The following is a 54,214-nucleotide window of genomic DNA, read 5'->3' on the forward strand; positions in this document are numbered from 1 at the left end:
CTCCAGCGCAACGAACAGCAACAGCAGCGAGATCCCCTGGATTACTTCCGGAATCACCAGCGGCGCGTTGATCATCCCCGTGTACAGCGTGAAGCCCTTGAAACGGCCGAAGCGCGCGAGCACGAAGCCCGCCCACGTGCCGATCACGACCGACGCGGTGGCCGTCAAGAGGCCGATCTTCAGCGACAGCCACGCGGCGGTGAGCAGCTCGTCGTCTTCCAGAAGCGCTGCGTACCACTTCAGCGAGAAGCCCGACCACACCGTCACCAGCTTCGATTCGTTGAACGAGTACACGACCAGGCTGATGATCGGGATGTACAGAAACAGGAAGCCGAAGGCGAGAACGCCCGTCGACAGCGGTTTGTTCGGCTTGATCATTTCGCGTCCTCCAGTTCCTTGACCTGGTAGTACTGGAACAGCGCCATCGGCACCAGCAACAGCAGCACCATCGCGACCGTCACCGCGGACGCCATCGGCCAGTCCATGTTGTTGAAGAACTCATCCCACATCACGCGGCCGATCATCAGCGTGTCGGCCCCGCCGAGCAGTTCCGGAATCACGTACTCGCCTACCGCCGGAATGAACACCAGCAGGCTGCCGGCGATGATCCCGTTCTTCGACAGCGGCAGCGTGATGCGCGTGAATGCGACCCACGGCTTCGCACCGAGGTCGTACGCGGCCTCGAGCAGCGTGAGGTCCATCTTCACGAGGTGCGCATAGAGCGGCATGATCATGAACGGCAGATACGAATAGACCATCCCGATGTAGACACCGGCATCGCTGTGATAAAGGCGCAGCGGCGAGTGGATGATGCCCAGCGCGATCAGCGTGTGATTCAGCAGGCCGTCGTCCTTCAGGATTCCGATCCATGCGTAAACGCGGATCAGGAACGACGTCCAGAACGGCAGCATCACGGCCATCATCAGCACGTTGCGCCGGCTCGGTTCGGCACGGGCAATGTAGTACGCCATCGGGTAACCGATCAGCAGGCACAGCACCGTCGACACGGCGGCCATCTTCAGCGAGCTGAGGTAGGTCGCGATGTACAGGTCGTCCTGCAGCAGGAACGCGTAGTGCGACAGCTGCAGCGCGAAGTGCACGACGCCGTCCTTGAACGCGACGAGGGACGTGTACGGCGGGATCCCCATCACCTGGTCGGCGAAGCTGATCTTGAACACCAGCACGAACGGCAGTGCGAAGAAGATCGTGAGCCACAGGAACGGCACGCCGATCGCGACGTTGCGGCCCGACGGCAGGAAGCGCGACAGCGCGGCGAAGCGGCCGGGGCGCGCGCGGCCGGCGCCGGCGCTGCTGCTTGCCGAAGCGGTCGAAACCGGCGCGGACGGAGTGGAAGCGGAAGTTCTCATCATGTCGTCCTCACTGCGTCAGCACGACGCCGCTGGCCGGCGACCACGACACGAACACGTCGTCGTTCCACGACGGCGCACCGTCATGCAGCAGGTGCGAGCTCGACAGGTTCGACACGACCGTCTTGCCGCTCGGCAGCCGCACGTGATACAGCGAGTAGCTACCCATGTACGCGATGTCGGTCACGACGCCGCGTGCCCAGTTGTGATGCGAGCCGGGCTTGTCGCGCGACACGTGCACGCGCTCGGGCCGCACCGAGATGCCGACCGGCATTCCCAGCGGGCCGGTCACGCCGTGGCTCACATACATGCGCGCTTCAAGGTCGTCGCTTTCGACAAAGATGTGATCGGGCTCGTCCTCGACCACGCGCCCTTCGAACAGGTTCGTCGAGCCGATGAATTCGGCCGAGAAGCGGCTGTTCGGGTATTCGTACACTTCGCCGGGCGTGCCGATCTGCACGATCTTGCCTTCGCTCATCACCGCGAGGCGGCTTGCCATCGTCATCGCCTCTTCCTGGTCGTGCGTGACCATCACGCAGGTCACGTCGACCTTCTCGATGATGTTCACGAGTTCGAGCTGGGTCTTCTGGCGGATCTTCTTGTCGAGCGCGGACATCGGTTCGTCGAGCAGCAGCAGCTTCGGGCGCTTGACCAGCGAGCGGGCCAGCGCGACGCGCTGCTGCTGGCCGCCGGACAGCTGGTGCGGCTTGCGCTTCGCGTACTTGCTCATCTGCACGAGCGCGAGCGCATCGGCCACGCGTTCCTTGATCTCGTTCTTCGGCGTGCCTTCCTGCTTCAGCCCGAACGCGACGTTCGACTCGACCGACATGTGCGGGAACAGCGCGTACGACTGGAACATCATGTTCACCGGGCGGCGATACGGCGGCAGCGACGCGAGGTCTTCACCGTCGACGAGGATCTTGCCGGAGGTGGCCGTCTCCAGCCCGGCGAGCATGCGCAACAGCGTCGACTTGCCGCAGCCCGAGCTGCCGAGCAGCGCGAACAGCTCGTTCTTCGCGATCGTCAGGCTCACGTTGTCGACGGCGGTGCTGTCGCCGAACTTCTTCACGACGTTTTCGATGCGCACGAACGCGTCGTTCTTCGAGCGGGCCGCGGCGGCCGGTTGGGTGTGGCGTACGGCAGCGGAAGAGGGTATCGATTGCATGGGAGTCACCATTCGTTCTTCACGGATTGCTGGCGCGAGCGTCCCCGCGCGAGGCGCGCAATGCGACTCGCGGACAACGGCTCGTGCCGGATGGAACAGGGCGCGCGGTGCGCGCGGGCAGACGGAGAGTCCGCGGATCCCGGGCGGGCAGGCGTTCAGCCGATGCCTGCGCCGCCGTGACGGGACGCGGTCAGTGGCCCGTCTTCAACTGCGCCCAGAGACGGTTCTCGAGGCGCAGGATGTCGGACGGCATCGGCTTCATCAGCACCATCTTCTTGAGCACGTCTTCCGGCGGATAGACGGTCGGGTCCTGCGCGACGGCCGGCGTGACGAACGGGTGCGCGGCCTTGTTCGCGGTCGGGTAGAACACCGTGTTGGTGATCGCCGCGTTGACCTTCGGGTCGGACACGTAGTTGATCCACTTCATCGCGGCCTCGGGGTGCGGTGCATCCTTCGGGATCACCATCACGTCGAACCACAGCAGGCCGCCTTCCTTCGGGTTCGCGAACTTGATGTCGTACGAGCGCTTCGCCTCCGCCGAGCGGCGGTGCGCGATGCCGATGTCGCCCGACCAGCCGAGCGCGACGCACACGTCGTTGTTCGCGAGGTCGTTGATGTAGCCGGACGAGTTGAACTGCGTGATGTACGGGCGGACTTTCTTCAGGACTTCGAAGGCCGCCTGGTAGTCGCCGGGGTTGGTGCTGTTCGGGTTCTTGCCCATGTATTGCAGCGTGGCCGCGAACACGTCGACGGCCTGGTCGAGGAACGACACGCCGCAGCTCTTGAGCTTCTCCATGTTGGCCGGGTCGAACACCAGCGCCCAGCTGTCGACCGGCGCCTTGTCGCCGAGCGCCTTCTTCACCGCCTGTGCGTTGTAGCCGATGCCGTCCGTGCCGTACGCCCAGGGCACGCCGTACTGGTTGCCCGGGTCGGCATCGGCGATCATCTTCATCAGCAGCGGGTCGAGGTTCGCGAGGTTCGGCAGCTTCGACTTGTCGAGCTTCTGGTACACGCCGGCCTGAATTTGCTTGGCCATGTAGTTCGACGTCGGCACGACGATGTCGTAGCCCGAGCTGCCCGCCAGCAGCTTCGCCTGCAGCGTGTCGTCGCTGTCGTAGTTGTCGTACTTCACGTGGATGCCCGTCTGTTTCTGGAAGTTCGGGACCGTGTCGGGGGCGATGTAGTCGGACCAGTTGTAGATGTTCAGCTCATCGGCATGCGCCGACGGGCTGGCGACCGACGTGAACGCGGCCGCGGCGGCAAGGGCGGCAACGGAACAGGCTTGGCGAAGAAAGCTGGAACGCATGGTGGAATTCCCCTGGATGATGGTGGCGTGCGGCGCCCGCCGCACGCCCGTAGGCAAGGTCGTTACGAAAGGCCCAGTTGCTGGGCGGTCGCATCGACGGCCTTCTTCGCCTTCGATACGAGTTCATCGATTTCCTGACGCGAGATCACGAGCGGCGGCGACAGCAGCATCCGGTCGCCGGTCGCGCGCATGATCAGGTTGCCGTTGAAGCAGAAGTCACGGCAGATCGTGCCGACGTCGCCGCCGTTCGCGAAGCGCCGACGTTCGGCCGGCGCTTCGGCGAGCTGCAGGCTCGCGACGAGGCCGTGGCCGTGCACCTCGCCGACGATCGGGTGACGCGCGAAGGTCTCGCGCATCAGCGCCTGGAAGTACGGGCCCGTGTCGTTCTTCACGCGCTCGACGATCCCTTCGTCGCGCAGTAGCTTCAGGTTCGCGACCGCGACGGCCGCCGCCACCGGGTGACCCGAGTAGGTGAGGCCGTGATTGAATTCGCCGTTGTCGATGATCGGGCGCGCGATGCGCTCGTGAATGCCCACCGCACCCATCGGCACGTAACCCGACGTCAGGCCCTTGGCCATCGTGATCAGGTCCGGCTCGAAGCCGAAGTGCTGGTGCGCGAACCATTCGCCGGTACGGCCGAAGCCGCCGATCACTTCATCGGCGACGAGCAGGATGTCGTACTTGCGGCAGATCCGCTGGATTTCCGGCCAGTACGTCGACGGCGGGAAGATCACGCCGCCCGCGCCCTGGAACGGCTCGCCGATGAACGCCGCGACGTTCTCCGCGCCGAGTTCGAGGATCTTCGCCTCCAACTGCTGCGCGCGTGCGAGGCCGAACGCTTCGGGCGTCTCGCCGGCTTGCGCTTCGCCGAAGAAATACGGCTGGTCGATGTGCACGATGTGCTCGACCTTCGACGGCATCTGCTCGTGCATGTAGCCCATCCCGCCGAGCGTGCCGCCCGCGATCGTCGAGCCGTGGTAACCGTTCCTGCGCGAGATCACGAACTTCTTCTGCGGCTGGCCCTGCACGCGCCAGTACTGGTGCACGACGCGCAGCACGGTGTCGTTGCCTTCCGAGCCGCTGTTGCAATAGAAGAAGTGGTTGAAGCCCACGGGCGTGACTTCGGCGAGCAGCGCCGACAGTTCGATGATCGGCGGGTGCGTGGTCTTGAAGAACGTGTTGTAGAACGGCAGCTCCTGCAGCTGGCGATACGCGGCGTCGGCGAGCTCCTTGCGGCCGTAGCCGACGTTCACGCACCAGAGGCCGGCCATCCCGTCGATCACCTTGTTGCCGTCGGAGTCCCACAGATAGACGCCGTCGGCCTTCACGATCACGCGGCTGCCCGCGCGATTGAGCGCGCCCATGTCCGAGAACGGGTGAATGTGGTGTGCGGCGTCGAGCGCGCGGTATTCGGCGGTCGAGCGGGCCTGCGTCGTGCGCGGTGCTGCGGCGGGTGCGGCCGGTGCGGCCGGCTGGATCCACGCTGATTCGTTGCGGTACGTCATGTTTCCTCCGTATTCGTTGGTACGTTCGTGCGCGCGCTTACACGTGCAGCAGCAGATGACGGCGTTCCCACGAGCTGATCACGCGGAAGAACGCTTCATATTCGGTTTCCTTCAGCGCGAAATAGGCCTTCAGGAACTTGTGGCCGAGAATCTCGCCGAGCGGCTCGCACGCGGCCATCAGCGTGAGCCCTTCCTCGAGATTGCGCGGCAGCTGGTACGGCAGGTCGTAACCGTCGCTGACGAGCGGCTCGGTCGGCTCGAGCCGCTGCGTCATGCCGAGATAGCCGGCCGCGAGCGTCGCCGCGAGCGCGAGGTACGGGTTGCAGTCGACGCCCGGGATCCGGTTCTCGATGCGGCGCGCGGCCGGGCCCGAGTGCGGGATGCGGAAGCCGACCGTGCGGTTGTCGTAGCCCCACTGCACGTTGATCGGTGCGGCCATGAAGCGCGACAGCCGGCGATACGAGTTGATGTACGGCGCGAAGATCGGCATCAGCGCCGGCGTGTACTTCTGCAGCCCGGCGAGATAGTTGTAGAACAGCGACGTCGCACCGCCCGTCTCCGGCGACGTGAACAGGTTGCGGCCCGTTTCCTCGTCGACGATGCTCTGGTGCACGTGCATCGCGGAGCCCGGCTCGCCTTCCATCGGCTTGGCCATGAACGTCGCGTACATGTTGTGGCGCAACGCCGCCTCGCGCACCGTGCGCTTGAACAGGAACACCTGGTCGGCCAGCGACAGCGCGTCGCCGTGCATGAAGTTGATCTCCATCTGCGCGGCGCCGACTTCGTGGATCAGCGTGTCGATGTCGAGACCCTGCGTTTCGCAGTACTCGTAGATATCCTCGAACAGCGGATCGAACTCGTTGACGGCCTCGATCGAATACGACTGGCGGCCCGTTTCGGGGCGGCCCGTGCGGCCGACCGGCGGGCGCAGCGGCAGGTCGGGATCCTTGTTCATGTCGACCAGGTAGAACTCGAGTTCGGGCGCGACCACCGGCTTCCAGCCCTTCGCCTTGTACAGCGCGAGCACGCGGCGCAGCACGTAGCGCGGCGAGATCTCGACCGGCGAGCCGTCGAAGTGCACGCAATCGTGGATCACCTGCGCGGTCGGATCGACGGCCCACGGGATCAGGCGGATCGTCGACGTGTCGGGCACGCACACCATGTCGGGGTCGGTCACGCCGGTCAGCGAGCCGTCTTCCGGATACTCGCCGGTGACGGTCTGCACCATCACGGCCTGCGGCAGGCGCATCGATTCGCCGGACGTGAACTTGTTGCGCGGCGTGATCTTGCCGCGTGCGATGCCGGCCATGTCGGGGATGATCGCCTCGACTTCGGTGATCCGGTGCTGTCTCAGAAAGTCTTCCATGTCTTGCATGTCCGTTCTCGTTGTGTGGGTCGGCGCGCTCAGGCGAGCGCGGCAGCGGCCGTGGTATGCGTGCGTGCGGCGCGGCGGGCGCGGCAGGCGTCGCCGAACGCGCGAAAGATCGCGCTCGACAGCGGGTCCTGCGCATGCCGCCATTCCGGATGCCATTGCACGGCGAGTGCGAAAGCCGGTGCGTCGACGACGCTCACGGCCTCGATCAGGCCGTCCGGTGCGACGGCTTCGACGGCGAGGCCGGAACCGAGCTGCGCGATGCCCTGCTTGTGCAGCGAGTTCACGTGCACTTCGTCGCGTCCGCCGGCGAGCGCATGCAGCTTGCCGCCGGGCGTCAGGTGCACGACGTGCGCGGGCCCGTATTGCGATTCCATCGGCGCGGTGTCGTCCTCGCGGTGATCCGCGAGGCCCGGCACGTCATGCACGTGCTGATGCAGCGTGCCGCCACAGACGACGTTCAGCTCCTGGAAGCCGCGGCATACGGCGAGCACCGGCACGCCCGCCGTGATCGCCGCGCGCAGCAGCGGCAGCGTCGTCGCATCGCGAGCAGGGTCGTGCTTCGTGCCCGGGGTGCTCGGCTCGCCGCCGTACCGATGCGGCTCGACGTTCGAATAGCTGCCCGTAAACAGCAGGCCGTCGACCGTGTCGAGCACGTCGTCGATCGACTGCCGATCGCCTAGCGCGGGCAGCACCATCGCGAACGCATGCGCGCCGTCGACGATCGCCGCGACGTACTTGTCGCCGACCGTGTGCGACGCGTGTGCGCCGAGCTGCGTGAAGTCGGCGGTGATGCCGACGAGGGGTTTCCTTTCCATGACGTCAATCAGTTGTCCATAAGGCTTGCACGTGCGTTGCGCCGAAGATGGCAAAACGCGGGCGCGACAAAGCCCCGCAGCCTGGCGCAGAGCGCGAAGGCCGCTGATGAATGGGCACGACGGGGTCGCGTGGCGGCCCGCGCTGTGCGCGACGGTCAGGCCGTCGTTCGTTTCGTTGCGAGGCGTGACGCGGCAATCGATGCGCGAACGCGTTCCGTCACCGCGCGACAGAGGCGGCAGACGAACAGGCAGCTGAAACGAACGACGAGAAAAGGGGGAGAGGCGCTATGGCAGCAGCGACGCGACTTCGTCGGTATCGACGGCCACGAATGCACGTGCGGATACGGCGTTGTGACGCCGAACGGAACGACGGGACAGGATGGTGTAGATCGACAGGTGCAGCAGGCGAGGACTATGCCAGCCGCAACTGCCATCGGAAGCGGGAGCAGCGCTGCGCAAACTTCGCACATCGCCTCGATCCCACCTCACCAGAGGGCCACGGACTCTCACGATTACACTCGACTGGTTTGTTGAAAGTATTGAACACCTGATCGTTTCGGCGCGCGGGGCGTTTAAAATAATCGAGGTGTCGGGCCTGCGTCATTTGCATCGGTCGGCATCGTTTTTTACGTTGCGATAACGTGTTTCGGTGCCGATGAATGGTCAATGACGCTGACCTGAGAGCCAGCATATACGAGTCAAAAACGGCGTCAAATGTTTTTTGACGGTCCCGTGTCAGGGCTTTCCCGAGGCACTCCGAACAAAATATTCGTAAATGGAATGCGGTGTCGGGTGTTCATTATTTCGAACGCCTTTCAGGGTTTTCCCCGCTGATGCGCGGCATAAAGTGATTAGAATATTCAACGGCTGACCCACGCGTCGCTTCACCTTTTCACCGCACTACTATCGTGTCCGAAACCGAATCGATGTCTACCGAAGTCGCCGAGCGCCTGCGTTTCGTGCGCAACAAGCATGGCCTGTCGCAGCGCGAACTCGCGAAGCGGGCCGGCGTGACCAACGGCACGATCTCGCTGATCGAACAGGGCCGCGTGAGCCCGTCGGTCGGTTCGCTGAAGAAGCTGCTCGAATGCATCCCGATGAGTCTCGCGGAGTTCTTCACGTTCGAGCTGGTCGAGTCGCGCTCGGTCGTGTCGCGCCGTGACGAGATGCCGAACCTCGGCAACGAAACGCTTGCGTTTCACCTCGTCGGCGCCGGCGTGAAGGATCGCAACATGTGCATCATGCGCGAGATCTACCAGCCGCTTGCCGATACGGGGCCCGAGATGCTCGTGCATGCGGGCCACGAGGGCGGCGTGGTCGTGTCGGGCCGGCTGGAGCTCACCGTCGACAGCGCCACCTGGTTGCTCGACCCCGGGGACGGCTACTACTTCGAAAGCCGTTTGCCGCACCGTTTTCGCAATCCCAGCGCGGAACAGCTCTGCGAGGTCGTGTCGGCCAATTCGCCGGCCACCTTCTGACCGCGTATCACCGCATTCGCCGCCGGCAGTGTTGCCATTGCGCGGCGCGCTGCTGCGCGAATGCCACGACAATTGAGGCATCCTGATGAACAAGTTGACTTTGGCTGACTGGCAGGACAAGGCGGCGTCGCTCGAGATCGAAGGGCGCGCATTCATCGACGGCGCGTCGCGCGACGCGCACGGCGGCAAGACGTTCGACTGCGTGAGCCCGATCGACGGCCGCGTGCTCGCGAAGGTGGCCGACTGCGGCGAAGCCGACGTGAACGCCGCGGTGGCGGCCGCGCGCCGCGCGTTCGACGCCGGCGTGTGGGCCGGGCTGAACCCGCGCGCGCGCAAGGCCGTGCTGCTGCGCTGGGCCGCGCTGATGCGCGAGCATCTCGACGAACTGTCGCTGCTCGAGACGCTCGACGCGGGCAAGCCGATCGGCGATACGACGACGGTCGACGTGCCGGGCGCCGCGTATTGCGTCGAGTGGTTCGCCGAAGCGATCGACAAGGTCGGCGGCGAAGTCGCGCCGGCCGACCATCATCTCGTCGGTCTCGTCACGCGCGAGCCGGTCGGCGTGGTGGCCGCCGTCGTGCCGTGGAACTTCCCGATCCTGATGGCCGCATGGAAGTTCGGCCCGGCGCTCGCGGCCGGCAACAGCGTCGTGCTGAAACCGTCGGAGAAGTCGCCGCTCACCGCGATCCGCGTCGCGCAGCTCGCGTTCGAAGCCGGCATCCCGGCCGGCGTGTTCAACGTCGTGCCGGGCGCGGGCGAACCGGGCAAGCTGCTCGCGCTGCATCGCGACGTCGACTGCATCGCGTTCACCGGCTCCACCGCGGTCGGCAAGCTGATCATGCAGTACGCCGCGCAGTCGAACCTCAAGCGTGCATGGCTCGAACTCGGCGGCAAGTCGCCGAACATCGTGCTGCCGGATTGTCCGGATCTCGACCGCGCCGCGCAGGCCGCGGCCGGCGCGATCTTCTACAACATGGGCGAGATGTGCACGGCCGGCTCGCGCCTGCTCGTGCATCGCGACATCAAGGATGCGTTCATCGAGAAGCTGGTCGCGGCCGCGCGTGCGTACGTGCCGGGCAACCCACTCGATCCGGCGGTATCGATGGGCGCGATCGTCGACGGCGTCCAGCTCGAGCGCGTGCTCGGCTACATCGACGCAGGGCGCAAGGAAGGCACGCTCGTCACGGGCGGCGCACGCGTGAACGAGGCATCGGGCGGCTTCTACGTGGAGCCGACGGTGTTCGAGGTGAGGCCCGATGCGAGGATCGCGCGTGAGGAGATCTTCGGTCCCGTGCTGTCGGTGATCGTGTTCGACGATGTCGACGAGGCGGTCAGGATCGCTAACGATACCGAGTACGGGCTCGCGGCGGCCGTGTGGACGTCGGACCTGACGACCGCGCACGACGTATCGCGCCGTCTGCGCGCGGGCACGGTGTGGGTGAACTGCTACGACGAGGGCGGCGACATGAACTTCCCGTTCGGCGGCTACAAGCAGTCGGGCAATGGCCGCGACAAGTCGCTGCACGCGCTCGAGAAGTACACCGAACTGAAGTCGACGTTGATCCGGCTGCGCTGACGTGGCCGGTGTGCGGGCGCGGTGCCGATCGGCACTGCGCCCGCGTGCGATGCACCCGCGTCAGGCCGAGCGCAGTGCCGGGTGGAAGCCCGCGGCCTCGATGATCGACTGCACGCGCGCGGCGCCCTGCGCCGATTCGACCTTCACGAGCTTCGCGGCCACGTCGATGTCGAGCTTCGCGGCAGGGTCCGCCGCCGTCACGGCGCGCGTGATCGCATTGGCGCAGCCGCCGCAGGTCATGTCCTGGACTTCGAATTCCATCGTGTTCTCCTGAGTTGACGATTGACGAATACATTCAGCATGAAGCTTGCCATGGTGGGAAGGTCAAGCGCGTTCATGACGTGCGGTCACGCAACAGCTATTTGTAAACATGAAGTCTGACGAATGGGCGGCTTGGCTGGGCGCGTCATCCCGAACTTCTCCCGATTGACGACAGCGCATTGTGGGCGAAATCCGGCGAAGCCTTGCGCGGCAAGGCGCATGCGAAATCGACACCGCACGATCTCCATGATTCGAGTAAGGGTACTCCGAGTTGAAAATGCGAATCGATCTTAGTATCGATTCCCCTCGATATTTCTTTTCATTACCACCATGACTCGTTTCGCCATCGGCTTCGCACTGGCCCTCCTGGGCGCATCGGCAACGTCCGCCTTCGCGGCCGACGATGTCGTCAACCTGACGCTCAAGGACCACAAGTTCTCGCCCGACGGCGTGACGATCCCGGCCGGCAAGAAGGTGAAGTTCATCGTCAAGAACCTCGACGCGACGCCCGCGGAATTCGAAAGCGACGATTTCAAGGCCGAGAAGGTCGTGCCGGCCGGCAAGTCGGTCGAGATCCTCGTCGGGCCGCTGAAGGCCGGCACCTACGAGTTCCACGACGAGTATCACGAAGCGCAGTCGAAGACGCACCTGACCGTCAAGTAAAGCGGATACCACCATGCTGTCGACCGCCCTGATCGTCTTTCGTGAAGTGCTCGAGGCCGCGCTGGTGGTCTCGATCGTGATGGCCGCCACGAAGGGCGTGCCGCAGCGCGGCTGGTGGGTCGGCGGCGGGCTCGTCGGCGGCGTGATCGGCGCGGGCCTGATCGCCGCGTTCGCCGACGTGATCTCGCAATGGGCGTCCGGCATGGGGCAGGAAGTCTTCAACGCGGGCGTGATGTTCGTCGCGACGCTGATGCTGGCGTGGCACTGCATCTGGATGAGCAGCCACGGCCGCGAGATGGCGCTGCACATGGGCGAAGTCGGGCGGGCCGTCGCGGCCGGCAGCCGGCCGCTGACGGGGCTGGCGATCGTGGTCGGCGTCGCGGTGTTGCGCGAAGGCTCCGAGGCCGTGCTGTTCCTGTACGGCATCGCGGCGGGCGATCCGGGACAGACGCCGCAGATGATCGTCGGCGGGCTGCTCGGCGTGCTCGGCGGAGCCGGGCTCGGCTACGCGATGTATGCGGGGCTGCTGCAGATTCCGCTGAAGCGCCTGTTCTCCGTCACCAACGCGCTGATCGTGCTGCTCGCGGCCGGGATGGCGAGCCAGTGCGCGGGCTTCCTGCTCGCGGCGGGCCTCGTGCCGTCGTGGGGCGATACGGTGTGGGACACGTCGTGGCTGCTCAAGGAATCGAGCATCGTCGGCAAGGCGCTGCATACGCTGGTCGGTTATACCGCGCGTCCGGCGGGGATCCAGATCGTCGCGTACGTCGTCACGCTGGTCGCGATCGTCGTGCTCACGCGGCTCGTCGGCCGCCCGCGTACGGCCATGAGGCCGCCGCGTCCGGTCGCCTGAGCCGGCGGCAGGTCTGAATGCAACAAGGGGCGTCGTGGACGCCCCTTGTTCTTTGCGTTGACGGTTCGCGCGCAGTTCGCGCGTGGCCCGTTCAGCGATGCCCGTCGATCCACGCGCGGGCCCATTCGAGCCCCGCTTCGCGCGCTTCGTCCTCGGTATCGAACACGCCGAGCACACCCGACGCTTCGACGAGCCGATTGTTCTGCGTGATCGTGCCGCTCGCCGCGAAGCGTTCGGGCTGCAGGATCTCGTCCTGCTGCAGGATGGCGTGGCCCCAGATCTGGTAGCCGTGATAGCTCTGCGCTTCCATTATCGCGTCACCTTCGCGGAACGGGCGTTCGTGCCGACGCGCAGCACGTTGCCGTCCGGCGTGTATTGCCGCGGGATGTGGGAGAAATTGAGCGCGTGCGGCGTGTCGGGCGCTGCCGGCTGCATCACCGTGAGCCGGCCCGGCGCGGGCTGCGCGACCGGGCGCGGTGCGACCGGCGCTTCGACCGTCGCGGCGGGCGGACGATGCGGGGCGGCCTTCACGGCTTGCGCGACGCGGCGATTGTGCGGCTTGACCGCGGCCTTCGGCTGCACGCTCGCATGTTTTTCGACGGCCTTGCCGCCGGCGTGGGCGGTCGGCGTACGGGCATCCGGCGTGCGTGCTGCCGGATGCCGCGCCTCCGGCGGGTTCCAGACTTCGACGTAGTGCTCGGCCGCCCAGCCCGTCGACGCGAAAGTCAGCGCCAGCAATCCGCATCCAAACAGTCTTACCATGGTCTCTCCGTCATCTTGCTTGCGGCTCGCGTCGCGGTATCCGGTGCGGGATCGGCCGCCCGTGCGCATTCGGGGAAGGCGGTTCAGGAGAACACCTCGAGCCCGTGCTTCTCGACGATCTGCAGCATACGCGCGGCGATGCCGCTCGGACGCTTGTCGCCCTGTTCCCACTGGCGGATCGTCGATGTGGTCGTGTTCAGATAGAGCGCGAACACGCTCTGGCTGACGTTGACCGACTTGCGGATACGGGCGATCGCCTCCGGATCGAACTGCGGTGCAGCTTCGATGCAGAGCGCGTCGTATTCGCGCATCGTCTTCTTGTCGATCAATTGCGCGCGATAAAGGCCCGACGCGGCGCTGTGGACCGCCTCCGTCGCGTCGCTCTTGAATCGACTCTTAGCCATTGCAAATCTCCACCCACTCGTTCAGTGCGACCAGCGTCGCGATGTCGACGTCGGTGTGTCGACCGACATCCGCGGCGAGCTTCCGGAAGGCGCGCAGCTCGCGTGCATCGATGTTGTCGCGATCACGTTTCGCGAACAGGAACACGAACACCCACGTATGCCCGACCTTGCCCAGCACGATGCCTCGCTGGCGATTGTCGTCCAGGCGCTTCTTCCAGACGTTGCCGCCGAGGTCGATGCCCTGGCCCCGCGCCAGTTCCCGAACCGCCCGGCACAGTTCGCGATCGCCGATTCCCGCTTTTCCTGCTGCCTTGTGAAACCACTTCGTCTTGAACACGCGTCGTACGGAAGCAGACATGTCGAGCCAGTCGAGTTAGCACAGGATTATATACCACTACGTGGTACATATTTCGACCTGGCCGAACGGCCTGCTTCGTATCCGCTTCCTGCCGATACGCGTCCGGACGGCCGACGACGGCCCGTCCGGGGGACCTGCATTACTCCACCGTCACCGACTTCGCGAGGTTGCGCGGCTTGTCCACATCGGTGCCGCGCGCGCACGCGGTGTGATACGCGAGCAGCTGCAGCGGCACGACGTGCAGGATCGGCGACAGCTGCCCGTAGTGTTCCGGCATCCGGATCACGTGCAGGCCGTCGTCGTTGACGATCTGCGTGTCGGCATCCGCGAACACGTACAGCTCGCCGCCGCGCGCGCGCACTTCCTGCATGTTCGACTTCAGCTTCTCGAGCAGCGTGTCGTTCGGCGCGACCGTGACGACCGGCATCGCTTCCGTGACGAGCGCGAGCGGCCCGTGCTTCAGCTCGCCGGCCGGATAGGCCTCCGCGTGGATGTACGAGATTTCCTTCAGCTTCAGCGCGCCTTCGAGCGCGATCGGGTAGTGCAGCCCGCGGCCGAGGAACAGCGCGTTTTCCTTGCGTGCGAATTCCTCCGACCACGCGATGATCTGCGGCTCGAGCGCGAGCACGCTGTTCAGCGCGGCCGGCAGGTGGCGCAGCTGCTTCAGGAATTCCGCTTCCTGCGCGGCGTCGACGTGCCCGCGCAGCTTGCCGAGCGTCGCGGCCAGCACGAACAGCGCGACGAGCTGGGTCGTGAACGCCTTCGTCGACGCGACGCCGATCTCGGTGCCCGCGTGCGTCAGGAACTGCATCTCGGTGAGGCGCACCATCGCGCTTGTCGCGACGTTGCACACCGCGAGCGTATGCGTGTGGCCGAGCGACTGCGCGTGCTTGAGCGCGGCGAGCGTGTCGGCCGTCTCGCCCGATTGCGAGATCACCAGCACGAGCTGGCGCGGGTTCGGCACCGACTCGCGGTAGCGGTATTCGCTCGCGATCTCGACCTGGGTCGGGATCTTCGCGATCGATTCGAGCCAGTACTTCGCGGTGAGGCCCGAGTAGTAGCTCGTGCCGCATGCGAGGATCAGCAGGCTGTCAACGTTAGCGAACGCGGCGGGGGCCGCGTCGCCGAACAGCGTCGCGTCGAACGCGTCGGTTTGCGGCACCGTGTCGCCGATCGCGCGCGGCTGCTCGAAGATTTCCTTCTGCATGAAGTGGCGATACGGGCCCAGCTCGACCGCGCCGCCGTACGCGCTCACGACGCGGATCTCGCGCTGCGCGAGCGCGCCGTGGCGGTCGACGATCTTCACGCCGTCGAGCGACAATTCGCACACGTCGCCTTCCTCGAGGAACGTGAAGCGGTCGGTGCTGCCGGCCAGCGCCAGCGCGTCGGACGCGAGGAAGTTCTCGCCGTCGCCGTGGCCGACGACGAGCGGCGAACCCTGGCGCGCACCGACGACCGTGTGCGGCTCGTCCTTGTGGGTCACGGCGATCGCATACGCGCCGTGCAGTTGCTGCACGGCTTCGCGCACGGCGTCGAACAGATTGCCGCGATACAGGCTGTGCACGAGGTGCGCGATCACTTCGGTGTCGGTCTGCGACACGAATTCGTAGCCCTTCGCGCGCAGCGCGTCGCGCAGCGTCTCGAAGTTCTCGATGATGCCGTTGTGCACCAGCGCGAGCGCGTTCGACGAGAAGATCGGGTGCGCGTTGTGCGTGACGGGCGCGCCGTGCGTGGCCCAGCGCGTGTGCGCGACGCCGGTCGTGCCTTCGAGGTGCGATTCGTGGACCTGCGCGTCGAGATCGGCGACGCGCGCGACGCTGCGCGCGCGCTTCGGTGCGCCCGGCTCGAGCACGGCGACACCGCACGAATCGTAGCCACGGTATTCGAGGCGCCGCAATCCTTCGATCAGCACCGGAACGATATTACGCTGCGCAACTGCGCCGACAATGCCGCACATGAAACTTACCCTCTATGTGGAAACGGGCGCCGTGGAGCGCCCGCGTGATGTCAACTTTTCTTCTTGACCGGGCGGACGTAGCCGCTCTTCGCGGTCTGCGTCTTCTCGTTCAATGCGAGGACGCCCTCGGCGACGTCCTTCCAGATCGTCGTGCCGGCCGCGATCGTCACGCCGCGGCCGACGCGCACCGGCGCGACCAGTTGCGTGTCCGAGCCGACGAACACGTCGTCCTCGATCACGGTGCGGAACTTGTTCGCGCCGTCGTAGTTGCAGGTGATCGTGCCCGCGCCGATGTTCACGCGTGCGCCGATGTCGGCGTCGCCGATGTACGTCAGGTGGTTCGCCTTCGAGCCGTGGCCGATCACCGCGTTCTTCACCTCGACGAAGTTGCCGACGTGCGCTTCGTCCGCGAGCTGCGCGCCCGGGCGCAGCCGCGCGTACGGGCCGATCACGGTGTTCGCGCCGAGCTCGGCGCCGTCGATATGCGTGAAAGCGTCGATGCGCGTGCCGGCGCCGACCGACGCGTTGCGGATCACGCAGTTCGGGCCGATCGTCACGTTGTCGGCGAGCGTCACGTTGCCTTCGAACACGCAGTTCACGTCGATCGACACGTCGCGGCCGCAGCGCAGCGTGCCGCGCACGTCGAGCCGCGCCGGATCGGCGAGCGTGACGCCGTCGACGAGCAGCGCATCGGCGACGTTGCGCTGATGGATGCGCTCGAGTTCCGCGAGCTGCGCCTTGCTGTTCACGCCGAGCGTTTCCCATTCGTCGTCGGGCTGCGACGTGACCACGTCGAAGCCGGCCTCGATCGCGAGTTCGACGACGTCGGTCAGGTAGTACTCGCCCTGCGCGTTCTCGTTCTTCAGCGCGCCGAGCCACATCGCCAGCTGGCCCGTGGGCGTGATGATGATGCCGGTATTGATCTCGGCGATCTTCAGCTGTTCGGGCGACGCGTCCTTCTGCTCGACGATGCGCGTGACGAAGCCGGCCGCGTCGCGCACGATGCGGCCGTAGCCGGTGGGATCGTCGAGCGTGACGGTCAGAATCCCGTAGCTGCCGTCGCGCGCGGCGTCGACCAGCCGCCGCAGCGTCGACGCGCGGGTGAGCGGCACGTCGCCGTACAGCACCAGCGTCGGTTGCGCGGGATCGAGCAGCGGCAGCGCCTGGCGCACCGCATGGCCGGTGCCGAGCTGCTCGGCCTGCACCGCGAACTGGACGTCGGGCGCGGCGACGGCGGCCTGGACCTGCTCGGCGCCATGCCCGACGACGACGACGAGCCGCGACGGCTGCAGCGTGCGCGCGGTGGCGATGACGTGGGAGAGGAGCGGCCTGCCGGCCAGGGGATGAAGCACTTTCGGCAGCGCGGAACGCATGCGCTTGCCGGTGCCTGCCGCCAAAATCACGATATTCATGGCGCCAGCTGTCAGAGGAGTTCGAAGCCGACCATTTTAGCATGCGGCCCCTGGCGTTCCGGGCCTGTCGCGGCGGGGCGACAGCGCCGGAACAGGGCCGTGGGCCGCGGTTCCGGCGGGTGTTCGGGCCCTGCTTACAGGTCGTCGAACTGGACGATCGAGATCGGTCGGGCGCCGTCGCGCGTGGCGGCGGTGTCGTCACCCGACGCGCACGGCTCCTCGTCGAACGCGATGTCGCCCTGCGGGTCGGCCTGGCCGGTCGCGCGCAGCGACGCGAACGGGAACTGGGTCGTATCCATCAGGTGCGACGGCACGACGTTCGCGAGCGCGCTGAACATGTTGTCGACGCGGCCCGGGAAGCGCTTGTCCCAGTCGCGGATCAGCGCCTTCATCTCCGCGCGCTTCAGGTTCGGCTGGCTGCCGCACAGGTTGCACGGGATGATCGGGAATTCGCGCAGCTCCGCGAATTTCTCGAGATCGGTCTCCTTCACGTACGCGAGCGGGCGGATCACGACGTTCTTGCCGTCGTCCGACTGCAGCTTCGGCGGCATCCCCTTCAGCTTGCCGCCGTAGAACATGTTGAGCAGCAGGGTTTGCAGGATGTCGTCGCGGTGGTGGCCGAGCGCGATCTTGGTCGCGCCGAGCTCGCCGGCCACGCGGTACAGGATCCCGCGGCGCAGCCGCGAGCACAGCGAGCAGGTCGTCTTGCCCTCGGGCACGAGCCGCTTGACGATGCTGTAGGTGTCCTGGTTCTCGATGTGGAACGGCACGCCGATCTGCGTCAGGTATTCGGGCAGCACGTGCTCGGGGAAGCCCGGCTGCTTCTGGTCCAGGTTGACCGCGACGATGTCGAAGTCGATCGGCGCGCGCTCGCGCAGGCGCAGCAGCACGTCGAGCATCGCGTAGCTGTCCTTGCCGCCCGACAGGCACACCATCACCTTGTCGCCCTGCTCGATCATGTTGTAGTCGCCGATCGCCTGGCCGACCTGGCGCACGATCCGCTTGAACAGCTTGTTGTTCTCGTACGCTTCCTTTTGCTCGCGGCGCGTCAGCGCGCGGCGGCCGGTGTCGGCGATGTCGGCGACGGTGGCTTCGATGGCGGCGCCATCGGCCGCCGTGTCATGCGTGTGGGGGGCGTTCATGCGCGCTCCTCGTCCTTGATGCGAAAGACTTCGACGCCGACGGCGTCGCAGTCCGGATAGGCGTCCGGTTTCTCGGTACGGACACGTACCGCGCGCACGATGTCGTGCGCCAGCAGGTTCGCGGCGATCGCGTCGCACAGCGTTTCCTGCAGGTGGATGTGGCCGCGCGCGAGACACTGCGCGACGCTCTGTTTCATCAGATCGTAGTCGACGACTTCATGCAGCCGGTCGTCGACGGGGGTGGACAGCGCGAGCGGCACGAACAGGTCGATGTTGATGACGACGCGCTGCTCGCCGCGCTTCTCGTGTTCGAAGGCCCCGATCTTCATGTGCACCTCGTAGTCGCGCAGGTAGAGCCTGCGGCAGTCCGCGAGGCGGGGGTGCAGGAGAGCGGAAAACATGGTCGTCCCAGTCAAATTGGCGTGCGCGCACGCAAAGCGGCGCGGACGGCGGCCATCAGGCCGCGGTCCGCGCAATTCATTCATTCGGGCCGGCGGCGGGCGGCACCAGGTGCTCGCCGCCGTCGACGGTCAGCGTCGCGCCCGTGACGCCGGGCGCGGTCGCGAGATAGCAGGCCGCCGCCGCGATGTCGTCCGCGTGCGGCGCGTGGCCGCGCACGAGCGCCGCGACGCGCACCTTCGGCGCGAGGGCCAGCGCCAGCGCGGCGGTCGCGCGATTCAGCGCGGCCTGCATCAGCGCGTGCGACAGCCGGGCCGGCGCCGGGTGAAACAGGGCCTGGTCCAGCACGTGGATCACGCACGCGCGCAGCGTTTCATCGTCGCGCGCGGCGTCGGGCGTCGCATCGGCGAGCGCGCGGGCCAGCGCGAGCGGCGCTGTGACGTTGCGGGCAAGCGCGCCGGCGAGCGATGCGGCGTCTACCGTCTGCGCGTCGTCGGTGCCGGCGCACGCGCTCACGAACACCGCACACGTGGGCCGGCCGAGCGCCGCGCCGCAGGCGGCGACGAGCGCGCCCGCGTCGGCTTCCAGGGCCAGATCGGCGTCGAGCACGGCCGCGCGGCGGCCTCGGGCGGCGACTTCGGCGACGAGCGCGTCGCCGGCCGCGCGCGGCGCGCCGGCGCTGCGTTGCAGCGCGACGTCCCAGCCGCGCTGCGCGAAGGCGGTCGCGAGCGCACGACCGAGCGACGCGGCGTCGGCCGCGCTGTCCAGCGCGCCTGCGACGAGCGCGATGCGCGGGGTCGACGTATCGGCTGAAACGGTCATTTACAATGCCGGGATGAACCCGAAAGCTCACGAATCCGCTAGTTTACCTGCTCCCGGCCCTGACGCGCTCGCGCAGTCCGAAACGCTCGCCGCGCAACTGCGCGACGAGATCGCGGCGGCCGGCGGCTGGCTGCCGTTCGACCGCTTCATGGAGCGCGCGCTGTACGCGCCCGGCCTCGGCTATTACAGCGGCGGCGCGCGCAAGTTCGGACGCCGCGCCGACGACGGCAGCGACTTCGTGACGGCCCCCGAGCTGTCGCCGCTGTTCGCGCAGACGCTCGCGAATCCCGTCGCGGACGCGCTCGCGGCGAGCGGCACGCGTCGCGTGATGGAGTTCGGCGCGGGCACGGGCAAGCTCGCGGCCGGGCTGCTCGCGGCACTCGATGCGCTCGACGTCGAGCTCGACGAATACCTGATCGTCGATCTGTCGGGCGAGCTGCGCGAACGGCAGCGCGACACGATCGCGGCCGCCGCGCCGGCGCTTGCCGGCAAGGTGCGCTGGCTCGACGCGCTGCCCGAGCGTTTCGACGGCGTCGTGGTCGGCAACGAGGTGCTCGATGCGATGCCGGTGCGGCTGTTCGCGAAGTCGGGCGGCGCATGGCTCGAGCGCGGCGTCGCGCTGGATGCGCGGCACGCGTTCATGTTCGACGACCGGCCCGTCGGCGCTGCCGGCCTGCCCGCGGTGCTGGCGACGCTCGACGTCGACGACGGCTATGTGACCGAGACGCACGAAGCCGCGCTCGCGTTCACGCGCACCGTGTGCACGATGCTCGCGCGCGGCGCGGTGCTGCTGGTCGACTACGGCTTTCCGGCGCACGAGTACTACCATCCGCAGCGCGACCGCGGCACGCTCATGTGCCACTACCGCCACCACGCGCACGACGACGCCTTCCTTTACCCGGGGCTGCAGGACATCACCGCGCACGTCGAATTCACCGGCATCTACGACGCCGGCGTTGCCACCGGCGCCGACCTGCTCGGCTACACGTCGCAGGCGCGCTTCCTGTTGAACGCGGGCATCACCGACGCACTGGCCGCGATCGATCCGTCCGACATCCACCAGTTCCTGCCGGCCGCGAACGCGGTGCAGAAGCTGATTTCGGAAGCCGAGATGGGCGAGCTGTTCAAGGTGATCGCCTTCTCGCGCGGGATCGACGGCACGCTCGACGCATTCGCGCGCGGCGACCGCTCGCACGCGCTCTGACAGGAGCCCGGGATGCTGCGCTGGCTGATGGCGTCGTTCTTCGCGGTGATGATCCTGACGCGCTGCTGGCCGTGGCTCGGCAAGCTCGGCATCGGGCGGATGCCGGGCGACGTCACGCTGACGCTCGGCGGGCGGCGCTACCCGTTCCCGTTCATGTCGACGCTGGTGGTGACGATGCTGGTGTCGATGGTCGCGCGGCTGCTCTGAGCCGCGCCGCATGCGGCGGCGCGTCGCGGTCCGGCCGCGGCGCGCGCGTGATGGTCCTGCGCATTACAGTTCGCGCATCACAGTTCAATCTCGCCGAGAATCCGGTGCGCGAGCGCCTTCGCTTCGTCGAACGCCTCTTCCTCGCTCGGGCTCGTCGTGTGGACGTCGTAGCGCATGTTCTCCGTCTCGTCGCCGTCGTCCCGCGCGAGGATCACGTAGCCCTGGTATTGCCCGTTGGCGGTGTGCTGCGTATGCGCCTTGGCCGTGTAGATGCCTTTGGTGAACGTGTTCGTGTCCATCGTGCCTCTCCCGCAATAGGACACTTCATCGTAGCACTGCGGCGCAGCATGTACAGCGCCGCTAATCGGCGACCGATCAGCGCGCCGTCCCGTGCCACCCCATGCCGTCACCGTTCGAGCAGCGCGACGACCTCGTCGAGCGTCGGCGCGTGCGCGCCAGTATGCCGGCACGCGGCCGCGCCCGCCGCGAGCGCGAACGCGAGATGCTCACGCCACGGCCGCTGCGGCGCGGCCATCAGGCTGAACAGCAGGCCGCCGATCGACGCGTCGCCCGCGCCGACGGTGTCGACCACCTCGACGCGCGGCGGGCTGGCCTCCAGCACGTCGCCATCCGCGTAAAGGGTCGCCGCCTGCGCGCCGCGCGTGACGAGCACGGCCGCGCGCGGGTTCAGCGCGCGCACCGCGTCGACCGCGTCGGGGCCGTCGCCGCCGAACAGGTGGCGCAGGTCCTCGTCGGACACCTTGATCAGGTCGGCCAGGCCGGCCATCTTCTCCAGCGTCGGCCGGTACGCGGCCGTCATCAGGTTCCGGTAGTTCGGATCGAAGCTGATCTTCACGCCGCGCGCGTGCAGGTCGGCCGCGAGCGCGACGAGCGTGCTGGCGAGCGGTTCGCGCACCAGGCTGATGCAGCCGAAATGCGCCCATTGCACGTGTTCGGTCCAGCCGGCCGGCAGCCGCGCCGGGTCGAACGCGAGATCCGCGCTGGCATCGCCGATGAAGAAGTACGCGGGCGGCCGGGTCTCGTGAACGATCGCCAGCAGCGGCGCGCGCGGCACGCGCTGCAGGAAGCGCAGGTCGAGCCCGGCCGCGTCGCTGGTGCGCCACAGCACGTCGGAGAAGCAGTCCTCGCCGATCGCGCCCGCGAGCGCGCTCGGCACGCCGAGCCGCGCGACCGCGCGTGCGACGTTCCAGCCGGCGCCGCCCGGCACCGAGGTCCACTGCGCGTCGCCCGCGCGCACCATGTCGGTCAGGATGTCGCCCGCCGACACGAATGCCGGAAACGTGCCGCCGCTCATTGCGTCGGCTCGCTGCGCGCCGCGCGCGCGAGGATCGCGAGCACGTCGTAGCACGCGCCCATCGTGTGATAGTCGGTCTTGCCGGCCGGGCTCTTCTCGTCGCTGTACTTGCGGTTGTCGCAGGTGAGGATCCGGTACCACGCGCCGTAGCGGTGATCGACGAAATGCGCCCAGCTGTAGCGCCAGATTTCGTCGTACCAGTCCCAGAAGCGCTCGCTGCCGGTGCGCGCGCCGAGCATCGCGGCCGCCGCGAAGGTTTCCGCCTGCACCCAGAAATACTTGTTGTGGTCGCAGATCGTGAAGTCGGGGCCGAAGCCGTAGCAGAGGCCGCCGTGATCGGCATCCCATGCGTGCGTGAGCGCCGCGTCGAACAGCTCGGCCGCGCGCGGCACGAGCCAGTCGAGCGGGCGGTGCCGCTCCAGGATCAGCAGCAGCTTCGCCCATTCGGTCTGGTGCCCGGGCTGGAAGCCCCACGGACGGAAGATGTTCGAGCTGTCTTCCTTGTTGTAGTCCCAGTCGACTGACCAGTCCGCATGGTAGTGCTCCCACACGAGGCCGCCCGACAGCGCGGCCTGGCGCTGGGTGATATGGGTCGCGAGCTTCTCCGCGCGGTCGAGGTAGGTGACGTGGCCGGTCGCCTCGTAGGCCGCGAGCAGCGCCTCCGTCATGTGCATGTTCGCGTTCTGGCCGCGGTACGTCGACACGTTCCAGTTCGGCGTCGCGTCGTCCGCATAGAGGCCCGCGGCGGCATCCCAGAAGCGGTGCTCGGCGAGCTCGAAGGTCGACGCGATCAGCGCGCGCGCTTCGTCGATGCCGGCCATCGTCGCGTGCGCGGCGGCCAGCAGCACGAACGCGAGCCCGTAGCAGTGGCGCGTGGCGTCGAGCGTCTCGCGCTTCGCGCCGTCGCGCCAGTCGAGTTCCCAGTCGTAGCCTTGCAGTTCGTCGTCCCAGTGCGCGTCGCGCAGGAAGCGCAGCCCGTGGCGCGCGTACTCGAGATGGCGCGGATCGCCGAAATGCCGGTACGCCATCGCGTAGTTGAAGACGAACCGGCAACTGCTGACCAGATGCCGCGACGTGCGGTTGTAGACGCTGCCGTCGTCGCGGAAGTAGTGGTAGAAGCCGCCTGTCGGGTCGAATGCGTTCGCCGCGTAGAAACGCAGCGTGTCCTCGATGTGCGACAGCAGGAACGACGGATCGCGGAAGCTCGCGACGAACGGCGCCGCTTGCGCGTGGTTGGCCGGCGTGGCCGTACGGGATTGGACCGGGGGCATGTTCATGATTCGGTGACCGTGGCGGTATCGAGTGCCGGTGAGCCGGCGGGCTGGCTGCTGGCCCGCACGATCAGCTCGACGGGCAGGGAGATCTCGGTGCGCTCGGGCGCTTCGGCGAGCAGCAGTTCGACGCCGCGGCGGCCGAGCGCTTCCTTGTCGACGGCGAGCGTCGTGAGCGGCGGGTTCGCGTGCGCGGCGGCGGGGATGTCGTCGAAGCCGACGATCGCGATGTCTTCCGGAATCCGCACGCCGCGCGCGATGCACACGCGCTGCGCGGCCAGCGCGGCGGCGTCGTTGTATGCGAACACGGCGTCGGGGCGCGGGCCCGGCGCGTCGAGCAGCTGCTGCATCGCGCGCGTGGCGCCGGTGTCGGGGTCGAGCCCGGCGTCGATCGTCACTTCGTACGCGGGATCGAACAGCCGCCCGGCCTCGAAGAACGCGCGGCGATAGCCGATCGCGCGCTGCGCGATGCTGTAGTGCGCGGCGGAGCCGCCGATGAACGCGATCCGCGAGCGGCCGGTGGCGAGCAGGTGGCGCATCGCGAGCGCCGCGCCCGTCGAGTTGTCGATGTTCACCGAGCGCAGGCCGGGCGCCCACAGGTCGATCAGCACGAGCGGGCGGCCGGTCGCGGCGAGCGCCTCGATCGTCTCGGGCTCGATGAAGCCGGCCACCGCGATCGCGTCCGGCGCGTGCGGGCGCATCTGGCGCAGCACGTCGTCGTTCGGGCCGACCGTGAGCAGCGTCGGCACGATGCCGCGCTCGCGGCATGCGTCCTCGACGCCGTGCAGCACGTGCGAGAAGAACGGACTGGCGGGAAAGCGGTTGTGCTGGCGGTGCAGCAGGAAGGTGAGCCGGCGGATGCGCGGGCGCAACTGGGCCGGGTCGTAACCGAGCCGCTGCGCGATCTCGACGATGCGCGCGCGCGTGGCTTCGGACAGGCCCGGCTGGTTTTTCAGCGCGCGGGAGACGGTGCCGATCGAGACCTCTGCCGCCCGCGCTACGTCGCGAATGGTGGTGCCCATCGTTCGGGATCCGGTTTGTTTAGGGTGACGGCGATTGTATAGTAAAACTCGGCGCCAAATTCGGGCCGGATAACCGGGGAATACCCGGAAATAGCGGGTTTTTACCTGCTAATCTGCGAAAACGCCGTTACTAAAAATACTAAACAAAACGCGGAAAAGGCAAGGCGCGCCTCCCATTCAACCCGCCGCCGCGAGCGGCGGCTCGCCGCGCTCCCGCAGCGCCGCGCGCCCCGCATCGAGATCGACGACCGCGAGCCCGCCCGGCTGCTGTTTCGCCCGCCGCTTCGCGAGCGCCGCGACCGACGCGATCTCGTCGCTGCCGTAGCGCATCGCACCGTGCGCGCCTGCCGGCACGCCGACCGCGCCGATCGCCATCGTCACGAAGCCGAAGAACGCGGGGTTGCCATGGCGGTCCTCGCCGCGCAGCCCGCCCGCCAGCCGGTCGGCTTGCGTGTAGAAGCGCTGCGCGCCGTCGTTGAAGCGCGTGATCGCGTCGGTCGCCCGCGCGCGCCAGTCGTCGCGCTGGAACAGCACGAGGAAATCGTCGCCGCCGACGTGCCCGAGAAAATCCCGCTGCGGATCGCATACGCCGGCGAGCACCGTCGCCGCGAACTTCAGCACTTCGTCGCCTTGCCAGTAGCCGTACTGATCGTTGAACGGCTTGAACTGGTTCAGGTCGACGTAGCACGCATGGAAGCCGGCGTCGCGCTCCAGCAGGCGGTCGATATGCGCGCTGATCGGGATGTTGCCGGGCAGGAAAGTCAGCGGATTCGCGTAGCGCGCGGCCTCGATGCGCATCTCGGTCACCGCGCGCACGAGGCTCTCGCCAGTGCCGAGCCCGAGGTAGCGGCCGTGCTCGGTGATCACGAAGCCATCCGCGAGATAGCGCTGGTCGTGGCTCGCGAGCAGCATCGCGAGCTGCTCGACCGACGTCGCGTTGTCGATCATCAACGGCGCGTCGTTCGCGAACTGCAGGCACGGCTTCTTCCCGAACACCTCGCGGTGGTACGGCAGCGTGAAGCGGTCGATGAAGCCGCGCCGGTTCACGAGCGCGACCGGCCGCCCGCGTTCGACGAGCGCGACCGCGTGCAGGCCGGGCATCCGGTTGAACAGGTCGAGCACGTCGTTGCTGGTCGCATCGCGCGGCAGCGCTGGCGCGGGCACGAGCATCTTCGCCGCGATCGTGCCGGCCGGCCGCGCGGTGCGCGTCGCGCCGGGGAACACCGCGATGTGCGGGGTGCGGATCGCGTCGCGCGCGGCCGGCGCGACGACCGGCGACGGCCGCGCGTTCGGCCGGCCGAGCAGGAAGCCCTGCACGCAGCAGATGCCCATGTCGCGCACGACGATCAGGTCGCTCGCGTTCTCGATGCCTTCCGCGATCAGCTGCGCGCCGCTCGCGTGCGCGAAGTGCTGCATCGCCCTGACCGCCTCGAACTTGAGCGGGTCGCGCGCGATGTCGTGGATGAAGAAGCGATCGATCTTCACGACATCCGGGTGCAGGCGCAACCACAGGTTCATGCTCGCGTTCGCGGTGCCGTAGTCGTCGAGCGCGAACTGGATGCCGGCGTCGCGCAGCGACGCGACCGCCGGCTCGATGCGCGCGACGTCCGGCATCGCGGTCTGCTCGGTCAGCTCGATCACGATGCGCTCGGCGCCGACGCCCGCCCGGCCGAGCAGTTGCCGCACGCGTTCTCGTTCGCGCACGAGTTGCACGATCGTGCCCGCGCTGAAGTTGAGGAACAGCTTGCCGTCGCAGCCGAGCGCCGCGAACGCGTCGAGGCAGGCGAGCGCGGCCGCCTGCTCGAGCGCGATGGTCGTGCCGTCGCGGGCGGCCTGCGCGAACAGCGCGGCCGGCGGCTCGAGGTCGGTGCCGCTCGGGCCGCGGATCAGGCCTTCGTAGCCGACGACCGTGCCCGAGCCGAGATCGACGATCGGCTGGAACACGGCGGCGAGCGCACGCTCCGCGATCAGGCGCGTGGTGGGAGCAACGGACGAGTCAGGATGGGGCGCGGGCATGGAGGAGGGCGGCCGAGGCGACGGGACGCCCGACTTTAACGGCAGCGCGCGCGAAGAATTGAATGAAGATTTCGTGACGCGATGCACGTCGATGGTGCAGACGTCGCGTGGGGCTGAAAGGGAACGACGCGGGAGGCCGAGGCGGGAGCGCAAAGGCGCCTACCCCGGCGCGGCCGCGTAAGCGCTTGCCCGCGTGCAGCGTACCTGCGCGCGCGCCGTGCCCGCCGCAGCATCCTAGACCCGCCATGCCGGCCGCGCGGCCTCCGCGTCAGCGCGTGCCCGCGTTCAGCGTGCCCTGCGTGCGCGCCGCGCCCGCCGCAGCATCCTGGGCCTGCTAGGCCGGCCGCGCCGCCTCCGCGTCAGCGCTTGCCCGCGTTCAGCGTGCCCTGCGTGCGCGCCGTGCCCGCCTCGGCATCCTCGCCGTCGCGCTCGCCGCTCAGGTCGCGCGCGCCCCAGCGCTGCGCGAGTGCCGCGCACGCCATTAGCTGGATCTGGTGGAACAGCATCAGCGGCAGCACGATCGCGCCGACCGCCTGCGCGGAGAAGATCACCTTCGCCATCGGCACGCCGGCCGCGAGGCTCTTCTTCGATCCGCAGAAGATGATCGTGATCTGGTCGGCGCGATTGAAGCCGAGCCGCTTGCTGACGATCGTCGTCAGCACCAGCGCGATCACGAGCAGCACGACGTTGACGACCAGCAGGCCGCCGAGCGCGCGCGCCGGAATCTGGTGCCACAGCCCCTGGTTCACGGCCTCGCTGAACGCGACGTACACCACGAGCAGGATCGAGCCCTGGTCGACGAAGCGCAGCACGCCGCGATTGCGCTCGATCCAGCCGCCGATGACGGGCCGCAGCAACTGGCCGGCGACGAACGGCACGAGCAGCTGCATCACGATGCTGCCGACCGTACTCCACGGCGACGCGGCCGCGGCCGACTGCGACGTGATCATCAGCCCGACGAGCGCCGGCGTCACGAAGATCCCGAGCAGGCTCGACGCGGACGCCGCGCACACGGCGGCCGGCACGTTGCCTTTCGCGATCGACGTGAACGCGATCGACGACTGGACCGTCGACGGCAGCGTGCACAGAAACAGCACGCCGGCATAGAGCGTCGGCGTGACGAGCGGTTGCAGCACGGGCTTCAGCGCGAGGCCGAGCAGCGGGAACAGCGCGAACGTGCTGAGCAGCACGACCGCATGCAGCCGCCAGTGGGTCGCCCCCGCGACGACGGCTTCGCGCGACAGCTTCGCACCATGCAGGAAGAACAGCAGGCCGACCGCGATGTTGGTCGCCCAGTTGAACGCGTGGGCGGCCGGGCCGCGGCACGGCAACAGGCTCGCGAGCACGACGGTGCCGACGAGCGCGAGCGTGAAGTTGTCGGGAAGGAAACGGGGACGGGCCATCGGGAGCTCGATTCGAAAACGGCGGCGCGCATCGCGCGCGCGAAGCCGACATTGTCCCGGCTGCTCATTCAAGAGACAAATTCATTGTGAGAATCGATTGATGAATCCATTGAATGCGGCAGGGCCACCGGACGGCGCGCGAATGAGCAGAAGAATGTTCTTCCACAATTGGCCGCGGAAGTGAAAAAACCTAGCAGTAACATGGTGTTACACCGATGCCGGCGACCTAACACTTTTTGGCTCGACACCGTTTCAGGCCGCTCATAAATTACTGCTGAAAGGCTTGCGTCAGCCGAAAAACACCGGCGGTGAGCGGTAACAGGCAACGAATGATGACGGAACGGGTGAAACTGAAGGTCGGACGATGGGTGGCAGGCGTGCTCGGCACGCTGCTGATGCCGTTCGCGCTCGCGCAACCGCCGCATGGCGGTCATGCGTTCGGCGGCCACGGTTTCGGCGGTGGCGACATGCGCGCGTACGGCCAGTCGGCCGCCAGCGCGCAGGTCTGGCGCCGGGCGCTGCCGCCGGGCGGCGCGCGTGTCGGCGGCGTGAGCGGCTCCGGCTCCCGCTGGGGCCTGCGGCCGACGCCGTCTTACGGCCATTACGCCGCGCAGAGCCCGTATCGCCCGATCAGCGCCGACTCCCGCCAGATGCCGCGCCCGCCGGGCGGCGGCAACGTGCCGATGCGCGCCGGCTCGATCCGCGCCGACGTCGCGCGCTACAACGAGGAGCGCGGCGGCCGTCCGATGCCGCCCCTGCGCGCGCAGGAAGAGCCTGCCGCCCACTCGCCGTATTTCTCCCCGTTCTACCGAAACTGAGCACCCCGCGCGTTCGCTGAGCGCCGTCGCGCGCTCGTCCCTCGCCGGCTGTGATGCGAATTCGCCACAGTCGCGCGCAGATTTCCGCTGATTTTCCCTCCGCATTGCGCTATCTTTCGCGCCCGGCACGGGCGCCGTCCCGCGGCCGTCCCGTCGCATGCCCGCCCCGCGCGGGCCCGCCGCGACGCGTGCGGCCATGTGTCGATGCCGCGAAGTTAATGCCGCCGCTATACCCGCAATAAGTGCGCGCAATTTTGACCGGACAAATGATCCGTAAAGATGGCTGCGCCCCATACGACGCAAGCAATCGGCTCCAAAAAACAACGCTCGCGCCACTTATCGACTTCGACAAAACCTGGAGATCCCATGAAAGCATTCGCTCGCCGTGCGTCGCGCACGTCCGTCAAGCTGATCGCCGCGGCCACCTGCGTGGCGGCCGCCGCACCCGTCCACGCGCAGTCGAGCGTTTCGCTCTACGGTCAGGTGGACGAATGGATCGGCGCAACCAAGTTCCCGGGCGGCGATCGCGCGTGGAACGTGTCGGGCGGCGGGATGTCGACCTCGTACTGGGGCCTGCACGGGGCGGAGGATCTCGGCAACGGCTACAAGGCGATCTTCACGCTGGAGAGCTTCTTCCGCGCGCAGAACGGCCAGTTCGGGCGCTTCCAGGGCGATACGTTCTTCGCGCGCAACGCGTACGTCGGCGTCAGCTCGCCGTACGGCACGGTGACGGCAGGCCGCCTGACCACGCACCTGTTCCTGTCGACGATCCTGTTCAACCCGTTCTACGACTCGTACACCTTCTCGCCGATGGTGTACCACGTGTTTCTCGGCCTCGGCACGTTCCCGACCTATCCGAGCGACCAGGGCGCGGTGGGGGATTCGGGCTGGAACAATGCGCTGTCGTACACGTCGCCTTCGTTCGGCGGCCTGAATTTCGGGGCGATGTACGCGCTCGGCAACACGGCCGGCGACAACCGCTCGAAGAAGTGGAGCGCGCAGTTCAACTACGCGAACGGCCCGTTCGCAGCGACGGCCGTCTACCAGTACGTGAACTTCAACAACGGCCCGCAGGACCTCAGCTCGCTCGTGACCGGCATGAAGAGCCAGGGGATCGGGCTGGTCGGCGCGACCTACGACCTGAAGTACGTGAAGCTGTTCGGCCAGTATATGTATACGAAGAACGACCAGGTCGCCGGCAGCTGGCACGTGAATACCGCGCAGGGCGGCGTGTCGGTGCCGCTCGGCGTCGGCAACGCGATGGCGTCGTATGCGTACTCGCGCGACGGCGGCGGCCTCGACCAGACGCGCCAGACCTGGGCCGTCGGCTACGACTATCCGCTGTCCAAGCGCACCGACGTCTATGCCGCGTACATGAACGACCACATCAGCGGCCTGTCGAACGGCAACACGTTCGGCGCAGGCATCCGCGCAAAGTTCTGACGAGACGATGGCGGGCGCGAATCGACACCGCGCGTGCCGCCCGCCCGTTTCCCGTCCCGCAACGGCGCCGCTTACTGTTGCGCCGTTTTGCCATTGTTGACCTTTTGGTTTCCTTGCCTTTGTTACCCTATCTCGTAATTGCATGATTCCCAGGAATTGCGAGCTAGTTCGATGGATACCCTCGTCAGCATGAATGTGTTTCGCTACGTCGTCGAAGTGGGCAGCTTCGTCGGCGCGGCGGAGCGCATGCAGATGTCGGCCGCGATGGCGAGCAAGCACGTGATGCATCTCGAGCAGCAGCTCGGCGCGCGGCTGCTGCATCGCACGACACGACGCGTCGCGCCGACCGAGGCGGGACGCGAATACTATGAGCGCCTCGTGCAGGCGCTGTCGGAACTCGACGAAGCCGGACAGGCGGTCGGCGCCGCGAGCGTCGTGCCGCAGGGCCGCCTGCGCGTGACGTCGCTGTCCGCGTTCGGATTGCGGCACGTGATGCAGGCCGTCACCGATTATGCGGGCCGGTTCCCGGACGTGGTCGTCGACATGACGCTGTCCGATCGCGTGGTCGACCTGATCGAGGAAGGCTATGACGTCGCGGTGCGCGCGGCGCCGAACGGACTGAAATCCTCGTCGCTGGTCGCGCGGCAGATCGCGACCGCGCACATCCTGCTGGTCGCGTCGCCCGAGTATCTCGAGAAGCACGGCACGCCGCAGACGATCGCCGATCTCGCGCACCACAACTACCTGCGGCGCGATTCGAATTCGACGATGCTCGATTCGCTGGTGATCGACGCGGCCGCCGCGTCGCGCGTGAACCTGAACGGCAACCTGATCGTGAACCATCTCGAAGGGCTGCGCGCGGCCGTGCTCGCGGGCGCGGGCATCGCGCTGCTCGGCACCGAGGTGGTCGGCGACGACATCGAATCCGGCCGGCTCGTGCCGGTGCTGCTCGACTCGGTGCCGCCGCACGAGGCGCCGATCTATGCGGTGTATGCGAGCCGCCGCCATGTGTCCGCGAAGGTGCGCTCGTTCGTCGACTTCCTCGCCGCGCGTTTCGAAGGGCAGTCGCTGTGCCCGTCGATCGAATCGCACCTGCGCGTGCTGCCGATCACGCGGATCAAGCGCGCGGGCTGAGCGGCGCTGCCCGCCCGCGGGCGGATATAAAAAAAGCGCGAGCCGTTGCGGTTCGCGCTTTTTCGTTTCCGGTCCGACGTGATGCGTGGATGCGCGGCGGTGGCGCCGCCCGCCGCATGCGTCAGCGTGCGATGCCGAGCCGTGCCTTCGCGTCGTCGTACTCGCGCTTCATCCGCTCGACGAGCTCGCCGACGCTCGGCAGGTCGTCCATCAGGCCGACGCCCTGGCCGGCACCCCAGATGTCCTTCCACGCCTTCGTCTTGTCGCCGCCGAAATTCATCTTCGTCTTGTCCGATTCCGGCAGCGCGTCCGGATCGAGGCCGGCCTTCTCGATGCTCTCGCGGATGTAGTTGCCGTGCACGCCGGTGAAGAGGTTCGTATAGATGATGTCGGACGATTTCGCGTTGAGGATCGCGTGCTTGTAGTCCTCGACCGCGTGCGCTTCCTGCGTCGCGATGAAGCGCGTGCCCATGTACGCGAAGTCGGCGCCCATCGCCTGCGCGGCGAGGATCGAGCCGCCGTTCGCGATCGAACCGGACAGCACGATCGGGCCGTCAAACATCCGGCGCACTTCGCCGACGAGCGCGAACGGAGAGGTCGTTCCCGCGTGGCCGCCGGCGCCGGCCGCGACCAGGATCAGCCCGTCGACACCGGCTTCGAGCGCCTTCTGCGCGTGACGCAGGTTGATCACGTCGTGCAGCACGATGCCGCCGTAGCTGTGCACCGCGTCGACGATCTCGCGCGCCGGCGCGCGCAGGCTCGTGATGAAGATCGGCACCTTGTGCTCGACGCACACGCGCACGTCATGCTCGAGGCGCACATTCGACTGGTGGACGATCTGGTTGACCGCGATCGGGCCGATCACCGCGTCCGGGTGCTTCGCCTTGTGGTCGGCGAGCTCGGACTGGATCTGCGTGAGCCATTCGTCGAGCAGTTCGGCCGGACGGGCGTTGAGCGCGGGGAAGGATCCGACGATACCCGCCTTGCATTGCGCGAGCACGAGTTCGGGGTAGCTGACGATGAACATCGGCGACGCGATGACGGGCAGCGTCAGGTTCTGCAGGACAGCGGGCAATGCCATGTGATGTCTCCAGTCTCGAGGGGCGGCCGGCCCCGGCGCGATCGCGCCGGCTTCGGCATGCATGCTTGGCGGTCGAACGATGCTTCGAGTGTAGCGGCGTAGCGCTGCGCCCATATTAATACGAACGGTCGTGCGATTCTACGCGAGCTTAGCAAACGGCGCGGCGGGGCGACAATCGAGTGAGTGTTCTCTTTCTACGCATTCGGGCCGCTGCCGCGCGCAGCAGCCGGCCGCGCGCTCCTACAATACCCGCCATAACAAACCGACGAGAAACAAACCATGTCGTTTGACGCGTTTGCATCGTTTCGCGTGACGTTGCAGGACACCGACATCTTCGGTGTCAAAGGAGGCGCGGGGCCGCCGCTTCTGCTGCTGCACGGCCATCCGCAGACCCACATGATCTGGCATCGCGTCGCCGCGACGCTGGCGAATCACTTCACGGTGATCGCGACCGACCTGCGCGGCTACGGCGCGTCGGGCAGGCCGCCGAGCGACGCGCGGCACGCGCCGTATTCGAAACGCGCGATGGCGGCCGACCAGGTCGCCGTGATGCGGCATTTCGGCTTCGAGCAATTCCACGTGTGCGCGCACGATCGCGGCGCGCGCGTCGCGCACCGGCTCGCGCTCGATCATCCGGCGGCCGTCGAACGGATGATGCTGCTCGACATCGCGCCGACGCTCGCGATGTACGAGAAAACCGATCGTGCGTTCGCGACCGCGTATTTCCACTGGTTCTTCCTGATCCAGCCGGCGCCGCTGCCCGAAACGCTGATCGAAGGCCGCACCGATGCGTATATCGAGCGCGTGATGGGCAACCGTTCGGCCGGGCTCGCGCCGTTCGCGCCGGAGGCGCTCGCCGCGTATCGCGCCGCGCTCGCGCAGCCGGGCGCCGTGCATGCGATGTGCGAGGACTACCGCGCGTCGGCGACGATCGATCTGGAACACGACCGCGCGGATCTCGAGCGCGGCAACAAGGTCGCGTGCCCGCTGCGCGTGCTGTGGGGCGAGCACGGGATCGTCGGCCGCTGCTTCGATCCGCTCGACGAATGGCGGCGCGTCGCGCGCGACGTCAGCGGCCGCGCGCTCGATTGCGGGCACTACATTCCGGAAGAGGCGCCCGTCGCGTTGATCGACGAGCTGCTCGCGTTCTTCGACGCGCGCGACGCGGCCGCGTGAGCGGCGCCGGCCGCGGCGGCAAGCGCCGACGGTCAGCGGCGCGCGGCGTCGTCTTCGACGAGCGGCGGCAGGCGGCGCGGCACGGGCGTCGATTTCACGATCGCCGTGCTCGTTTCCGCGCGCTCCGTCACCTTCGACAGGATGTCGTCGAGGTGCCCGATCGTGCGCAGGTAGAGCCGGCAGATGAAGCAGTCCTCGCCGGTCACCTTGTCGCATTCGACGAATTCGGGAATCCGCCGCAACACCTCCTCGACCAGATGCAACTGCCCCGGCAGCGGCTTCACGCGGACGATCGCCTGCAGCGTGTAGCCGAGCGCGCGCGGGTCGAGCTCGACGGTGAAGCCCGCGATCACGCCCTGCGCTTCGAGCCGCCGCACGCGGTCGGCGGTCGCGGGCGCCGACAGCCCGATCTGCCGCGCCAGTTCGCTGGTGGCGATGCGCGCATCCTCGGCAAGCGCCGCGAGGATCGCGCGGTCGGTCGCGTCCAGTGACGCGACGGCGGGCGGGGAAAGGCGTTTCGACATGATCGCTTTGCTTTCGAAGGTGAATCGGCGGTTTCGCTTCAGTTTAGTCGTGGATGCGCGGAAAGCAAGTTCCTAGAATCGAAGTCATCTTCTCTCGTCGAATGGAGTCCCTGATGGCCTCGAACGAAACCCGCCGCGGCGCCGCCGAGATGGTCGTCGCGATGATGATGTCCGGCACGATCGGCTGGCTCGTGATGTCGTCGCAGCAACCGCTCACCAACGTCGTGTTCTTCCGCTGCCTGTTCGGCGCGGCGACGCTCGCGATCGTCTGCGCGGCGCTCGGCTTCCTGCGCCGCGCGCTGTTCTCGCCGCGCATGCTCGCGCTCGCGACGCTCGGCAGCGTCGCGATCGTCGCGAACTGGCTGCTGCTGTTCGCCGCGTATTCGCGCGCGTCGATCTCGATGGCGACCGCCGTCTACAACACGCAGCCGTTCATGCTCGTCGCGCTCGGCGCGATCGTGTTCCGCGAGCGGATCAGCGCATCGACGATCACGTGGCTCGCGCTCGCCTTCGTCGGGCTCGTGTGCGTGGTGCGGGTCGAGCCGGCGGTGCTCGCGGTACCCGGCGAATATCTCGAAGGCGTCGCGCTGTCGCTCGGCGCGGCGTTCCTGTACGCGGTGTCGTCGATCGTCACGAAGCACCTGAAGGGCACGCCGCCGCATCTGCTCGCGCTGCTGCAGGCCGGCCTCGGCATCGTGCTGCTCGCGCCGTTCGCCCACTTCGGCACGTTGCCGGCGACGCCCGCGCAGTGGCTCGATCTCGTCGTGCTCGGCGTCGTGAACACCGGCGTGATGTATGTGCTGCTGTACGGCGCGATCCAGAAGCTGCCGGTCGCGATGACGGGCGCGCTGTCGTTCGTCTATCCGGTCGTCGCGATCATCGTCGATCGCGTCGCGTTCGGACAGACGCTCGCGTGGACGCAGGTGCTCGGCGCGCTGCTGATCCTGCTCGCGGCGGCCGGCGTGAACCTCGGCTGGCGCATCGTGCCCGCGCGTCGCGCGCCGCTCGGCAACTGAAATATTCGTGCGCTTCGGCGAGCTGTTTCGGCTCGCCGCCGCGGCCGTCTGCCGCGCCTGTGTGCGCCACGTCCGGGAACGCCGATTGCCCGCGAACAAGGCCGCAGGAAGTTGTAGGGAAACACCCGATGCGACGCCGCAGCGTCGCTCGTATGATGCGGCTGTGACGTTGATCACGTTCACAGGATTCCGATCTCATGCCGTTCGCCAGACAGGCCGAACGGCATTTTTTTATGCGCCGCTCCGTGCGAGCAGGCGCCGCCGCGCATCGAGCCGCGCGAGCAGCGCACGCCTCGCGTCGTCGTCCGACGCGCGCCATCCCTTGATCTCGGCGCGCGTGCGCAGGCACCCCGCGCACCAGTCGGTACGCGGGTCGATCCTGCAGACGTCGGTGCACGGCGACGCGACCGTGCCGACCACCACCGGCACGTCGCTCATGCGTCGTTCCTCAACGCGACGTCGGCGACCGGTGCGCCGGTCAACGAGACGAGCTCCTGCGGCGACAGGTTGAACACCGCGTGCGGATGGCCGGCGGCCGCCCACAGGCTGTCGAGCGCGAGCAGGTCGGCGTCGATCAGCGTGACCGGCTCGACGAGATGGCCGATCGGGCACACGCCGCCGATCGCATAGCCGGTGTGGTCGCGCACGAACTTCGCATCGGCACGGCCGACCGGGCCGACCTGGGCGGCGACCTTCTTCTCGTCGACGCGGTTCACGCCGCTCGCGACGACGAGCACCGGCAGCCCGTCCGATTCGCGCCGAAACAGGATCGACTTCGCGATCTGCGCGACCGAGCAGCCGAGCCCGGCCGCGGCCTCGGCGGAGGTCTTGCCGGTTTCGGCGAGCATCACGATGCCTTTCGAATGCCCGCGCTCGCGCAGCAGCAACGCGACGCGTCGCGCGGAATCGGGGAGGGAGTCGAATGAAGTGGGTGTCGTCATGGAGAGTCCGTGAGTGGCGGGGTCAGACGCAGCTCGGCGCGTCGGTCGCGCTCTGCGCCTTCGCGAGCAGCGCGCGGCCGGCGCGCGACACGTTCGCGCGGCCGATCGCGTTCGAGATGAAGTCGCCGGCGGCGACCACCTGCGCGAGGTCGATGCCGGTGTCGATGCCGAGGCCCTGCATCAGGTACAGCACGTCCTCGGTCGCGACGTTGCCGGTCGCGCCCTTCGCGTACGGACAGCCGCCGAGGCCGGCGACCGACGCGTGGAAGATCTCGATCCCTTCGAACAGCGCCGCGTAGATGTTCGCGAGCGCCTGGCCGTAGGTGTCGTGGAAGTGGCCCGACAGCCGTTCGCGCGGAAACACGCGCGTGACGGCCGACAGCACTTCGCGCGTGCGCTTCGGCGTGCCGACGCCGATCGTGTCGGCGATGTCGATCTCGTCGCAGCCGAGCGCCGCGAAGCGTTCGACGACGTCGACGACCGACGCGACCGGCACCTCGCCCTGGTACGGGCAGCCGAGCGTGCACGACACGCTGCCGCGCAGCCGCACGCCGGCATCCTTCGCGGCCTTCGCGACCGGCTCGAAGCGCGCGATGCTTTCCGCGATGCTGCAGTTGATGTTCCGCTGCGAGAACGCCTCGCTCGCCGCGCCGAAGATCACCACTTCGTCCGCGCGTGCGGCGAGCGCGTTCTCGAAGCCCTTCAGGTTCGGCGTGAGCACCGAATACACGGTGCCCGCGCGACGTTCGATGCCGGCCATCACGTCGGCGCCGTCGGCCATCTGCGGCACCCATTTCGGCGACACGAACGACGCGGCCTCGATGTTGCGGAAACCGGCGCGCGACAGCCGGTCGACGAGCGCGATCTTCACGTCGGTCGGCACGAAGGTCTTTTCGTTCTGCAGCCCGTCGCGCGGGCCGACTTCGACGATCTTGACGGCGGTGGGGAACGTCATGGTTGTCTCCAGTTTGTGTAGGGCGGAATTCAGTAGCCGCGCGCGTAGTCGACGATGCCGCTCACGCGCTCGCCGCGCTCGAGCGCGCGGATCTTGCCCGCGATCTGCTCGACCGCTTCGTCGCGCAGCGTCTCGGCCGAACAGTGCGGCGTGATCGTGATGCGCGGCGCGTGCCAGAACGGATGATCGGCCGGCAGCGGCTCGTGCTGGAACACGTCGAGCGTCGCCGCGGCGAGCTGGCCGCTCGCGAGCGCGTCGAGCAGATCGGCTTCGACGAGATGCGCGCCGCGTGCGACGTTCACCAGATACGCACCCGGCGCGAGCCGGGCGAAGGTGCGTGCCGACAGAATCCCGTCGGTATCGCGCGTGCTCGGCAGCAGGTTCACGAGCACCTTCGCACCGTCGAGGCATGCGTCGAACGCGTCGTCGCCCGCGAAGGTGTCGATACCGTCGAGCTGCTTCGGGCTGCGGCTGTAGCCGCGCACCGGCAGGCCGAGCGCGGCGAGCGCCTGCGCGACCTGCGCACCGAGCACGCCGAGGCCGAGCACCGCGACGGTGAAGCGCGCGCGCGGATGCGGTTCGAGCACCTGCCAGCGGCGCTCGCGCTGCAGCGCTTCGTATTCGTCGAAGCGGCGCAGGTAGCGCAGCACCGCGTGCGTCACGTATTCGATCATCTGCTGCGCCATGCCCGAATCCTCGAGGCGCACCAGCGGCACGTCGGGGGGCAGCGTGCCGGGATGCGCGCGCTCGAGCGCGAGCAGCGCGTCGACGCCCGCGCCGAGATTGAAGATCGCGCGCAGGCCGTCGCGCGGCGCGAACAGCTCGCGCGGCGCGCGCCACACGAGCGCGTAGTCGGCGGCGGCCGTGTCGCCCGGCTGCCACGCGCGCAGCTCGGCGTCGGGTAGCGCCTGCGCGATCGCGTCGCGCCATGCGTCGGCTTCCTGATGCGGCGAGTAGAACAGGATCTTCATGCGCTTACTTCGCGAACAGCTGGCCGATGTCGGCGAACGCCTTGAATTCGAGCGCGTTGCCGCACGGATCGAGGAAGAACATCGTCGCCTGCTCGCCAACCTCGCCCTTGAAGCGGATGTGCGGCTCGATCACGAAGCGCGTGTGCGCGGCCTTGAGTTTGTCGGCGAGCGCGTGCCATTCGTCCATCGACAGCACGACGCCGAAATGGCGCACGGGCACGTTGTCGCCATCGACCGGATTCACCGCGCTCGCGCCGGTTTCGTCCGGCGCGAGATGCGCGACGAGCTGGTGGCCGAAAAAGTCGAAGTCGACCCAGTGATCCGAGCTGCGGCCCTCGGGGCAGCCGAGCAGGCCGCCGTAGAACGCGCGGGCGTCGGCGAGGCTCGATACGGGAAAGGCGAGATGGAACGGGCGCAGCGCGCCGGCGGGCGTAGCGGACATCGGGCGTCTCCTGTCGATCGGGACCGGCGCGGCGGCGCGCGGGTCGATCCGATGCATGGCAAGCGGGAAGCCCACATTCTACGGTTTCGCGGCAGGTTGCGTCGCCCAGGGGGCGCCGGTGCGCGTGGCGCGGCTCGCGCGGGTGGCCGATGGCGGCCGTCGTTGGGTGCCCGTCGCCGGTAGCTGTCCGCGGTGGCCGTCGGCGGGTGCCTATCGCCGGCGGCCTTCGCCGGGTGCCCGTCGCCGGAGGCCGTCCCCGGGTGCCCATCGCCGGCGGCCGTCCCCCGGGCGCCCGTCGCCGTTGGCCGTCCCCGGGTGCCCGTCGCCGGTGCCCGTCGCACACAAAAGCAAAGCACAAAATATTGGTTCGGCCGCCGCGCGCGGCGCGCCACAATCGAACCTCGTCTCCAAGCAAAGCAAGCGAGGGCAATCATGCGCGCATGCAGCAAATCGGCGTGGCCGCCGCGGCTCGTGACCGTTCCGGGCCTGCACGGCAGCGAAGGCGCCCACTGGCAGACCTGGCTGGAGCGGCAGTTCCCGCGTTCGCTGCGGGTCGAACAGGCCGACTGGGACGCCCCCGATCTCGCGCGCTGGGCGCAGTCGGTGCGCGCGCTGCTCGAACGCGAGCGCGGCCCGTTCGTGCTGGCCGCGCACAGCTTCGGCTGCCTCGCGGCCGCGCATGCGCTCGCGCAATGGCCGCAGACGGCCGACGTCGCGGGCGTGCTGCTCGTCGCACCGGCCAGTCCTAAGAAGTTCACGTTCGCCGGGCCGTTCGACGCGCGCCGGCTCGCGGTGCCGTCGATCGTGATCGGCAGCGAGACCGATCCGTGGATGCCGCTCGCCGATGCGCGCACGCTCGCGCAGCGGCTCGGCAGCGCATTCGTGAACCTCGGCGACGCGGGGCACATCAACACCGCGGCCGGCTTCGGGCCGTGGCCGCGCGCGAAATATTTCGTCGACACGCTGGTGCATTGCGCGGCGCCGCTGCGCTTTCGCGACGCGGACGACGGCTTCGACGCCGCGCTCGTCGACCGCGCGCTCGCGCACGCGGTCTGACACTCATCGACACGACGCTGCGCAGCCGGGGCCGCGCAGCGTCGTCGCGCCGCTACGACGCCGAGACGGGCGCCACCGCGGCCGGATCCGAGTAGCTCGACCGGCCGTTCTCGACGTGACCCGCGAAGCGGCGCGAGAACGTGCCGTTCGCGCCGTCGCTCACCGTAACGTCATACCAGTGGTGGCTCGATGCGAGCGCCCACTGCTCGACGCGTTCGTCGCCGCCGTGCAGCGTCACCTGGCGCGCGGGCGCGCCGTATGCGTTGTCGGCCAGCGTCAGCGTGACGTGGCCTGCGCCATGGTTGCGCAGCTTCAGGTACAGGTTGCCGTTCGCGATGTCGTAGCCGGCCTTCACCTCCGGCTGCGCGTGGTTGCGGCGGCGCGCGGTTGCCGCCGACACGTTGCCCGCGAACATCCGGACGAAGCCGTTCGGCCCGTACACCGAGAACGCATACACGCCGTTCGTCTCCGTCAGGTCGAAATCCGCGTGCAGCACGCGGCGCCCGCCGACCGTGTAGCGCCACGGGCCGTCGGTGCGGTTCGCAGCGTACACCTGGAAGTGCGCGCCCTGGTTGCCGCGGTTCGCGAACTCGATGCGCAGCGTGTTGCCGCCGTAGATGCTCGCGTTCACATGCAGTTCGTAAGGCAGCGCGCGGGCGGGCCGCACGCCGGGCTCCTGCGGGACGATCGGCGACGGCGTCGCGGGCACGGTGGGCGCGGGTTGCGACGTGCATTGCTGGTCGGCGATCGAGCGGTACTGGCTCGTATCGGGCAGCGACGGAAACGATGCATCCGACGAGCGGAAGTCGAACGCGGCGGTGAGGTCGCCGCAGACGGTGCGGCGCCACGGCGTGATGTTCGGCTCGTCGATGCCGAAGCGCTCGCCGATGAAGCGGATCACCGACGTGTGGTCGAACACCTGGGAGCACACGAAGCCGCCTTTCGACCACGGCGACACGACCGTCATCGGCACGCGCGGCCCGAGGCCGTACGGCAGCCCGTCGGCGGTGTAGCTGCCGCCGCGGCCCGGGTTCACGACGGTATGCAGCTCGCCGTCGGTCGTCACGGTCGACGCGCCCTGCGCGGCGGAGGTGGGCGGCTGCGGCGGCACGACGTGGTCGAAGAAGCCGTCGTTCTCGTCGTACATGATGAACAGCACGGTCTTCGCCCACACGTCGGGATTCGCCGTCAGCGCGTCGAGGATCTGCGACGTGTAGTTCGCGCCGTACGCGGGCGTGTATTTCGGATGCTCGGAGAATGCGGCGGGCGGCAGCAGCCACGACACCTGCGGCAGCCGGTCGTTGATCACGTCGTCCTTCAGGTTGTCGAGCGTTCGCACCGTCTGCGCGCGCTGGTATAGCGACGAACCCGGCTTCGCGTTGATGAAGTTCGTGAAGTTCTGCAGGATGTTCGTGCCGTAGTTGCCGTTGTACGGGTCGGCCCAGGTGAGCCCCTGCTGGTAGATCTGCCACGACACGCCGTGCGCCTCCAGCCGTTCGGGGAAGGTCGTCCACGACAGCAGCTGGTACGCGGGCGGCAGGTCGCCGTCGACGTAGTCGGCGTTGTCGAGCAGCGGGCCGCCGAACTTGCCGGTCGGATCGACCGTCCCCGTCATCAGGTATGAGCGGTTCGGGTGCGTCGGCCCCGGCAGCGAGCAGAAGTAGTGGTCGCACACGGTGAACGCATCGGCGAGCGCATAGTGGAACGGGATGTCCTCGCGCACGTGATAGCCCATCGTCATGTCGGTCTTGTTCGCCGGCCACTGGTCGTAGCGGCCCCCGTCGATTGCCGCGTGGGTCTTCGCCCACGAATGGTCGAGCGCGCCGAGGCACTGCGCGCTGGTCGTCTTCGTGTCGAGCCGAAACGGCAGCACCGGTTTCGTCGGGTCTTCCTTCGACGGCTGGTACCACACCGGCTTGCCGTTCGGCAGCGGGATCGGGAAGCGGTCGTTGTAGCCGCGCACGCCGCGCAGGTGTCCGAAGTAATGGTCGAACGAGCGGTTCTCCTGCATGAACACGACGATGTGCTGCACATCGCGGATCGTGCCGGTGCCGCGCGCGGCCGGAATCGCGAGCGCGCGGCGGATCGATTCAGGGAACGCGTTGAGCGCGACGGCGGCGCCCGCTGACTGTGCGACGGTATGCAGGAAACGGCGGCGGCTGGATGACGTCATGTTGTTTCACCTCGGTTCTGCGATCGGGGGACGGGACAGGAACGGCGGGATCAGTGCGATGAGGACGCGGCGACGCCGGACGCGCCCGCGTTCGTCGCGGGCTTGGCGTCGTCGTCATCGTCGGGCGGGTAGTGGACGACGGGCGGCGCGAGCGGTGCGGCATCGGATGCGGCGGTGCTCGCGCCTGCACCGCTGTTGAATGCGCTCGCGGAACCGGACGATGCGCCGGCCGGTGGCGAGCCGTCGGCCGTGTGCGCGTCGTGCGGCGCGTCGTCGCTGCAGGCGGCGACGAAGGTGGCGGCACACAGAACGACGACGAGGGCAACGCGACGCATGACTTCTCTCCTGGCAGGCGGATCGGGACACGATTTCCAGTATGCCCATGCGATGCGACGATTCGGTGAATCGTTTGCAACCGGGGCGTGATCGCGAAAGGCTTTCGCGAAGCTGACCGGATGCTTTCGCGAAGCATCGCAGGCTCGCATGGCGGAATTTTCCAGCGGACGCGGAGGCCGCGCGTATTTACACGCGTGTGCAATGCGACGACGGACTCATTGCAATGCCTGCGGCGTGCGCGCCGCGCCGAATGCGATCGGCAATGGGCGGGCGATGCGCCGCGAATCACGCCGAAAAGCGGGCGTTTTTGCCGCTTTGCCAGCGCACGGCCAGCCACGCGCCAGCGTCGTGCCATGCATGCGTCAAGAAAGGCGGCGCGGCCAGTTTGCCGCGCGTTCGCGCCGCGTGTCGATGCAGGCGTCGCGCGAGGGTGCTACCGGCGCTTGCCTGCGGCACCGGAATTGCTAACTGCGCCGATGCGCGTGCCGTCGCGCGCGGCCCTCCGCGCACGGGCGGCACATCTGCATCCATTCACCCCATGGAGCGAGCAGAAGTCATGTCCAGCGATCGATCCGATTCCCCGTCCGCCGAATCCGCGCGCGATGCCGGCCCGCCGACACCCGCGCCCGGCGATTCAGCGGCGCTGCCGTTGCCGCACGATACGCCGTCGAGTGCCGCACGGCGCCGCTTTTTGCAATCCGCGGCCGCGGCCGCGACGGTCAGCGCCGCATCGCACGTTCATCCGCAGCCCGCGCACGCCGCGTCCGCATCGGCTGCCCCGCACCGCAATCCGGTCCCGGCACAACCGGTTCATCTCGACATCAACGGGCGCGCCTACACGCTGCAGCTCGAACCGCGCGTCACGCTGCTCGACGCGCTGCGCGAATATGCGGGGCTCACGGGCACGAAGAAGGGCTGCGACCGCGGGCAGTGCGGCGCGTGCACGGTACTCGTCGACGGGCGGCGCATCAATGCGTGCCTGACGCTCGCGGTGATGCACGAAGGCCAGCGGATCACGACCGTCGAGGGCCTCGCGCGCGGCGGCGTGCTGAGCCCCGTGCAGCGTGCGTTCGTCGAACACGATGCGTTCCAGTGCGGCTACTGCACGTCCGGCCAGCTCTGCTCCGCGACCGCGCTGCTCGACGAGTTCTCGTCCGGGGCCGCGAGCGCCGTCACCGACGATGTGCGGCGGCGCCCGGCGCAACTGTCGGACGACGAGATCCGCGAACGCATGAGCGGCAACCTGTGCCGCTGCGGTGCGTATCAGAACATCGTCGCCGCCGTGCGCGCCGCGCACGCGGCGCGCGGTTAGCCGACGGAGGGCACCGCAATGGAAGCGATCTCCTACGAACGCGCCACCGACGTCGCCGCTGCCGTGCGCGCGGCGCAGCGGCCGGGCGCGGCGTTCATCGGCGGCGGCACGAACCTGCTCGACCTGATGAAGGGCGGCGTCGCACGGCCCGTCGCGCTCATCGACATCACGCGCATCGCCGGCCTCGACACGGTCGATGCGCTGCCCGGCGGCGGGCTGCGCATCGGTGCGCTCGTGCGCAACAGCGACGCGGCCGACCATCCGCGCATTCGCACCGACTATCCGCTGCTGTCGCAGGCGCTGCTCGCCGGCGCGTCCGCGCAATTGCGCAACATGGCGACGGTGGGCGGCAACCTGATGCAGCGCACGCGCTGCCCGTATTTCTACGATCCGGCGTTCGCGCAATGCAACAAGCGCGCGCCGGGCAGCGGCTGCGCGGCGATCGGCGGCCACAACCGGATGCACGCGATACTCGGCGCGAGCCCGCAGTGCGTGGCGGTGAACCCGTCGGACATGAGCGTCGCGCTCGCGGCGCTCGACGCCGTCGTGCAGGTGAGCGGCCCGCACGGCGCGCGGCAGATTCCGTTCGCGTCGTTTCACCGGCTGCCCGGCGATCGGCCCGATCTCGACACGACGCTCGAGCCCGGCGAACTGATCACCGCGGTCGACCTGCCGCCGCCGCGCTTCGCCGACCATGCGCACTATCTGAAGGTGCGCGACCGCGCGAGCTACGCGTTCGCGCTGGTGGCCGTGGCCGCCGCGTTGCGAATGGACGGCCCGCGCATTGCGGAGGCGCGGATCGCGCTCGGCGGCGTCGCGCACAAGCCGCTGCGCGCGACGGCCGCGGAACGGCATCTCGCGGGGCGCGAGCCGACCGATGCCGCGCTGCGCGAGGCGGCCGCGCTCGAGCTGCGCGATGCGCAGCCACTCCAGGGTAACGGATTCAAGGTCGCGCTCGCGCAGCGCGCGATCGTGCGCGCGGTGACCCTCGCCGCCGGCGCGACGGGAGGTGCCGCATGAACACGTTGACGGGACAGCCGCTCGACCGCGTCGACGGCGAACTCAAGGTGACGGGCGGCGCGCGTTATGCGGCCGAGTTTGCCGATGCGCGGCTCGCGCATGCGGTGCTCGTGACCAGCACGATTCCATCGGGACGCATCGAGTCGATCGACACGGCGCGCGCCCGCGCGATGCCGGGCGTGCTGCTCGTGATGACGCACGAGAATGCGATGCGGCTGCCGAACGGCGGCCGTCCGCCGCTGTCGCCGCCCGCCGGGCGCCGGCTCACGCTGCTGCAGGACGACGCGGTGCGCTACAGCAACGAGCCCGTCGCGGTCGTCGTCGCCGACACGCTCGAGCACGCGACCGACGCCGCGAATGCGGTGCGCGTACGCTATCGCGCGAGCGATGCCGCGCTCGATTTCGCGCGCGAGAAGGGCGCTGCGCGCGTGCCGCCGAAGCAGCAGGGCCGCGCGATGGACACGCAGCGCGGCGATGTCGACGCGGGCCTGCGCGAAGGCGCGGTGCGCATCGACGCGACCTACACGACGCCGATGCAGCATCACAACCCGATCGAGCCGCACGCGACGATGGCGCACTGGGACGGGCCGACGCTCACGCTGCACGATGCGACGCAGGGCGTGTCGGGCGCGAGCACCGCGGTGGCCGCGGTCTTCGGCATTGCGCCGGAACAGGTCCGCGTGATTTCACCGTTCCTCGGCGGCGGCTTCGGCTGCAAGGGATCGTCGTGGTCGCACGTGTCGCTGTGCGCAATGGCCGCGAAGCAGGTCGGTCGTCCGGTCCGGCTCGCGCTGACGCGGCCGCAGATGTTCGGGCCGGTCGGCGGGCGGCCGTTCACCGAACAGCGCATCGTGCTGGCCGCCCGCCACGACGGCACGCTGACCGCGATGCGCCATGACTCGATCGTCACCACGTCGACCTTCGAGGACTGGACGGAGATGTGCGGGATGCCGTCGCGCATCATGTATGCGGTACCGAACCAGGCGACCACGCACCGGATCGTGGCGCTGAACGTCGGCACGCCGACGTTCATGCGCGCGCCCGGCGAGACGCCCGGCTCGTTCGCGCTCGAATCGGCGATGGACGAACTCGCGTGGCGGCTCGGGATGGATCCGGTCGCGCTGCGGCTCGCGAATTATGCCGAGGTCGATCCGCAGGACGGCAAGCCGTGGTCGAGCAACAAGCTGCGCGAGTGCTACCGCGTCGGCGCGCAGCGCTTCGGCTGGTCGCGCCGCACCGGCGCGCCGCGCACGATGCGCGACGGGGACACGCTGATCGGCCTCGGGATGGCGGCCGCCACGTATCCGGCGAACCGCAGCGAGGCGGCCGCGCGTGCGCGCATCCTGCCGGACGGCACGGCCGAAGTGGCGTCGGGCACGCAGGACATCGGTACGGGCACCTACACGGTGATGACGCAGGTCGCGGCCGACGCGCTCGGCTTCGCGCCGCAACACGTGCGTTTCGTGCTCGGCGATTCGAGCCTGCCGCGCGCGCCGGTATCGGGCGGCTCGCAATCGGCGGCGAGCGTCGCGCCGGCCGTGCGCGAGGCCGCGCTGCAGGCGCGCGCGAAGCTGATCGCGCTGGCGATCGCCGATCCGGGCTCGCCGCTGCACGGCGCGGCGGCCGACGACGTGACCGTCGACGACGGCTGGCTCGTGCAACGCGGCGACCCGTCGCGGCGCGATCCGGCCGCCGCGGTGATCGCGCGCGCGGGCGGCCGTCCGATCGACGCGCAGGCGACGGCGAAGCCGGGCGACGAGAAGTCGCGCTATGCGTCGCACTCGTTCGGCGCGGTGTTCGCGGAAGTGCACGTCGACGCCGAACTCGGCACGATCCGCGTGCCGCGCATCGTCGGCGTGTACAGCGTCGGCCGCGTGCTCAATGCGAAGACCGCGCGCAGCCAGCTGCTCGGCGGGATGGTGTGGGGGCTCGGCACGGCGCTCGAGGAAGGTTCGCATCTCGACGTGCGGCACGGCCGCTTCACGAATGCGAACCTCGCCGAATATCACGTGCCGGTGAATGCGGATATCGGCGAGTTCGACGTGACCTTCGTCGACGAGAGCGACACGCACTTCAATCCGCTCGGCATCCGTGGCATCGGCGAGATCGGGATCACCGGCGTGCCGGCCGCGATTGCCAACGCCGTCTATCACGCGACGGGCGTGCGCGTGCGCGATCTGCCGATCACGCTCGACAAGGTGACGATGCCGGCGCGGGCCTGAGCGCGTCAGCGTCGCGGCGTCCTGCGCCGCACTTCGCTGCGCAGCCAGTCGAGCCACGTGCGGATCGCCGCTTCGTGCGGATGGCCGGGGCGCCACACCACGTAGTGCGCATACACGTCGGTCACGCGCACCGTCGACACGCGCACGAGCGTGCCGGCCGCGAGTTCGGGTTCGATCAGCGAGCGGCGCGCGAGCGCGACGCCGCGTCCTTTCAGCGCCGCGTCGATCAACGCGTTCGCATCGGTGAAGCGCGGCGCGCGCGCGGATTCGACGAGGTCGAGGCGCGCGGCCTGGAACCACGGTTCCCACGGCTGCGCGGGATGGCGCAGCAGGGTCGCGCGTACGAGGTCGGCCGGCGTGCGCGGCGCGATGCCGTCGCGATTGCGGTATGCGGGGCTCGCGACCGGAAACACCGTCTCGTTCATCAGCTTCTCGGCGACGACGCCCGGCCAGGTGCCGGGCCCGTAGCGCAGCGCGACGTCGATGCGGTCGCGCTTGCGCAGCGGCGCGAGCGCCGCGTCCGGATGCAGCGCGATCGCGATGTGCGGATGCGCGGCCGCGGAGCGCGGCAGGCGCGGCGCGAGCCAGCGCTCGGCGACGCTCGGCAGCACGCTCACGTTCAGCGTGACGTCGCAGGTGCGCGGGCGGTCACGCACGGCGAGCGCCGGCTCGAACGCGCGTTCGAGCACGCTCAGGCCCTGGCGCACCTGTAGCACGAGCGCATGCGCGGCATGCGTCGGCGTGGCGCCGTTGCGCTCGCGCGTGAACAGCGGATGGCCGAGCTGCGCTTCGAGCGCGCGGATGTGCTGGCTGACCGCGCCCTGCGTGAGCGCGAGTTCGTCGGCCGCGCGCGTGAAGCTCTGCAGCCGCACGGCGGCTTCGAACGCACGTAGCGTCTGCAGCGGGGGAAGGTGGATGCGTCGCATCACGCATTAGTAGCACTAATGCCCGAGCACGACAATTCATCGTTTGTGGCGGCCGGCCGCGCGCTCCTACACTCGGTTCCGTCTTTCAACGAGTCCACCGGGCAACGCCATCCATGAACGCATATCGTCTCTACCTTTCGCCGGGCGCGTGTTCGCTCGCCGCCCACATCGCGCTCGAGGAAACCGGCGCGCCGTTCGACGTCGAGATCGTGTCCGTGCGCGAGCGGCAGAACCTCGATGCGCGCTATCTCGCGATCAACCCGAAGGCGCGCGTGCCCGTGCTCGCGATTCCGGGCGAGCCGCGCGTGCTGACCGAAACGCCCGCGATCCTCACGTATCTCGCGCGCCGTCATCCGGACGCGCGGCTGCTGCCGCTCGACGATCCGCTGCGCGAGGCGCGCTGCCACGAATGGCTCGCGTGGCTGGTCGGCTGGGTGCACGGCGTCGGTTACGGCACGCTGTGGCGGCCGGGGCGCTTCATCGGCGATCCTGCGCTGCACGGCGCGATCAGCGCGCACGGGCGCGGGCTGATCGACGACGCGAACGAATCGATCGAAGCCGCGCTCGCCGACGGCCGCACGTGGGCCGAGCCGGGCGGTCATTCGATCGTCGATCCGTTCCTGCTGGTGCTGTATCGCTGGGGTGTCGCGATCGGGCTCGACATGACGCGGCATCCCGCGTGGACCGCGCATGCGCAGCGCGAGGCGGAGCGGCCGGCCGCGCGGCGCGCGCTGGCGCGCGAGCAGGTCTGACACGCGGCCGCGGCTGGCCGGCTGGCGGCATGGCTGCTTCGTTCAAAGAGGCGTTCGACGGGTCATCCGACGAGTCGTTCGGATAACGAAGTTCGGACGTGTCCAATTGCCCTGTCGCGCCCATTCCATTGTAATGAGAATCATTCGCAACAATGGAGTGGAGTGAACATGAGCCGTTGTATTCAGTCACGCGCGACGCCGCCGCGCCGCGCGAGCGCGTCCGTCGCATTCGCGATGATGACCTGTGCGGCCGCGCCGGCCTGCGCGGACGAGGGCGAGCCGCGGCACGCGCCGCACCTGAACCCGATCTTCGTTCACGGCGAGCGCGACGCGGGTTCGCGCGTCGACCGCTCGGGCTCCGCCAAATATGCGACGCCGCTGCTCGACGTGCCGCAGACGATCACCGTCGTGCCGCGCGTGGTGCTCGACGAACAGCAGGCGCTGAGCCTGCGCGAGGCGCTGTCGAATGTCGCGGGCATCACGTTCAACGCGGGAGAGGGCGGCGGCGGTTCGGGCGACATGTTCAATATTCGCGGCTTCAGCGCGAATGCGAATATGCAGATCGACGGCCTGCGCGACAGCGCGCAGAACAATCGCAGCGACCTGTTCAATATCGAGGCGGTCGAAGTGATCAAGGGGCCGAACTCGGTATTCGGCGGCGCGGGCACGACGGGCGGCACGGTGAACCTGGTCAGCAAGACGCCGAAGGCCGGCGCGTCCACGGAAGCCGGCACGATGCTCGGCACGTCCGGTTACCGCCGCGTGACGCTAGACGCGAACCGGCCGCTGCCCGGCACCGACGATCGGGCGGCGTTCCGCCTGAACGCGATGGCGCACGTCAACGAAGTGCCGGGCCGCGACGACATCCGCAAGCGGCGCTGGGGCGTCGCGCCGTCGCTCGCGTTCGGTCTCGGCACGCCGACGCGCGTCACGCTCGGCTATTTTCACCAGTACGACAACAACCTGCCCGACTACGGGCTGCCGGCGCACAACGGCCAGGTGCTGGCCGGCGTATCGCGCGACAGCTATTTCGGCTGGCGCAATCTCGATCGCGAGCGCATCACGTCGGACGCGTTCACCGTGAAGGCCGAACACGACGTGTCGTCCAGCCTGAAGATGCAGAACCTGAGCCGCTATGCGCACCTGAATCGCGACACCGTGATTTCCGCGTCGCACGTGAACCTGCAGGGGCTGCCGCCCGGGCGCTACAAGCCGGCCGGGCCGCAGGGCTACGGCCGCGATGCGTCGACCGCGATGTGGGCGAACCAGACGAACATCACGAGCGAGTTCGCGACGCTCGGGATCGGGCACACGCTCGTCACCGGCTTCGAGATCTCGCGGGAAACGTACGGCCGCACGACCTATTCGTACGGGCTCAACCGCTTCTATCCGGCCGACGGTTTCGCGCTCGCCGCGCCGCCGGGCGTCTGGCAAGGGCCCGCGCGGCGGCAGGACAGCGCGCGCAACGACACGGCGCTCGTCGTGAAGGCGCTGTACGCGTTCGACACGATCTCGCTCGGCCGTAATTGGGACGTCGACGTCGGGCTGCGGCACGACTGGATCGACGGCTGGGCGGAAAGTACGCCGGCCGGCAAACCGACCGAGCGCGCGGACAGCGACGACCGTCATCTGAGCACGCGCGCGGCCCTCGTGTTCAAGCCGACCGATAACGGTCGCGCGTATTTCGCCTATGGCACGTCGTTCAACCCGTCCGCCGAATTTCTCGTGACCACCGGGTCCGGCGTGAGCGCGGCGACCGGCGCGCTCGCCCCCGAGAAAAACGAGAGCTTCGAGCTCGGCGCGAAATGGGAAGGGCTCGCGGGCATCGCGCTGAACGGCGCGCTGTTCCAGACCGAAAAGAAGAATGCGCGCGAACGAATGGCCGACGGCGGCTACGCGCTCGTGGGCCGCCAGCGCGTGCGCGGCGTCGAACTCGGTGCCGCCGGCAAGGTGACGCCGCGCTGGGACTTGTTCGCGAACTACACGTATCTGGCGAGCGTCACGCTCAGTTCGCCGGCCACGCCGCGCCGCGAGGGCCAGGCGCTCGGCAACACGCCGCGGCACGCGTTCAACGTGTGGACGACCTATCGATTGCCGGCGGGCTGGACGATGGGCTACGGTTCGCACTTCGTCGGCCGGCGCAACGTGACGTCGCAAGGCGACGGCCAGCTTGGCGCGTACTGGGTGCACAGCCTGATGGCCGGCTACGAGGTGAGCCGCCGGCTGCGCTTCCAGCTGAACGTCGACAACCTGTTCGATCGTGCGTATGTCGAACGCGTGCGGCAGGTGTCGGGGAGCGAATCGCGATCGTCCGCGGTCGAGCTCGGCGACGGCCGCTCGGCGATGCTGTCGGCCGTGTACACGTTCTGAAGGCCCGTGCGGGTCCGGCAAGCCGGCGGCGCGCCGGCCCCCGCTAGCGGGAAAACAGCGGGTACGTCGCGCCCGCGATCAGCGCGGCGGCGAGCCAGACCACGCTCCACGAACTGACGGCGAGCAGCGGCGGAATCGCGAGCGGCGTGGCGAACAGCCCGAGATAGACGATCGTGTTCGCCATCCCGAGCGCGGTGCCCGCATGGTTCGCGCCCGCGAGCGTCGCGAGTTCGGTGTACGCGACGCCGTGCCACGCCGACACGCAGATGCCGGCGAACACGAGAATCGCGACGATCGCGGCGAGCGGCACATGCGGGCTGCCGGCGGTCGCGGCTGCGAGCAGCGCGAACGATCCGGCCGCGACGCACACCGACCCGCGCAGATACGCACGCCGGTTGCCGTGCCGGTCGGTATGACGCCCGCTCCAGACGCGCATCACCATCGCGCCGACCTGCAGCGCGACCATCGCCGCGCTGATGCCGGCGAGGCCGAGCCGGCCGAAATCGTGCAGGAACACGGTCGCGAACGTGAGCACCGCGAACTGCGGCGCACACAGCGCGCCGATGCCGAGCACGATGCGCCACACGCGACCGCTCGCGAGCGGGCTGCGCGCGGCCGCGGCCGGCGGTTGCTGCGCGGCGGGGCGGTGTGCCGCGGGTCCGTGCGCGGCGCCCGGCGCGTGGGGCGGTTCGTGCAGCCAGCGCCACGTCAGCGCGGCCGATCCGGCACACAGCAGCATCAGCGCGCCGTACACCGCGGCGAAGCCGGCATGCGACGCGAGCGACGGCAGCAGCGCCGCGCCGACGCCGCCGCCGAGCGGCACGGCCGTCTGGCGGATGCTCATCGCGAGCCCGCGTTCGCGCTCGCCGAACCAGCGCATCACCGCGCGTCCGCTCGAGCCGTTCACGCTGCCGCCGAGCAGGCCGACGCAGCACATCGCCGCGACGACGCGCATCAGCGGCGGCACCGTGTGCGCGCTCGGGACGATCGTGATCACCATCAGCGCCAGCATCGCGGCCGTCGCGACGAGGCCGGTGAGCAGTACGCGACGGTCGCCGAAACGGTCGGCGGCGATTCCCCACGGCAGCTCCGACAGCGCGACGCCGAAGCCGAGCGCGCCGAGCACGAGGCCGAGCGCGCCGTTGTCGAGGTGATAGGCCGAGCGCATCCACACGGCGGTGGTCGGAATGCCGGCCGCGGCGGTGGAAAAGCTCATGTTCGCGGCGACGCCGGCCGCGAGCACGCGCCAGCGATGGGCCGGGCCGCGCGCGTCGTGCGCGGGCGAGGACGGGGAAGCGAGGCAGGAGGTATCCATGGCGACAGAAGCCCGTTCGGAAATTGACATCACCAGTGTGGCGACCTACATTCATCCTGAAAATCGGAAAGTTTTTGATGAATCGTTCGATAAAACGGGATGATTGAGATGTCCGGACAACACAATGCCGATGGCGCGGCGCCGGTCGCGGCACCCGACGCCGCGCTGGCCCGGCCGAACTTCGACGTCGCGGCGCTGCGCAGCCTGGTCGCGGGCGTGGATCTCGGCAGCTTCGCGAAGGCTGCCGATCGCGTCGCGCGTTCGTCGTCGGCGGTGAGCGCGCAGATCCGCAAGCTCGAGGAGCAGGCCGGCACGCCGCTGTTCGTGAAGGCCGGGCGCGGGCTCGCGCTGACCGACGCCGGCGACGCGATGCTGCGCTATGCGCGGCGGATGATCGAACTGAACGACGAAGCGGCTGCAGCGGTGCGCGGCGTGAATCTCGACGGCTGGGTGCGGGTCGGCCTGCAGGAGGATTTCGGCGAGGCGATCCTGCCGGACGTGCTCGGGCGTTTTGCGCGTGCGCATCCGAAGGTGAGGATCGAGGCGCGCGTCGCGCGCAATGCCGAATTGCTCGAGCGGCTCGACGCGAACCAGCTCGATCTCGCGCTGGTGTGGGGCGACCCGGCGTCGGCGACGCTCGTGTCGCGCGCGGGCATCGACAGCGACGCGATCGCGCAGGTGCCGATGCAGTGGATCGCGGCGGTCGGGGCCGCAGGTTTCGGCGTGCCGGACGGTGGCGGCCCGGCGGATGCGGCTGACGACGGCGATGCGAGCCTGCGTGTGATGCGCGCGTCGGGCGAGCCGCTGCCGCTCGTTGTGTTCGACCGGCCGTGCCGGTTCTTCGGCGCGGCGACCGACGCGCTCGACCGCGCGGGCGTGCCGTGGCGCGTCGCGTTCACGACGCCGAGCCTGGCCGGGCTGTGGGCCGCGGCGTCAGCCGGCCTCGGGCTGACGGTGCGCTCGCATTATGGGCTGCCCGCGTCGGTGCGCGTGCTCGACGCGGCGTCGTTCGGGCTGCCCGAACTGCCGAGCCTGCCGCTGATGCTGCTGCGGCGCACGTCGTCGGCGACCCCGACCGTCGAGCGGCTCGCGCGGATCGTCACGCAGGCGGTGCGGGACGCGACGCAGGCTGAGGTGGCGATGCTTGCGGTGTAACGGAACGTACCGGAGCCGCGGCTCGGTATGCGTCGGCACGCCTCTGCCGATCGGCCGAATGGAGCGATCAGGCGAACGGGACTACAGTGATGGACACCTGAAACGGAGGTCATCATGCAAGACGCGAACCTGCCTAACGGCATTGCGATCGGTCCATCGCAGCAAGGCGACGTATCGAGCCCGGCTGACGATACTCACGTCGATTCAGTCGGGTCGGCAAAGTTGCCCATTCGCTTCGGCGTTCTACAAGGTCAGGCGTGGATCGCGGATGATTTCGACGCACCGTTGCCGGCGTATCTGCTGGATGCGTTCGAGGGACGCTGATGCGCCTGTTGCTCGATACGCACATCTTCTTGTGGATCGTGACCAACGACCCAAAGCTTAGCGCGCGGGCGCGCAAGCTGATCGCGGGTGCGGATGAGCGCTTCGTCAGCAGCGCGAGTATCTGGGAGGCCGCCATCAAGGCTGGCCTCGGGAAACTCGACATCGACGTGGGCAGATTGATCGACTCAATCAGTACGAGCGGAGTGCGCGAACTGCCGGTTCGCGCCGTGCATGGGGCGGCGGTGCGTGATTTACCGCACCACCATCGCGACCCATTCGATCGCTTGCTCGTCGCGCAGGCTCGGCATGAACCGCTGCAACTCGTCACGGCCGACGCCCAGCTTGCGCGGTACGGCCTGTCTGTCGTTCTGACGGTTTGAAACAATCTGGCGAAAATTCGCCCATCGTCCGCCCCGCGCGTCGCGCCGCGGCCTATGCGACGGCGCTGTCCGGCGCGATTGCCCCGAGCGTGGCGAGAATTTCGGCCAGCCTGTCCCGCATCCCGTCGCTCGCCGGCACGAACGGCAGCCGCAACCCGTCCTCGCACCACCCCTGCGCGGCCAGCACCGCCTTCACGGGGGCCGGATTCGGCTCCGCGAACAGCGCCGCGACCAGCGGCTGCAGCGCGACCGACAGCTCGCGCGCGTCGGCGAGCCGGCCGTCGCGCAGTAGCGCATGGATGCGCACGTGCCACTCG

General features: G+C 68.5%; 56 protein-coding genes (2 of these 56 running past the window's edge). 20 read left to right on the forward strand and 36 right to left on the reverse strand.

Annotated elements, in window-relative coordinates; translation table 11 throughout:
- From ABIC50_RS29860 to ABIC50_RS29895, 8 genes are all read right to left on the reverse strand, one after another.
- Positions 1-378, reverse strand: the 5' end (the start) of a protein-coding gene (locus ABIC50_RS29860; RefSeq protein WP_105786537.1) for an ABC transporter permease subunit. The gene continues 462 nt to the left of window position 1, outside the view; 378 of the gene's 840 nt are visible here — the first part of the coding sequence; its start codon is at positions 376-378; its stop codon lies beyond the left edge, outside the window.
- Complete coding sequence (locus ABIC50_RS29865; RefSeq protein WP_354168467.1) at positions 375-1,367, reverse strand: ABC transporter permease subunit; 993 nt, start codon at positions 1,365-1,367, stop codon at positions 375-377. The genes ABIC50_RS29860 and ABIC50_RS29865 overlap by 4 nt, the downstream gene beginning before the upstream one ends.
- A gap of 10 nt (positions 1,368-1,377) precedes the next feature.
- Complete coding sequence (locus tag ABIC50_RS29870) at positions 1,378-2,532, reverse strand: ABC transporter ATP-binding protein (protein ID WP_354168468.1); 1,155 nt, start codon at positions 2,530-2,532, stop codon at positions 1,378-1,380.
- A gap of 190 nt (positions 2,533-2,722) precedes the next feature.
- Complete coding sequence (locus ABIC50_RS29875; RefSeq protein WP_354168470.1) at positions 2,723-3,838, reverse strand: polyamine ABC transporter substrate-binding protein; 1,116 nt, start codon at positions 3,836-3,838, stop codon at positions 2,723-2,725.
- 62 nt (positions 3,839-3,900) lie between these two features.
- Positions 3,901-5,343, reverse strand: a complete 1,443-nt coding sequence (locus ABIC50_RS29880; RefSeq protein WP_354168471.1) for an aspartate aminotransferase family protein — start codon at positions 5,341-5,343, stop codon at positions 3,901-3,903.
- A gap of 37 nt (positions 5,344-5,380) precedes the next feature.
- On the reverse strand, positions 5,381-6,718 hold the full coding sequence (locus ABIC50_RS29885) for a glutamine synthetase family protein (RefSeq protein WP_012364877.1): 1,338 nt from the start codon (positions 6,716-6,718) through the stop codon (positions 5,381-5,383).
- A gap of 29 nt (positions 6,719-6,747) precedes the next feature.
- Positions 6,748-7,533, reverse strand: a complete 786-nt coding sequence (locus ABIC50_RS29890) for a gamma-glutamyl-gamma-aminobutyrate hydrolase family protein (protein WP_229060930.1) — start codon at positions 7,531-7,533, stop codon at positions 6,748-6,750.
- A gap of 285 nt (positions 7,534-7,818) precedes the next feature.
- Positions 7,819-8,001, reverse strand: coding sequence for a hypothetical protein (locus ABIC50_RS29895; protein WP_006402789.1), 183 nt, complete (start codon positions 7,999-8,001; stop codon positions 7,819-7,821).
- Positions 8,002-8,459: 458 nt separating this feature from the next.
- Here ABIC50_RS29895 and ABIC50_RS29900 point away from each other — a divergent pair, with 458 nt between their 5' ends.
- Together ABIC50_RS29900 and ABIC50_RS29905 are read left to right on the forward strand one after the other, a co-directional pair.
- On the forward strand, positions 8,460-9,011 hold the full coding sequence (locus ABIC50_RS29900; RefSeq protein WP_126228658.1) for a cupin domain-containing protein: 552 nt from the start codon (positions 8,460-8,462) through the stop codon (positions 9,009-9,011).
- An 85-nt stretch (positions 9,012-9,096) separates the two neighbouring features.
- Positions 9,097-10,587 (forward strand): aldehyde dehydrogenase, encoded by a 1,491-nt coding sequence (locus tag ABIC50_RS29905; protein ID WP_354168473.1) that lies wholly within the window; start codon positions 9,097-9,099, stop codon positions 10,585-10,587.
- A 60-nt stretch (positions 10,588-10,647) separates the two neighbouring features.
- On the opposite strand, the gene ABIC50_RS29910 is transcribed toward ABIC50_RS29905, so the two are convergent.
- Positions 10,648-10,848 (reverse strand): heavy-metal-associated domain-containing protein, encoded by a 201-nt coding sequence (locus tag ABIC50_RS29910; protein ID WP_105834735.1) that lies wholly within the window; start codon positions 10,846-10,848, stop codon positions 10,648-10,650.
- Positions 10,849-11,178: 330 nt separating this feature from the next.
- Here ABIC50_RS29910 and ABIC50_RS29915 point away from each other — a divergent pair, with 330 nt between their 5' ends.
- The gene (locus ABIC50_RS29915) at positions 11,179-11,511 is read left to right on the forward strand and encodes a cupredoxin domain-containing protein (RefSeq protein ID WP_069621837.1); all 333 of its coding nucleotides are present in this window, start codon (positions 11,179-11,181) and stop codon (positions 11,509-11,511) included.
- A 13-nt stretch (positions 11,512-11,524) separates the two neighbouring features.
- Positions 11,525-12,361: an FTR1 family iron permease gene (locus tag ABIC50_RS29920; protein ID WP_105834736.1), complete on the forward strand. Its 837-nt coding sequence runs from the start codon at positions 11,525-11,527 to the stop codon at positions 12,359-12,361.
- 91 nt (positions 12,362-12,452) lie between these two features.
- Here ABIC50_RS29920 and ABIC50_RS29925 read toward each other — a convergent pair whose 3' ends face one another.
- From ABIC50_RS29925 to ABIC50_RS29965, 9 genes are all read right to left on the reverse strand, one after another.
- A complete protein-coding gene (locus ABIC50_RS29925) occupies positions 12,453-12,671 on the reverse strand; it encodes a DUF6566 family protein (protein ID WP_006754617.1) in 219 nt (72 codons plus the stop codon).
- A complete protein-coding gene (locus ABIC50_RS29930) occupies positions 12,671-13,123 on the reverse strand; it encodes a hypothetical protein (protein WP_342612746.1) in 453 nt (150 codons plus the stop codon). Before ABIC50_RS29930 ends, ABIC50_RS29925 begins: the two co-directional genes overlap by 1 nt.
- Positions 13,124-13,206: 83 nt before the next feature.
- Positions 13,207-13,527 (reverse strand): helix-turn-helix domain-containing protein, encoded by a 321-nt coding sequence (locus ABIC50_RS29935; protein ID WP_006760978.1) that lies wholly within the window; start codon positions 13,525-13,527, stop codon positions 13,207-13,209.
- A complete protein-coding gene (locus tag ABIC50_RS29940) occupies positions 13,520-13,885 on the reverse strand; it encodes a type II toxin-antitoxin system RelE/ParE family toxin (protein WP_124496477.1) in 366 nt (121 codons plus the stop codon). Before ABIC50_RS29940 ends, ABIC50_RS29935 begins: the two co-directional genes overlap by 8 nt.
- 139 nt (positions 13,886-14,024) lie before the next feature.
- Positions 14,025-15,842, reverse strand: coding sequence for a glutamine--fructose-6-phosphate transaminase (isomerizing) (gene glmS, locus ABIC50_RS29945; protein WP_175662571.1), 1,818 nt, complete (start codon positions 15,840-15,842; stop codon positions 14,025-14,027).
- A 50-nt stretch (positions 15,843-15,892) separates the two neighbouring features.
- Positions 15,893-17,254 (reverse strand): bifunctional UDP-N-acetylglucosamine diphosphorylase/glucosamine-1-phosphate N-acetyltransferase GlmU, encoded by a 1,362-nt coding sequence (glmU, locus tag ABIC50_RS29950; protein ID WP_126228654.1) that lies wholly within the window; start codon positions 17,252-17,254, stop codon positions 15,893-15,895.
- Positions 17,255-17,388: 134 nt separating this feature from the next.
- The gene (gene ttcA / locus ABIC50_RS29955) at positions 17,389-18,396 is read right to left on the reverse strand and encodes a tRNA 2-thiocytidine(32) synthetase TtcA (RefSeq protein WP_354168475.1); all 1,008 of its coding nucleotides are present in this window, start codon (positions 18,394-18,396) and stop codon (positions 17,389-17,391) included.
- Positions 18,393-18,797 (reverse strand): dihydroneopterin aldolase, encoded by a 405-nt coding sequence (locus ABIC50_RS29960; RefSeq protein ID WP_011658110.1) that lies wholly within the window; start codon positions 18,795-18,797, stop codon positions 18,393-18,395. Before ABIC50_RS29960 ends, ttcA begins: the two co-directional genes overlap by 4 nt.
- A 76-nt stretch (positions 18,798-18,873) precedes the next feature.
- Complete coding sequence (locus tag ABIC50_RS29965; protein ID WP_105834741.1) at positions 18,874-19,617, reverse strand: SDR family oxidoreductase; 744 nt, start codon at positions 19,615-19,617, stop codon at positions 18,874-18,876.
- 13 nt (positions 19,618-19,630) lie between these two features.
- Between ABIC50_RS29965 and ABIC50_RS29970 the strand changes: the two genes are divergently transcribed.
- Both ABIC50_RS29970 and ABIC50_RS29975 read left to right on the forward strand, forming a co-directional pair.
- Positions 19,631-20,821 (forward strand): class I SAM-dependent methyltransferase, encoded by a 1,191-nt coding sequence (locus ABIC50_RS29970; protein WP_354168477.1) that lies wholly within the window; start codon positions 19,631-19,633, stop codon positions 20,819-20,821.
- 12 nt (positions 20,822-20,833) lie between these two features.
- On the forward strand, positions 20,834-21,028 hold the full coding sequence (locus tag ABIC50_RS29975) for a DUF2905 domain-containing protein (RefSeq protein ID WP_006754113.1): 195 nt from the start codon (positions 20,834-20,836) through the stop codon (positions 21,026-21,028).
- Between the two features lie 77 nt (positions 21,029-21,105).
- Here the strand turns inward: ABIC50_RS29975 and ABIC50_RS29980 are convergent, their stop codons facing one another.
- From ABIC50_RS29980 to ABIC50_RS30005, 6 genes are all read right to left on the reverse strand, one after another.
- A complete protein-coding gene (locus ABIC50_RS29980; RefSeq protein WP_011658106.1) occupies positions 21,106-21,327 on the reverse strand; it encodes a hypothetical protein in 222 nt (73 codons plus the stop codon).
- Between the two features lie 107 nt (positions 21,328-21,434).
- Positions 21,435-22,343 carry a carbohydrate kinase family protein gene (locus tag ABIC50_RS29985; protein ID WP_126228649.1) on the reverse strand — a complete coding sequence of 303 codons (909 nt, stop codon included), beginning with the start codon at positions 22,341-22,343 and terminating at the stop codon, positions 21,435-21,437.
- Positions 22,340-23,620 carry an AGE family epimerase/isomerase gene (locus ABIC50_RS29990; protein WP_354168478.1) on the reverse strand — a complete coding sequence of 427 codons (1,281 nt, stop codon included), beginning with the start codon at positions 23,618-23,620 and terminating at the stop codon, positions 22,340-22,342. The genes ABIC50_RS29985 and ABIC50_RS29990 overlap by 4 nt, the downstream gene beginning before the upstream one ends.
- The gene (locus tag ABIC50_RS29995) at positions 23,617-24,636 is read right to left on the reverse strand and encodes a LacI family DNA-binding transcriptional regulator (protein WP_354168480.1); all 1,020 of its coding nucleotides are present in this window, start codon (positions 24,634-24,636) and stop codon (positions 23,617-23,619) included. Before ABIC50_RS29995 ends, ABIC50_RS29990 begins: the two co-directional genes overlap by 4 nt.
- A 177-nt stretch (positions 24,637-24,813) precedes the next feature.
- Positions 24,814-26,652: an EAL domain-containing protein gene (locus ABIC50_RS30000; protein ID WP_354168481.1), complete on the reverse strand. Its 1,839-nt coding sequence runs from the start codon at positions 26,650-26,652 to the stop codon at positions 24,814-24,816.
- A gap of 359 nt (positions 26,653-27,011) precedes the next feature.
- A complete protein-coding gene (locus ABIC50_RS30005; protein ID WP_175696634.1) occupies positions 27,012-28,055 on the reverse strand; it encodes a bile acid:sodium symporter family protein in 1,044 nt (347 codons plus the stop codon).
- A 332-nt stretch (positions 28,056-28,387) separates the two neighbouring features.
- Here ABIC50_RS30005 and ABIC50_RS30010 point away from each other — a divergent pair, with 332 nt between their 5' ends.
- The 3 genes from ABIC50_RS30010 to ABIC50_RS30020 all read left to right on the forward strand — a co-directional run bounded on the left by ABIC50_RS30010 (position 28,388) and on the right by ABIC50_RS30020 (position 31,450).
- Positions 28,388-28,873 carry a peptide-binding protein gene (locus tag ABIC50_RS30010; protein ID WP_354168483.1) on the forward strand — a complete coding sequence of 162 codons (486 nt, stop codon included), beginning with the start codon at positions 28,388-28,390 and terminating at the stop codon, positions 28,871-28,873.
- Positions 28,874-29,239: 366 nt separating this feature from the next.
- Positions 29,240-30,316 carry a porin gene (locus ABIC50_RS30015; RefSeq protein WP_126228644.1) on the forward strand — a complete coding sequence of 359 codons (1,077 nt, stop codon included), beginning with the start codon at positions 29,240-29,242 and terminating at the stop codon, positions 30,314-30,316.
- Positions 30,317-30,487: 171 nt separating this feature from the next.
- A complete protein-coding gene (locus ABIC50_RS30020; RefSeq protein ID WP_012364858.1) occupies positions 30,488-31,450 on the forward strand; it encodes a LysR family transcriptional regulator in 963 nt (320 codons plus the stop codon).
- Positions 31,451-31,571: 121 nt separating this feature from the next.
- Here ABIC50_RS30020 and ABIC50_RS30025 read toward each other — a convergent pair whose 3' ends face one another.
- Entirely contained in the window at positions 31,572-32,531 is a 960-nt protein-coding gene (locus tag ABIC50_RS30025) for an NAD(P)H-dependent flavin oxidoreductase (protein WP_011658097.1), read from the reverse strand.
- 279 nt (positions 32,532-32,810) lie between these two features.
- On the opposite strand from ABIC50_RS30025, the gene ABIC50_RS30030 reads away from it, so the two are divergent.
- Positions 32,811-33,707, forward strand: coding sequence for an alpha/beta fold hydrolase (locus tag ABIC50_RS30030; protein ID WP_354168485.1), 897 nt, complete (start codon positions 32,811-32,813; stop codon positions 33,705-33,707).
- A gap of 32 nt (positions 33,708-33,739) precedes the next feature.
- Here the strand turns inward: ABIC50_RS30030 and ABIC50_RS30035 are convergent, their stop codons facing one another.
- Positions 33,740-34,231, reverse strand: coding sequence for an Lrp/AsnC family transcriptional regulator (locus ABIC50_RS30035; protein ID WP_006754260.1), 492 nt, complete (start codon positions 34,229-34,231; stop codon positions 33,740-33,742).
- Positions 34,232-34,344: 113 nt separating this feature from the next.
- Between ABIC50_RS30035 and ABIC50_RS30040 the strand changes: the two genes are divergently transcribed.
- Positions 34,345-35,247: a DMT family transporter gene (locus ABIC50_RS30040; RefSeq protein WP_175662560.1), complete on the forward strand. Its 903-nt coding sequence runs from the start codon at positions 34,345-34,347 to the stop codon at positions 35,245-35,247.
- A 231-nt stretch (positions 35,248-35,478) separates the two neighbouring features.
- Here ABIC50_RS30040 and ABIC50_RS30045 read toward each other — a convergent pair whose 3' ends face one another.
- The 5 genes from ABIC50_RS30045 to ABIC50_RS30065 are packed head-to-tail and all read right to left on the reverse strand — an operon-like array spanning position 35,479 to position 38,556.
- Positions 35,479-35,685, reverse strand: coding sequence for a DUF1289 domain-containing protein (locus ABIC50_RS30045; RefSeq protein ID WP_175730557.1), 207 nt, complete (start codon positions 35,683-35,685; stop codon positions 35,479-35,481).
- Entirely contained in the window at positions 35,682-36,188 is a 507-nt protein-coding gene (locus tag ABIC50_RS30050) for a YbaK/EbsC family protein (RefSeq protein ID WP_011658094.1), read from the reverse strand. Before ABIC50_RS30050 ends, ABIC50_RS30045 begins: the two co-directional genes overlap by 4 nt.
- A 22-nt stretch (positions 36,189-36,210) precedes the next feature.
- A complete protein-coding gene (locus tag ABIC50_RS30055) occupies positions 36,211-37,143 on the reverse strand; it encodes a hydroxymethylglutaryl-CoA lyase (RefSeq protein WP_011658093.1) in 933 nt (310 codons plus the stop codon).
- A gap of 29 nt (positions 37,144-37,172) precedes the next feature.
- The gene (locus tag ABIC50_RS30060; protein WP_354168487.1) at positions 37,173-38,114 is read right to left on the reverse strand and encodes a 2-hydroxyacid dehydrogenase; all 942 of its coding nucleotides are present in this window, start codon (positions 38,112-38,114) and stop codon (positions 37,173-37,175) included.
- Between the two features lie 4 nt (positions 38,115-38,118).
- Positions 38,119-38,556, reverse strand: coding sequence for a VOC family protein (locus tag ABIC50_RS30065; protein WP_006762228.1), 438 nt, complete (start codon positions 38,554-38,556; stop codon positions 38,119-38,121).
- A 432-nt stretch (positions 38,557-38,988) separates the two neighbouring features.
- On the opposite strand from ABIC50_RS30065, the gene ABIC50_RS30070 reads away from it, so the two are divergent.
- The gene (locus tag ABIC50_RS30070) at positions 38,989-39,612 is read left to right on the forward strand and encodes an RBBP9/YdeN family alpha/beta hydrolase (RefSeq protein WP_175706498.1); all 624 of its coding nucleotides are present in this window, start codon (positions 38,989-38,991) and stop codon (positions 39,610-39,612) included.
- A gap of 52 nt (positions 39,613-39,664) precedes the next feature.
- Here the strand turns inward: ABIC50_RS30070 and ABIC50_RS30075 are convergent, their stop codons facing one another.
- On the reverse strand, positions 39,665-41,785 hold the full coding sequence (locus ABIC50_RS30075) for a phosphocholine-specific phospholipase C (protein WP_354168489.1): 2,121 nt from the start codon (positions 41,783-41,785) through the stop codon (positions 39,665-39,667).
- A gap of 50 nt (positions 41,786-41,835) precedes the next feature.
- Positions 41,836-42,120: a hypothetical protein gene (locus ABIC50_RS30080; protein WP_354168491.1), complete on the reverse strand. Its 285-nt coding sequence runs from the start codon at positions 42,118-42,120 to the stop codon at positions 41,836-41,838.
- A gap of 557 nt (positions 42,121-42,677) precedes the next feature.
- Here ABIC50_RS30080 and ABIC50_RS30085 point away from each other — a divergent pair.
- Genes ABIC50_RS30085 through ABIC50_RS30095 form a run of 3 tightly spaced genes read left to right on the forward strand, consistent with a single transcriptional unit; the run spans position 42,678 to position 46,675 of the window.
- The gene (locus tag ABIC50_RS30085) at positions 42,678-43,433 is read left to right on the forward strand and encodes a (2Fe-2S)-binding protein (protein ID WP_354168493.1); all 756 of its coding nucleotides are present in this window, start codon (positions 42,678-42,680) and stop codon (positions 43,431-43,433) included.
- 18 nt (positions 43,434-43,451) lie between these two features.
- On the forward strand, positions 43,452-44,453 hold the full coding sequence (locus tag ABIC50_RS30090; RefSeq protein ID WP_354168495.1) for an FAD binding domain-containing protein: 1,002 nt from the start codon (positions 43,452-43,454) through the stop codon (positions 44,451-44,453).
- On the forward strand, positions 44,450-46,675 hold the full coding sequence (locus ABIC50_RS30095) for a xanthine dehydrogenase family protein molybdopterin-binding subunit (protein WP_354168497.1): 2,226 nt from the start codon (positions 44,450-44,452) through the stop codon (positions 46,673-46,675). Before ABIC50_RS30090 ends, ABIC50_RS30095 begins: the two co-directional genes overlap by 4 nt.
- Before the next feature lie 5 nt (positions 46,676-46,680).
- Here the strand turns inward: ABIC50_RS30095 and ABIC50_RS30100 are convergent, their stop codons facing one another.
- A complete protein-coding gene (locus ABIC50_RS30100) occupies positions 46,681-47,601 on the reverse strand; it encodes a LysR substrate-binding domain-containing protein (RefSeq protein ID WP_354168499.1) in 921 nt (306 codons plus the stop codon).
- Between the two features lie 113 nt (positions 47,602-47,714).
- Here ABIC50_RS30100 and ABIC50_RS30105 point away from each other — a divergent pair, with 113 nt between their 5' ends.
- Positions 47,715-48,353, forward strand: coding sequence for a glutathione S-transferase family protein (locus ABIC50_RS30105; RefSeq protein ID WP_354168501.1), 639 nt, complete (start codon positions 47,715-47,717; stop codon positions 48,351-48,353).
- Between the two features lie 168 nt (positions 48,354-48,521).
- On the forward strand, positions 48,522-50,723 hold the full coding sequence (locus ABIC50_RS30110; protein WP_354168503.1) for a TonB-dependent receptor: 2,202 nt from the start codon (positions 48,522-48,524) through the stop codon (positions 50,721-50,723).
- 43 nt (positions 50,724-50,766) lie between these two features.
- Here the strand turns inward: ABIC50_RS30110 and ABIC50_RS30115 are convergent, their stop codons facing one another.
- Entirely contained in the window at positions 50,767-52,038 is a 1,272-nt protein-coding gene (locus ABIC50_RS30115; protein ID WP_354168504.1) for an MFS transporter, read from the reverse strand.
- Positions 52,039-52,146: 108 nt separating this feature from the next.
- On the opposite strand from ABIC50_RS30115, the gene ABIC50_RS30120 reads away from it, so the two are divergent.
- From ABIC50_RS30120 to ABIC50_RS30130, 3 genes are all read left to right on the forward strand, one after another.
- The gene (locus tag ABIC50_RS30120; protein WP_354168506.1) at positions 52,147-53,193 is read left to right on the forward strand and encodes a LysR substrate-binding domain-containing protein; all 1,047 of its coding nucleotides are present in this window, start codon (positions 52,147-52,149) and stop codon (positions 53,191-53,193) included.
- Positions 53,194-53,307: 114 nt separating this feature from the next.
- Positions 53,308-53,517 carry a hypothetical protein gene (locus tag ABIC50_RS30125; protein ID WP_105834761.1) on the forward strand — a complete coding sequence of 70 codons (210 nt, stop codon included), beginning with the start codon at positions 53,308-53,310 and terminating at the stop codon, positions 53,515-53,517.
- Positions 53,517-53,897 (forward strand): type II toxin-antitoxin system VapC family toxin, encoded by a 381-nt coding sequence (locus ABIC50_RS30130; RefSeq protein ID WP_354168508.1) that lies wholly within the window; start codon positions 53,517-53,519, stop codon positions 53,895-53,897. The genes ABIC50_RS30125 and ABIC50_RS30130 overlap by 1 nt, the downstream gene beginning before the upstream one ends.
- 52 nt (positions 53,898-53,949) lie before the next feature.
- On the opposite strand, the gene dapA is transcribed toward ABIC50_RS30130, so the two are convergent.
- On the reverse strand, positions 53,950-54,214 hold the 3' end of the coding sequence (gene dapA / locus ABIC50_RS30135) for a 4-hydroxy-tetrahydrodipicolinate synthase (RefSeq protein WP_354168510.1). The gene runs 629 nt beyond the window's last position; 265 of the gene's 894 nt are visible here — the last part of the coding sequence; its start codon lies off the right edge, out of view — the gene reads right to left on this strand; it ends in the stop codon at positions 53,950-53,952.

The sequence above is a fragment of the Burkholderia sp. 567 genome (assembly GCF_040545115.1).
In the GTDB taxonomy this organism is placed as follows: domain Bacteria; phylum Pseudomonadota; class Gammaproteobacteria; order Burkholderiales; family Burkholderiaceae; genus Burkholderia; species Burkholderia ambifaria.

Excerpts from the sequence above, each read along its gene's own strand:
- ABIC50_RS30110 (WP_354168503.1), top strand. The coding sequence starts at position 48,522 with ATGAGCCGTTGTATTCAGTCACGCGCGACGCCGCCGCGCCGCGCGAGC.
- ABIC50_RS29885 (WP_012364877.1), bottom strand. The coding sequence starts at position 6,718 with ATGCAAGACATGGAAGACTTTCTGAGACAGCACCGGATCACCGAAGTC.
- ABIC50_RS29915 (WP_069621837.1), top strand. The coding sequence starts at position 11,179 with ATGACTCGTTTCGCCATCGGCTTCGCACTGGCCCTCCTGGGCGCATCG.
- ABIC50_RS29970 (WP_354168477.1), top strand. The coding sequence starts at position 19,631 with ATGAACCCGAAAGCTCACGAATCCGCTAGTTTACCTGCTCCCGGCCCT.
- ABIC50_RS30065 (WP_006762228.1), bottom strand. The coding sequence starts at position 38,556 with ATGTCCGCTACGCCCGCCGGCGCGCTGCGCCCGTTCCATCTCGCCTTT.
- ABIC50_RS29900 (WP_126228658.1), top strand. The coding sequence starts at position 8,460 with ATGTCTACCGAAGTCGCCGAGCGCCTGCGTTTCGTGCGCAACAAGCAT.
- ABIC50_RS30090 (WP_354168495.1), top strand. The coding sequence starts at position 43,452 with ATGGAAGCGATCTCCTACGAACGCGCCACCGACGTCGCCGCTGCCGTG.
- ABIC50_RS30055 (WP_011658093.1), bottom strand. The coding sequence starts at position 37,143 with ATGACGTTCCCCACCGCCGTCAAGATCGTCGAAGTCGGCCCGCGCGAC.
- ABIC50_RS29910 (WP_105834735.1), bottom strand. The coding sequence starts at position 10,848 with ATGGAATTCGAAGTCCAGGACATGACCTGCGGCGGCTGCGCCAATGCG.
- ABIC50_RS30035 (WP_006754260.1), bottom strand. The coding sequence starts at position 34,231 with ATGTCGAAACGCCTTTCCCCGCCCGCCGTCGCGTCACTGGACGCGACC.
- ABIC50_RS30050 (WP_011658094.1), bottom strand. The coding sequence starts at position 36,188 with ATGACGACACCCACTTCATTCGACTCCCTCCCCGATTCCGCGCGACGC.
- ABIC50_RS30120 (WP_354168506.1), top strand. The coding sequence starts at position 52,147 with ATGTCCGGACAACACAATGCCGATGGCGCGGCGCCGGTCGCGGCACCC.
- ABIC50_RS30080 (WP_354168491.1), bottom strand. The coding sequence starts at position 42,120 with ATGCGTCGCGTTGCCCTCGTCGTCGTTCTGTGTGCCGCCACCTTCGTC.
- ABIC50_RS29875 (WP_354168470.1), bottom strand. The coding sequence starts at position 3,838 with ATGCGTTCCAGCTTTCTTCGCCAAGCCTGTTCCGTTGCCGCCCTTGCC.
- ABIC50_RS29880 (WP_354168471.1), bottom strand. The coding sequence starts at position 5,343 with ATGACGTACCGCAACGAATCAGCGTGGATCCAGCCGGCCGCACCGGCC.
- ABIC50_RS29920 (WP_105834736.1), top strand. The coding sequence starts at position 11,525 with ATGCTGTCGACCGCCCTGATCGTCTTTCGTGAAGTGCTCGAGGCCGCG.
- ABIC50_RS29995 (WP_354168480.1), bottom strand. The coding sequence starts at position 24,636 with ATGGGCACCACCATTCGCGACGTAGCGCGGGCGGCAGAGGTCTCGATC.
- ABIC50_RS29935 (WP_006760978.1), bottom strand. The coding sequence starts at position 13,527 with ATGGCTAAGAGTCGATTCAAGAGCGACGCGACGGAGGCGGTCCACAGC.
- ABIC50_RS30115 (WP_354168504.1), bottom strand. The coding sequence starts at position 52,038 with ATGGATACCTCCTGCCTCGCTTCCCCGTCCTCGCCCGCGCACGACGCG.
- ABIC50_RS30015 (WP_126228644.1), top strand. The coding sequence starts at position 29,240 with ATGAAAGCATTCGCTCGCCGTGCGTCGCGCACGTCCGTCAAGCTGATC.
- glmU (WP_126228654.1), bottom strand. The coding sequence starts at position 17,254 with ATGAATATCGTGATTTTGGCGGCAGGCACCGGCAAGCGCATGCGTTCC.
- ABIC50_RS29940 (WP_124496477.1), bottom strand. The coding sequence starts at position 13,885 with ATGTCTGCTTCCGTACGACGCGTGTTCAAGACGAAGTGGTTTCACAAG.
- ABIC50_RS30000 (WP_354168481.1), bottom strand. The coding sequence starts at position 26,652 with ATGCCCGCGCCCCATCCTGACTCGTCCGTTGCTCCCACCACGCGCCTG.
- ABIC50_RS30045 (WP_175730557.1), bottom strand. The coding sequence starts at position 35,685 with ATGAGCGACGTGCCGGTGGTGGTCGGCACGGTCGCGTCGCCGTGCACC.
- ABIC50_RS29905 (WP_354168473.1), top strand. The coding sequence starts at position 9,097 with ATGAACAAGTTGACTTTGGCTGACTGGCAGGACAAGGCGGCGTCGCTC.
- ABIC50_RS30025 (WP_011658097.1), bottom strand. The coding sequence starts at position 32,531 with ATGGCATTGCCCGCTGTCCTGCAGAACCTGACGCTGCCCGTCATCGCG.
- ABIC50_RS30030 (WP_354168485.1), top strand. The coding sequence starts at position 32,811 with ATGTCGTTTGACGCGTTTGCATCGTTTCGCGTGACGTTGCAGGACACC.
- ABIC50_RS30075 (WP_354168489.1), bottom strand. The coding sequence starts at position 41,785 with ATGACGTCATCCAGCCGCCGCCGTTTCCTGCATACCGTCGCACAGTCA.
- ABIC50_RS29870 (WP_354168468.1), bottom strand. The coding sequence starts at position 2,532 with ATGCAATCGATACCCTCTTCCGCTGCCGTACGCCACACCCAACCGGCC.
- ABIC50_RS29890 (WP_229060930.1), bottom strand. The coding sequence starts at position 7,533 with ATGGAAAGGAAACCCCTCGTCGGCATCACCGCCGACTTCACGCAGCTC.
- ABIC50_RS29960 (WP_011658110.1), bottom strand. The coding sequence starts at position 18,797 with ATGTTTTCCGCTCTCCTGCACCCCCGCCTCGCGGACTGCCGCAGGCTC.
- ABIC50_RS29985 (WP_126228649.1), bottom strand. The coding sequence starts at position 22,343 with ATGAGCGGCGGCACGTTTCCGGCATTCGTGTCGGCGGGCGACATCCTG.
- ABIC50_RS30125 (WP_105834761.1), top strand. The coding sequence starts at position 53,308 with ATGCAAGACGCGAACCTGCCTAACGGCATTGCGATCGGTCCATCGCAG.
- ABIC50_RS30040 (WP_175662560.1), top strand. The coding sequence starts at position 34,345 with ATGGCCTCGAACGAAACCCGCCGCGGCGCCGCCGAGATGGTCGTCGCG.
- ABIC50_RS29930 (WP_342612746.1), bottom strand. The coding sequence starts at position 13,123 with ATGGTAAGACTGTTTGGATGCGGATTGCTGGCGCTGACTTTCGCGTCG.
- ABIC50_RS30130 (WP_354168508.1), top strand. The coding sequence starts at position 53,517 with ATGCGCCTGTTGCTCGATACGCACATCTTCTTGTGGATCGTGACCAAC.
- ABIC50_RS30105 (WP_354168501.1), top strand. The coding sequence starts at position 47,715 with ATGAACGCATATCGTCTCTACCTTTCGCCGGGCGCGTGTTCGCTCGCC.
- ABIC50_RS30085 (WP_354168493.1), top strand. The coding sequence starts at position 42,678 with ATGTCCAGCGATCGATCCGATTCCCCGTCCGCCGAATCCGCGCGCGAT.
- ABIC50_RS30010 (WP_354168483.1), top strand. The coding sequence starts at position 28,388 with ATGACGGAACGGGTGAAACTGAAGGTCGGACGATGGGTGGCAGGCGTG.
- ABIC50_RS29975 (WP_006754113.1), top strand. The coding sequence starts at position 20,834 with ATGCTGCGCTGGCTGATGGCGTCGTTCTTCGCGGTGATGATCCTGACG.
- ABIC50_RS30060 (WP_354168487.1), bottom strand. The coding sequence starts at position 38,114 with ATGAAGATCCTGTTCTACTCGCCGCATCAGGAAGCCGACGCATGGCGC.
- ABIC50_RS30100 (WP_354168499.1), bottom strand. The coding sequence starts at position 47,601 with ATGCGACGCATCCACCTTCCCCCGCTGCAGACGCTACGTGCGTTCGAA.
- ttcA (WP_354168475.1), bottom strand. The coding sequence starts at position 18,396 with ATGAACGCCCCCCACACGCATGACACGGCGGCCGATGGCGCCGCCATC.
- ABIC50_RS29990 (WP_354168478.1), bottom strand. The coding sequence starts at position 23,620 with ATGAACATGCCCCCGGTCCAATCCCGTACGGCCACGCCGGCCAACCAC.
- ABIC50_RS29865 (WP_354168467.1), bottom strand. The coding sequence starts at position 1,367 with ATGAGAACTTCCGCTTCCACTCCGTCCGCGCCGGTTTCGACCGCTTCG.
- glmS (WP_175662571.1), bottom strand. The coding sequence starts at position 15,842 with ATGTGCGGCATTGTCGGCGCAGTTGCGCAGCGTAATATCGTTCCGGTG.
- ABIC50_RS29980 (WP_011658106.1), bottom strand. The coding sequence starts at position 21,327 with ATGGACACGAACACGTTCACCAAAGGCATCTACACGGCCAAGGCGCAT.
- ABIC50_RS30005 (WP_175696634.1), bottom strand. The coding sequence starts at position 28,055 with ATGGCCCGTCCCCGTTTCCTTCCCGACAACTTCACGCTCGCGCTCGTC.
- ABIC50_RS29925 (WP_006754617.1), bottom strand. The coding sequence starts at position 12,671 with ATGGAAGCGCAGAGCTATCACGGCTACCAGATCTGGGGCCACGCCATC.
- ABIC50_RS30020 (WP_012364858.1), top strand. The coding sequence starts at position 30,488 with ATGGATACCCTCGTCAGCATGAATGTGTTTCGCTACGTCGTCGAAGTG.
- ABIC50_RS30095 (WP_354168497.1), top strand. The coding sequence starts at position 44,450 with ATGAACACGTTGACGGGACAGCCGCTCGACCGCGTCGACGGCGAACTC.
- ABIC50_RS29965 (WP_105834741.1), bottom strand. The coding sequence starts at position 19,617 with ATGACCGTTTCAGCCGATACGTCGACCCCGCGCATCGCGCTCGTCGCA.
- ABIC50_RS30070 (WP_175706498.1), top strand. The coding sequence starts at position 38,989 with ATGCGCGCATGCAGCAAATCGGCGTGGCCGCCGCGGCTCGTGACCGTT.